This window comes from Marinomonas spartinae, assembly GCF_016461715.1.
GTDB classification, from domain to species: Bacteria; Pseudomonadota; Gammaproteobacteria; order Pseudomonadales; family Marinomonadaceae; genus Marinomonas; species Marinomonas spartinae_A.
Window position 1 is genome coordinate 57,672 of sequence record NZ_JAEMUI010000006.1, and the last position, 57,671, is coordinate 115,342.

Genomic DNA, 57,671 nt, shown 5'->3' on the forward strand with positions numbered 1-57,671 from the left:
GTTAAGGCCAATGACCGCTCTTAGAGGTTCCGAAATTGCGTTTGTTGTTCCCAGCGTCAGTAGTGAAGTGATAGCTAAAACAATGACTTGCTTCTTCATAAGTTCCTTCTTGCTTGCTTCTATTATGGTTCATGGGCTTATTAGAAAAGAGGTCGTGCTCAAATGCGGAGCGTGATAACCTTGCCCTCGTAAATAGTAATGGCTGTGTGGATAAGATAAAGGGTTTGGCGTGGAAAAGCGATTATTGATTGTCGATGGTTTAAACTTGATTCGACGCCTATACGCTGCACTTGAGTCTGAGCAAGATGTGGTTAGGCGTATAGAAAGAACACAAAGTATTAGTATTGATGCTTTAGTGAAGTTAATTCAGCAGTTTTCTCCCTCTCATATGGTGGTTGTGTTTGATTCCAGTGGAAAAACTTGGCGACATACGCTTTATCCAGAGTATAAGTTGGGGCGTGTGCCAATGGATGATGCTTTGTTGGATTCCCTCAATGGGTTTGCTAAGGTGTTTCGTTATAATGGCATCCATTGTCTTCGCTTGGTGGGTTGGGAGGCCGACGATGTCATTGCGACGCTGGCGTTTAAGTCTGCTAAGCAAGGGGTGAAATCTTATATTGTTTCGACGGATAAAGGTTTTACGCAGTTATTGGATAACGAGTCTATTTTGCAATACGATTATTTTGCCAAGCTGGGTTATGACAAAGTTTGGGTGCCTGGAAAATATGGTGTTGAAGCATGTATGTTAACGAATTATTGGGCGTTGGTTGGAGACACGACTAATCGAGTGCCGGGTGTGAAAGGAATTGGCCCGAAAACGGCTCTTTCGGTTATGGAAAAGCATGGGACCATTGAAGAAATATACAACCACTTAGAGGATTATTCAGCGCGTATTCAAAGCCTCTTGTCTGGAGGGTATGAACAATGCCTGTTATCGCGTCAGCTCGTCACCTTAAGAGTGGATGTTAATGTCGGCGTAAGGCTTTCTCAGTTAACCTATTTTCCGTGATGGCACCTCTCTTGCTCTAATCTGGTCGCTCTCCCTTTATATTTGCAGCAGATTATGCAGATAGGAGGGATGTTTTACCGTCATCAAACTTCTGATCATAAAAGATATTAAATCACCCTTACTCCTTAGACTTAAGGGGATTATAATGGTCGCATTTTTCACGAACCGGATAAAAGAGATCATTATGTCTGAGGTAAGAACACGCATTGCCCCCTCACCAACTGGCGACCCCCACGTAGGTACGGCTTATATCGCTTTGTTTAATATGGCCTTTGCCAAAAAAATGGGTGGTAAGTTTATTTTACGTATTGAGGATACAGATCAAGCTCGTAGTACACCGGAATCTGAGAAAATGATCTTAGATGCGTTACGTTGGTTAGGTCTTGATTGGTCGGAAGGACCTGATATCGGTGGCCCATACGGCCCTTATCGTCAGAGTGAACGTGGCGATATTTATGGTCAATATGCCCACGAGTTAGTGAAAAAGGGTCATGCCTTTTATGCGTTTGAAACGGCAGAAGAGCTGGAGCAAATGCGCGCTGAACAAAAAGAACAAGGTTTGATGCAAAAATACGATGGCCGTGCGCTATTGCTGAGTGAAGAAGAGGTTCAAGCAAAATTAGAGGCTGGTGTGCCTTATGTTGTACGCATGAAGATCCCAGAAGAGGGAACCTGTGTTGTGCAAGACATGTTGCGTGGTTCGATTGAAATCGATTGGGCACAAGTCGATATGCAAGTGCTTTTAAAAGCAGATGGTATGCCGACTTACCACTTAGCAAATGTAGTGGATGATCACTTGATGAAGATCACCCATGTTATTCGTGGGGAAGAATGGATTAACTCTGCGCCTAAACACATCCTGTTATATCAATACTTTGGCTGGGAAATGCCGACACTTTGTCACATGCCATTGTTGCGTAATCCTGATAAATCGAAATTATCTAAGCGCAAAAACCCAACCAGCATTTTGTATTATCAACGCATGGGATATATGGCAGAAGCGGTCATTAACTATCTTGGTCGTATGGGGTGGTCTATGCCGGATGAGCGCGAAAAGTTCTCTCTGGATGAGATGATTGAACACTTTGATATTCAGCGCGTTTCTTTGGGTGGCCCCGTTTTTGATGTTGAAAAATTGAGTTGGCTAAATGGCGTATGGATTCGTGAGGATCTTACGCCAGAAGCTTTTGCTCAAAAGTACGTTGAATGGGCATTAAATCCTGAGTATTTAATGAAGATCTTACCTTTGATAATCCCTCGTGTGGAAACCTTTTCTGATGTAGCGGATGTGGCTGGCTTCTTTTTGAAAGGTATGTTGCCCGTTACGAAAGAAGACTTTGCCTCCGTAAAAATGGAAGAAGAGACGCTACGTAAAGCCATGCAGTTTGCCTTGTGGAAGCTAGAAGCGTTAAAGACTTGGAATAAAGATGCCATTTTTAATGAACTGAAAGCACTTGCTCAAGCTATGGATATTAAGCCGAAGGAGTTTTTTGCGCCTATATTTGTGGCTATTTCAGGTACGACGGCTTCAGTTTCTGTGTTTGATTCTATGGATATTCTTGGCTCAGATATTTCTCGTGCTCGTATGCGTACGGCGGTCAATGTACTGGGTGGCCCCTCTAAAAAAGAAGCAAAACGCTGGGAAAAAGAATACGCCGCTTTGTGATTTAATCCTTGATGTTAGAAATATAGAGGTTAGATAGCAAAAAGCCGATCTGATGATCGGCTTTTATGTGTGCACTGTTTTTAGGTATGTACTGTTTTAGGCGTTTGACGGCTCTACAATTGAGGCATATTCAACCGCTTTTCTTCGTCGTGAAAACTCGAGTTTTGGTGTCTAAGTTAGCGACATGACCATGAATTTCCCGTGTGTTGCCTTCAATATTGACTATGTAGCTGTTGTCTCGTTGTAACTGCTGAGCAATACGATCCATTTCCTCACTCATATGCACGGCTGTTTTTGCGACTTCCTGAATGGATTGCGCCATATCAATAGAAGAATGGGAGCTGGTTTGAGCATTTCTTTCAATCTCTTGAATCGCCTCTTCGGCTTTTCCGCTCAATTCTTCAATGGCATGTAGGCTTTCTTGTCCACTTTCCATGGTGGCAATGGCCGATTGTGTGGAGCTTTGGATGGTGTTTACAATATCAGTAATGCTGGACGTTGCTTCAACTGTTTTTTCCGCTAAAGAACGCACTTCATCTGCTACCACCGAGAAGCCTCGACCCGCTTCGCCTGCCCGTGCTGCTTCAATGGCGGCGTTCAGTGCGAGTAGGTTGGTTTGGTTCGCCAGATCATTGATCATGCCAATGACATTGTCGATGTCTTTAGACAATTTTCCTAACGCGTTCAGCTGTGTACTCGTTTCGTTAACAATCGAAATAGTATTGGCCAAATTCGATATAGTTGACTTGATTGTATTGGCCCCTATCTTAGCGGAGTCGTAAGTATTTTTAGATTGGGCGCTGAGTTCCTCAGTCGTATTTGAAATGCTGTGGATTGTGGTGGAGATTTCTTCCGTTGCTGCAGCAAGGGAGTTGGTTTGTTCGCTGACAGAACGGTTACTGTCTGCAATGTTTTTAATGGAGTTATTGAGTTCGGTTACCATGCTGGCTACTTCTGCGGAAGTGTCAACCACCTCTCCAATGACGGAGCCAAGACCCTCTGTCATTTCATTCACTGAGCCACAAAGTGAATCAAACTCGTCATTGCGCTTTGTATTGATGGGTAATTGAGCGGTAAGATCCCCGCTTTTGACCTTGGCTAGATCTCGAATGATTTGCTTCAGGGTTTTATTCACGCTGCGCCCAATGCCAAGTAGCAGTAGCCCTGATGAAACGGCCACCCCAATACTGACAACGATCAACAGGACGACAGCTTGTTGTGAGCTGGCGTCGGCTTTATCACGGGCGTCAGAAACCGCATTTTGAAGGAATTTTGCCGCATTCAGTCTTGAGTCATTAAGCAATGTGCTGTTTTTCTCATAATCAGCTTGGAGTTTGATGAGTTTATTATTGGCTTGATCAAAGGTGTTAACGGAATTGATGTAAGCTTGGATTTGATCATTAAACCGCTCTTTTAGGCCAAAATTATTAACGCGGGTTTCGAATTTAGCAAATTTACTGAGGAAGTCGGCTTTGTTGGCGGCTGTTGGTTCAAAAATAAAGTTTTTCTCCGCTTCTCTCACGGGCAAAAACTCTTGTTTAATGAGGCTAAGAAACGAAACTTCATCCGTTAGTTTCTGACCGTTGTTTGAGATATCACCTTTGAGCCCAGAATTACCATTAAAACCGACCAGCTTCCTCTGTGCAATCAATGCAACTAACGCGGTGTTGTAATCGGTAAAAGTACTTTTTACTTTGCCCAGTAAGGATTTAGCAGTGGGGGAAGAAACGTGGCTTATATCAAATGAGAGTTCAGAGGAGGCCGATTTATATTCTTTTTCTACCCCTTCTAAGAAGCCTTTGTATGACTTATCGTTGAGATTATCTATCTGTTCATATTGCTGTAGTAGCGTAATAACAAGAGAGTCTAAGTTTTTGTCAATACTAGTAAGGACTTCGAAACGTTGAGAGGCATTATTTTGTGTATTAATGCCATACAATGCGACGGTTGTAACAGCAACAAAGCCAATGATTGTGGCGGATAACAAGCAGATGAGTTTGGAGCGGAAGCTGAGGTTTGCCAACATATGAGATACCTGCATACATTTTATTATTTGGAGAAACATTTTTTATGTCTGACATGAGGTGTCAATTTATTTCCATCGTAAGTTATTAATCCTTATCGAGAACAGCTCTGTTCTTCATTCTATGGTTAGTTTGTCTCGAAAAGCAAATTATTCGTAAGCATTTGTTAAAACCATAATAAAATATAGTCTTTATTGGGCAAATTTGTCACGATAAATCTTCTTTATGATGGGAAATTTGAAGGTAAAGAGTCGATTGGCTGGTCTAAATATCGTGGGGACTTAACCAAATGTCAGTTAGTGTGTTTCCTACAAAGGTAATGCTTCCAGGATATCTTGAGCGTCCAGTAGAGCTAAATTCAAATTGATAAGATCGCTGAATATTGGGTTGACCATGCTGCCATGTGACTTTCCAGCGGTTTCTTGAGACACTATCATCCAGTAATTGTAGGTTGTGTTTTGCACAATGCTGCTTGGCGAGGAGGATCGCTTGCTCGCGTACTGCGCCGTTGCGCCACCATCCCCAAACGAGGGTTATCACAAGTAAGAGAAAGGCAATATCGGGCAAGTTGAGATTCATGGGGACTCTATCAATGGTAGAAGGATTCCATCTTATCGAAGTTATCGACAAAAAGAAATTCGTAACCGCCCCCCAAGCAGGAGAGAAACAGAGGGGCGGTCACGGGCTTCACACCGAAGAGCTTGGCGATAAATATCCCACTTGTTATTGGCATCATTTGGTCACTCGGGGCAGCGAATGAGCAGTCGTCCAAATGTTGTTGAGTTGCCGATAACCCGTGGACCAGTCAGTGATATTTATTCCATTAATATCGCTCTTTCGGCGTAAAGTTGGATAACCCACTGTTCAATGCGTTGATCAGTGAGTTCAAATTGTTGGTCTTCATCAATGGCTAAACCGACGAAATGCTTTTTATCTTCTGTGCAGGCTTGAGATGCTTCAAATTCATAACCTTCTGTTGGCCACTGACCAATAAATGTCGCACCAGTGGGTTGTAACTTTTTATATAACCATCCCATTGCATCCAAAAAATAGTCAGCATAGCCAAATTGATCACCTAATCCATATAGGGCGATGGTTGTATTAGTAAGTGATAAGGTGCTCAGTGTGTCGCCTATCTCTTCCCAGTCGGATTGAATGCCTCCGAAGTCCCAAGTAGGGATGCCTAAAATGAGCATTGAATAGCGCTCAAAAGTACTTAAGTCAATGTCCTTAATGTTGTGGATGGCAACGTCTTCGTCTAAGTCTTCCCACTGTTTTGCGATTTTAATACCCACTTCTTCTGTGTTGTTAGTATCAGTGCCATAGATCAATGCAATGGATGCTGTGTTCATTGGTGTTTATTTTCCTATTGCTTAATGGATTTGCCCGTAATGCTGGCTGCTGATGCCAAAGTGTTGAATAAACATTGCTTCGAATTGACTCTCGGAAAAGCCACTACCGGCAACGATACTGGTTTTAGCATTAGGATTTTTGCGTAATTGTTCGGCTGCGTATTGTATGCGACGTTGTTCGCTATAACTTGAGATAGACTGGCCGACAAGGTAGTGAAAACCAAGTGTAAGTGCCTCCTCATTAAGACCGACCTGGTGAGCTAGAAGTTGAGGTTTCAGGCTTAAATTTTTGGGGACTTCCAGCAAATTTTGTGCATGGAAAATTTTGCTTTGGCAGTCATTGCATTGCGCAATGTGTTTAAGCATTTTTAATTGTTCTATAAAGGTAAAAATACAAGCGTAGACATGCCCTGTGAGGCTAAGATTCTGTCCTGTGTGAGCTAAAATAGTTTGCCATAAAGTCTTGATCGTGTCGGTAACTGGTAGGTTTAAGGTGTTTTCTTGCGCTTCTAGGGTATGGAAAAGACAACTAAAGTATAGAAGGGTTTGATCTTCCGTTTCTCCTAAAGCATGGGCTAATTGTTCGGGCAGAATATGTATCTGAATAAGTGATTTCTTATCGCCTTGTGTTAGGTAAAAATCGCCCGACCAGTTTTTAGGTAAATAGCTTACGCTAATAGAATGAATGTCGTTGGTGGTTTTAATCGGATCATCGCTGATAATGGTGAAATAGAGCCCACGTTCTGCTTGTTCGGACAGAATACAATCTTGCTGACAAGTAATGTGCTGTTCAATTAACTCCAGATTAGGCATTAGGGCAATATGGCGTTTGTAGCCTGAGATCACGGAAGCGTAACGTTCTTGTATGTCGCCTTGGTGGTTGTAGGCATGATGAAGATCAATTTGCATTGCTTGCCCTTTTTTCGTTGTTGATAATGATTATCATTAAAGTATTATTTTTCCCTTAATGCAAGTAGTTATCATTAAAAATTATTTTGATTGTTCGTCGGATTGCTTTTTCGACTTGTTGACGATTTAGTGGTGATTTCCTTGTGGTATGATGTTTGTAAGCATGGTGGAAGCCTGGTTGTCGGGTTCTTGTTCTGCCGTCCGGCACTTTGACATTGGTATAAAATAAACTGGCGAGGAAAACATGAGAAAGACTTTAGTTATCGGTACAGTGGCGATGTCTATTGCATTAAGTGGTTGTGCGACAAATCCCAATAATACTCAGAAAGGTGCGGGAATTGGCGCAGCTATAGGGGCGCTCTTGGGGAAAGCGACAGGTGACAATGACAATAGTCGTCTCGTCTGGGGCGCCGCAGTTGGGGCGTTGGCTGGGGGGGCGATTGGTCGCTATATGGATAATCAAGAGCAAGAGTTTAAAAACGAGTTGGCGGGAACGGGTGTCCAAGTGGTTCGTGAGGGAAATAATCTGCGTTTGATTATGCCAGGGGACATTACATTTGCGACGAATAGTGCCGCTGTTAATCCTAGTATTAATCCAGTATTAAACGGTGTTGCGAAAATTCTGAACCATTACCCCAAAACCGTGTTGTTAATAGAAGGTTATACCGATAATACAGGGTCTGAACAGTATAACCTAGAGTTGTCCAAGCGACGGGCGCAGTCAGTGAAAAACTTGCTGATTATGGATGGTGTAAATGCTCAGCGTTTAACCGTCATTGGTATGGGAGAGTATCAACCCAAAGTGCCTAACACTACTGCGGCCAACCGCCAAGAAAATCGTCGAGTGGAGCTAAAAATTCAACCTATTACTCGCTAGTCTATTTGTTGTATTAGTAATATTTAAAAGGGTTTCATTGTGGGTATGAAACCCTTTTTTATGGTGTTTGCGTTGTATCATAACAGCTACATTAAATGCTGACTGCTTAGTATTGCGACACCAATACTCGTACTGAATACTGAGGCAATGGTTGTCAAGACAATCACGTTGGCCGCTAAGGCGGAATTACCACCCATTGCCCTGACCATGATATAGCCAGCCGATGCGGAAGGAGCGGAGGACATTAGAAAAAGAACGCCAAGTTGCATGCCGCGATAGCCAAAAAAATAGCCGCCTAATGTAATTAATAAAGGGACTAGGACCAGTTTTCCTATGGCGGAAAGGAGAGCGGTTGACATGTCTTTTTTTAATGCGCCGAAATTTAATGAGGCTCCCGCACATATTAAGGCCAATGGAAGGGTCATTTGTGCAAAATAGCTGCCGGCTTTATGAAGGGTAGACGGTATATGCACCCCGAAGTAAGACGAGAGTAAGGCGGCTACTATCGCGATGATAAGCGGGTTTTTTGCAATACTTTTTAGGGTATATGTGATGCTCTTTTGAGCGTCCATAGAGCGATTTAAGCAGATAACCGATAGAATATTAAATAAAATCGTTACGCTGCCAAGGTAAATGGAAGCAATTGAAAAAACACTCTCTCCATAAGCATTGACGCAGTAAGCCAAGCCAATGATCCCCATATTAGATCGGAAAGCGCCTTGGATAACCACCCCTCTATCGGCTTTTGTGGCAATGATTCGAGAAGCAAGGATTTCCAGTAAGACATAGACAACAATCACTGAGCCAACCGCATAAATAGCTAAAGAAAAATCGGTGTCTTTATTAATGTTTGTTCTGGATATGCTGATAAACAGGAGGGCAGGGAGGGTAATATTAAAGATGAGTTTTGAGGCGACGCTGATAAAGTTATCATTAATTAAGCGTATCCGATAAAGAGCAACGCCTAATACCAAAATTAAAAAAATGGGTATCGTGATAGATAGGGAAAAGCCTAATATCTCCCAGAAATTATTCAACGTGGTTCCTTAGGTATAGAAGACGAACTTTCTTGTTAGAAAGTTCGTCTTAGTGAGAGCAAATCAGTCGTTGTTTTCGAAACGATAACCAGCGCCATAAACAGAGTGAATGACGTTAAGTTCTGGGGCGACTGCAGAGATTTTTTTACGTAATTTTTTGATGTGACTATCGATTGTACGGTCACTAACAACGCGGCTGTCTGCATAAATGCTTTTCATAATCAAATCACGACCAAATACGCGTCCTGGTTCTTTAATTAAAAGCTGTAGTAATTGGAACTCTACCGTTGTTAGGTCGATCAACTCACCTTTGTAAGTGGCGCGAAGACGATCAACGTCTAAATCAAAGCCATCAGTACGAGGAGATTCGGTTTGATCTAATTCAACGCGTCGTAGATTGGCTTTAACGCGTGCCACAATTTCGCGAGGGCTGAATGGTTTGCAAACATAATCATCCGCACCCATTTCAAGGCCGATCAAGCGGTCAATTTCTTCGGCTTTCGCTGTGACCATAATAATAGGAACGCCGCTAAACTGACGAACTTGCTTGCAGATTTCAATACCGTCTAAGCCAGGTAGCATCAAATCAAGAAGGATCAGATCTACTTGGTTATTTTTTACGTAGTCAACGGCTTGGTCACCACGGTCAATATGGTGATTCTCATAGCCAGCTTGATCTAAGTAGGCCGCAACTAATTCTGCTAATTTTGGTTCGTCTTCAACAATCAGTATTTTGCTCATAGTATTTGTTATTCCATATTATTAATGTAAAGGAAACTCTATTCTTATGCCTAAGCCGCCATCAGGGGAATGATAGGCTTTTATCGTACCCTGATGGGCATTGACAATATTGGTGCAGATGGCCAGACCTAAGCCTCTGCCGCCAGTTGCTCGATTACGTGAATTTTCAACGCGATAAAACTGCTCAAAAATTCGTTGTTTTTCTTCTTCGTTCACACCCGGTGGTGTATCTTCAAATAGAACAATGGCTAAATTTTTCTCTTCTCGCAAGGTGATCTTAAGTCTTCCTGGCGTATTTGTGTATTTTAATGAGTTATTCATCAAATTAGCAAAGAGTTGATGAAGGCGGTTTTCATCACCATTAATTAATATCGGGTGCTTTGTGGTAACTTCAAGCTCTAAGTCTAATCCCGCTTCTTTATAAATCAAAGACATGGATTGAGTGGTTTGCTCAAGCGCGTCTGCCAAATCGACTTCTTCCATTTCATAGTTTAAGTTGCCCATGTCGTGCATGGATAATTGGTTTAAATCATCGATTAGGCGGGCAATATGGACAATTTCTTGTTGCAGCGATTCTAAGCTTTCCGGTGAGACTTTAATGATGCCATCTTGCATGGCTTCAATTTCACCACGCAAAATGGCAACGGGCGTGCGCAGTTCGTGGGCGGTATCCGCAACCCAACGCTTGCGAGACTCCCGAGTGTTCTCCAGTGTCGTTGCTAGATGGTTGAAGTCAGTACCTAAATCCGCTAGTTCATCGGTGCCTTGTATCTTAATTCGAGTGTCAAATTTTCCCGTCGCTAATTTTCTGGTGGCTTCTCTTATGGTGCAGATGGGACGGCTTAACCATTGGGCAAGAGGCCAAGTCAATAAGGCTGCGATGGCAAGAATAAACGCAGAAATCAACAAAAAGGCTTCCCCTTGTTGCTGAACAAAGCGCAGGGTTTGATCCTGCACAACGGCGCGCATGGATCTCAGGCCAACATACCCCACGATTTGTTTATTGACGATGACGGCATGGGTTTCCGCTTTATCAAATGGAACATGACCAATCAGATTTTTTTGGTTCTTATCAAATAGTAAAAAACGTTGGCGATAGTATTGAGATGGATAAATGAGGTCTAGGTTAGGCGTGCTTGGAGGTGGAATCAAATCCCGCAAATTTTCTAATCGAGTTTGATTCCATTTCTTTTCCATTCGGCTTTCTTGGACGAGAAAATACCAATCATTGTAGTAAGCATAGAGGTTGGCTGTGCGGTTGGCCATTTGCTCTAGAAAATCGCGATCACGTGCGGTCGCGTAGGATACAAAGCCCTTGTCAAAGCTCCACTGGAAGACCTGCCACATGGAGACAATGACCAAAATATTACTAAGGACGAAAACGACAAAGAGTTTGTGCCGGATTTTGATTTTTCTGGTGAAGGTCATAATAAAGTACGTTGAATCCTTTGGCTAAGGCAAAAGAACAGCTTTAATCGTCTTCGTATTGAGAACGTCTTTGCATGTCTGCTTTTATAAAAAAGAAAAAGTTATGGTCGATTATAAGGCCCGTATGGAAATTATAGCTACTTTTGAGCCGTGTAATAAATGAGGAATAATAATAAATCTTTGTTCTTAGCTGCGTTAAATCATGAATCTGTATTCCTGATTTAGCTAACATCTGTGTCTTTTTTCCTCTGAAGTTGTGGCGGATTATTTTAGCACTTCTTTTTATTTGCAGGATATTTCGATGACAATCTCCCACTTGCTTACGCCTCATACTCAAAAAATAGAAAAGTCTTTGGTGCGCGAGTTGCTGCACTATAGCCAACAACCAGACATTCTGTCGCTAGCTGGGGGATTGCCTGATGAAAAATACATGCCTGCTTACCCAAGTCTGGATGTGTTAGCGGATAGCCGTCAATATGGGCCGAGTGAAGGTGAGTTAAGCCTTCGTGAGCAAGTCGTCTCCATTGTTGCGGATCGAGGTTTATCGGCTGTGACGAATGATGTGTTGATTACCACAGGATCGCAACAAGGGTTGGATATTATTAGCCGCTTAATATTGGATGGTGATTCGACGATTTTGACTGAGCAGCCGACGTATTTAGCCGCTTGTCAGGTCTTTAGTTTACAGGGGGCGACGATTCAAGATGTTGCTTCCGATGCACAAGGGATGTCATTAGAGGCATTGCGTCAAGCGATTGATGCTTGTCATCCCAAAGCTCTGTATTTAATCCCTAATTTTCAAAACCCCGCTGGTCATTGCTATAGCCTGCAACGTAGACGAGACATAGCAGCCTTGTTGGATGAAAAGGGGATATTGTTAATAGAGGATGATCCTTACCGCGATTTGTGCTACGAACAGGTTGACTTAACACCAATTTGTTCGTTGTTGAAAACGGCGCCTTGGTTGTATTTAGGCAGCTTTTCTAAGGTGTTATGGCCAGGTGTGCGTACTGGGTATTCCGTATCGTGTCCCGCTTTTTCTCCGTATTTGGTTAAGGTAAAACAGGCGATTGATCTTCATACAAACCGCCTAGGGCAAGCGATGGTGTCTTATTTTTTGTCTTCTGGTGGGTTTCCTGCTCATTTGGCGACGTTGAAGGAGGTATATAAGCGTAAGAGAGACGTAATGGCACAGGCGTTGTCATCGGAGTTGGGCGATTTGGTGACATTTACTGTTCCTGCCGGTGGTATGTTTTTTTGGGTGCGTTTACCTGATGGTGTGTCATCGACGCTAGTATTGGCGGAGGCTTTGCGAGAAAACGTGCTGGTGCTGCCAGGCGTACCGTTTTTTCCTACTGAAAGCCCACTAAAGGATTCATTTTTACGATTAAGTTTTGCCCGTGTCTCATTGGATGACATTAATAAGGCGGTGGCGGTGCTTGCTGGTGTGATTAAGCGACTGCTAACAAAATAGAAGGGGACCTACTCTTTGCTGATTGCTATTCCATAACAGGTTAGGCTGACAGGCTTTTTATCGTCTTTATAATGGTGAAAGAGTTCCTTCTTTTTGGGGGACACGTTAGAATCTTACTTTTAAGAACGAATAGAATAGGAATATGTAATGGGCAGAGCCTTCCAGAACCGCAAAGAGTCCATGGCAAAAACGTCTGATCAAAAAGCCAAGGTTTACAGCAAATATGGCCGTGAGATTTATGTCTGTGCAAAATCCGGCGGTATTGATCCAAATGGCAACTTAGCACTGCGTTCTTTGATTGAGCGCGCGAAAAAAGATCAGGTGCCAACGCACGTTATCGATAAAGCAATTGATAAAGCGAAAGGCGGTGGCGGGGAAGATTTTGATACAGCTCGTTACGAAGGTTTTGGTCCTGGTAACACTATGGTGATCGTTGACTGTTTGTCTGATAATCCCAACCGTACTTTTGGGGATGTCCGCACTTGCTTTAACAAAGTGAAGTGTAAAATTGGCAGTCAAGGTAGTGTGAGTCATATGTTTGATCACAGTGCCATTTTTGTTTTTTCTGGTGACGATGAAGAAGCGGTGCTGGAAGCGCTGATGATGGCAGACGTCGATGTTACTGATATTGAGCTAGAAGACGGTAAAGTGACCGTATTTGCTCCTAACACGGACTACAATAAAGCAAAAACAGCACTGACAGAGGCGTTTGGTGATATTGAATTTGATGTGGATGAAATTCAGTTTGTTCCTCAGAACACAACACCGATTGAAGGTGAGGACGTTGAGCAATTTGAACGCTTCCTAGATCTGCTAAACGATTTGGATGATGTTCAGCGCGTTTACCATAACGCGGAATTGTAGTTGATAGAGAAAGGTCGTGAAAGCTCTGGCGAGATGGTCTTTTCGTCAGAGTTTTTCTTTTTTTGATGGTCTGAAAAGCAAGTAGAAGGTTGTTTATGTCTGAGCGTCCAACACCACCGGAAGACTGGGAATGTTGTGAAAGTGAATGTTCCCCTTGTGTCTGGGATACTTACTATGAAGAGCTTAGAGCTTGGAATGCGGAACAGAAAAAATTAAAAGAGAGCCAGAGTGCATCTGAAAATGATGAGGATTAGTCACTATCATGGGTAAGTTAAAGTCCCAGGTTAAATCCCCTTGCGTTAATATTTGCCTGTTAAACGAAGAGGATATTTGTGTTGGCTGTTACCGTAGTGGTCGAGAGATTAGTCTATGGGGTAGCATGAATAAAGCGTCTCAGTTGGCCGTTATGAAAAAAGTGCGAGAACGAGAAGCTAAGAGCAAATTAGTGTCTGGCTAATTTGCTTTTGGCGCTGATGCTTTCTTGCTAGCCCTTGCTTGCATCGCGTTGGTTTTTCAGTTCAATCCATTGAGACATATATTGAGTGCTTTTCATTGAGTGATGTCTGAGCATTTTGCCGAAAAAATGCTTTTTCCTTAAGTCTTCCTTTTGTTGATATTGCTGTTGGAGCTTGGTGATAAGCTTCGGAGTCCATTCCGTTTCCAAATAACGTGCGTTTAAAATCGTCGCGCCGTTTTTTTGCATTAATTCCCAATTGGTTTTGTCTTCGTATAGGAAAACCGCTGCTTCAATAAATTTGTCAATCTCATCAGTGATGACGCCATTCCATGGTAGTGCCCCATGCATGGCTTCTGCACCAATGTGTGTGGTAATGCTTGGCGTGCCCATCTGCATGGCTTCAACCAACTTTCCTTTGATGCCTGCGCCGAAGCGTAATGGCGCTAAACAGAGTCTTGCTTGTTGCATGACGGCCTGAGCATCTTCTGCCCAGCCTTTTACAAGAAAACCTTCTTTTGCATTGTGTAGTTGGGTGGCTTTAGGGGGTGGGTAGGCGCCATAAATATGCAGTTCGGCTTTGGGGAGTCGTTTGCGAAGACTGGGCCAGATTTTCGTTTTCAGCTGTAGTACCGCATCCCAGTTCGGTGCATGGCGGAAGTTGCCGATACTGATAAAGTGTTGGCGTGCTTCAAAACTGGGGAGCGAGGCGGCTTCTTGTGGCGGTGGGAGCATAAAGGGTAGGTGAAAAAGGTGTGTTTCTGGTACCTGGAATTCATCGATTAACAGTTTGGTTTCCATTTCTGAAATCATCAAGGTTAGGTCGCAGCGATGAATGGCGGCGATTTCTCGAACGCCAAGGTCGTTATACATGTCTTCTAACTGGAATGGTCGATTTTGTTTGACTGCCTGGTGTCTGGCATGACGAAGAGAATGGAGATCTTCTGTGTTGAGTATACGCAAGGCATTTGGACAGTATGTTTCAACACGCCAGCCAAATTGTTCTTCCATCATAAAGCGATCATACATCACCATGTCTGGGTTGGCACTGAGGATAAACTGGTTAAAAGACTCGTCGTTAAGAAGGATCTGCGTCGTCTGAATGCCAATAGCCTCTAAATCGGCCATATGCTCAGTTGGTTGCGCGGGACTAGCGAAGGTGACTTGCCAATCTTGTTTGCGAAAGGCGTTGAGGAGCTGCATCATGCGGCTACCCGCTGCAGAGGAGTTGGGTTCAGGCCAAACATAGCCGATGATAAGTAGGTGCACCTTGATCTCTTTGTTTTTTAAAAGGGTTAAGACTGAGTTTGAATCGTTGAATTTTGATTCAAGGTCAGGACATATTCATTGAGCTATTGTATCATGGTGGGCAAATTTGTCTTGTGTGGTTGATTCTTAGGATTGACGGATCACAAGGCGTAAGGAAAACATGTCATTGAGAGATTATATATGATCATCAAACCAAAAATTCGCGGATTTATATGTACGACAACTCACCCTGTGGGCTGTGAGCAAAACGTAAGGGATCAGATCGCCTTCACAAAAAGTAAAGGTCAAATTCAAAATGGGCCAAAAAAAGTACTTGTGATTGGGGCGTCTAGCGGTTACGGCTTGTCTTCTCGTATTGCTGCTGCATTTGGTTCTGGTGCTGCGACGATTGGTGTGTTTTTTGAAAAGCCTGGAACAGAAAAGAAAACAGGTACCGCTGGTTGGTATAATGCTGCCGCCTTTGATAAAGCAGCAAAAGAAGAAGGTTTGTACGCTAAAAGCATTAATGGCGATGCTTTTTCTAATGAAGCGCGTGATAAAGTCATTGAGTTGATCAAGCAAGATCTTGGTGAAGTGGATATGGTGGTGTATTCCTTAGCGTCGCCTGTTCGTAAGTTACCAGACACAGGGGAAGTGGTTCGTTCTGTTCTTAAGCCTATTGGTCAGCCTTACCGTTCTACTGCGATTGATACCAATAAAGATGTGATTATTGAAGCGGAAATTGAGCCGGCAACAGAAGAAGAAGTCGCAGCGACAACAACGGTTATGGGTGGTCAGGATTGGGAACTTTGGATGTCTGCTCTTAAAGAGGCTGGCGTACTAGCGGAAGGCGTTCGTACCGTTGCTTACTCTTATATCGGTTCTGATATCACTTGGCCAATATATTGGCACGGTGCGCTAGGTAAAGCAAAAGAAGACTTGGACCGTGCGGCGCATGCAATCAATGATCAGCTTGCTGAATTTGAAGGCGGTGCAAACGTGGCTGTACTTAAGTCGGTTGTGACTCAGGCCTCTTCTGCGATTCCTGTGATGCCCCTGTATCTTGCCATGGTATTCAAGGTAATGCGCGAAAAAGGGCTTCACGAAGGTTGTATGGATCAAATCTACCGTATGTTTGCTGAACGTTTGTACAACAATCATAATCCAGCAGAGCTTGTGGATGACAGTAACCGCTTGCGTCTGGATGATTGGGAATTGCGTGAAGATGTTCAACAGGCTTGTCGTGATCTTTGGCCGCAAGTCAATGATGGGAACTTGTTCGCAGAAACGGATTACCAGCTTTATAAAGATGAATTTTTGAAATTGTTTGGCTTCGGGGTTGATGGTGTGGATTATGAAGCGGATGCTGACCCTGTTGTCGAATTTGATGTAATTACACTGTAATTTACATATTAGTACCGTCGTGTTACGAAAAGGAGGTTGAGCTTAGCTTGGTCTCCTTTTTTAATAGGAGGATATATTTTATAGTCTACATGACGTTGTCTTTTGAGGTGTCTGGGTGCGTAATTTGGGGTTGTCATGAAAAGCATTGTTTGGGCTGTCTTGTTCTTACCGCTAACGGTTTGTGCGCAAAGGGTAGTCGAGGAGCCTGTTAATATCATTTACGGTGATAAGATTATTCATGCCCAGCACCAAGTTGTGCTCGATTCGCCTAATGAGGTAGATGTTATTCCTGTCGAAAAATCCAAGCCTACCGTCAAGGAACCGACGGTGGTGGTGTCTCCAGATGGCTCTTCTCGTGCTTATATAGAAGAAAATGCCATCGCGGCAAAAGATAATGAGATATATAACGAAATAAATCGTCGCACCGAGGAGGCGCCTTTCACTGTATTGTTTACAGGGCATATCCCTGAGGCGATTCAGGAAAAACGGCTACGAATGATGCCAGAGGTGGGCATTTTTGGTGATCAATTGAATAAATTGAATGCGGATGAAAAGCAGTCTGTAAAGGCCGCTGAAAAGTCTCAAGGTATTAAACCCGATGCGGGAGAGTTTTCGGCCATTTCGCCAGATGATGGTGGTAAGTCAATGGGCGGCAGCGCCTCTGCAGATAAGGCTGAAAAGCAGCCTGCGTCTACAGATGATGGGGCGACAACCCCCTCGAAAAAAACACAAGAAGAGAAATTGAATCAGTTGATTGGTGGTGGCTAGTTGTCATTGTATTGTGTTGAGGGGGGGAGGACTTATTTACTAAAAAAGAGACGGTGGCGGAGGACGCTGACCGTCTCTTTTTTTTGCCTTTTAGGCTTTTTGCGCCTGTGCGTCTAGGGATTGTCCATTGATTTCAAGGCTGTCATTGCCCATCAAATATAAATAAACGGGCATAATCTCTTCTGGGGTGGGTAGTGTTTCAGGGTTTTCGGCAGGGTAAGCGGCTGCACGCATCTGGGTTCTGGTCGCACCAGGGTTAATTGCGTTCGAGCGAATGTTGGAGATGTTGCCTAATTCGTCAGCAAGTAGTTGCATCATGGCTTCCGTGGCAAACTTAGAGATTGCATAAGCGCCCCAGTATGCTCTTGCCTTTCTTCCGACACTTGACGTGGTAAACACAATGGAAGCATTCGGTGCTTTTTCCAGTAGAGGTAAAAGTGCTTGGTTAAGAAGGAGTTGACTATGGACATTGACCTTCATGACTTGTTCAAAAGTATTGGTGTTGTAAGCAGAAAGAGGAGTGCGCTCGCCTAGCAGGCTGGCGTTATGGAGTATACCATCTAAATGTCCAAACTCATTTTTAATGGTGTTGGCAAGTTCTGTGTAGTCATGTTCCCCAGCACCATCTAGATTAAGAGGCACAATGGCGGCTTCCGGGTAGCCTTTTTCTTTGATGATGTCGTAGACCGCATCCAGTTTTTTGGCGGTTCTTCCAAGTAGAATAACGGTGGCACCGTATTGAGCGTAGGTGATTGCTGCTGCCTTGCCAATGCCATCGCCTGCGCCAGTGACCAAAATCACTTTATCTTTTAATAATTGCTCTGGGGCTTTGTAATCGAACATAGCAATTCTCTCTTTCTTAACGTAATGGTTTTATGCGTTCGGCTTTTGAGTATGCATCATATAATTGACGGATACATCTTTTGTGGTCAGCTTATAGTGCTTGGTAATTGGGTTGTAAGTCATGCCTATTATGTGTTGCACCTCTAAACCTGCATGTCGGGCGTAATTGCTAAGTTCAGAGGGTTGGATAAATTTTGCGTAGTCATGTGTCCCCTTAGGGAGCATGTTTAGAATGTATTCGGCACCAATAATGGCAAACAAATAAGCTTTAGGATTACGGTTTATGGTGGAAAAGAATACATCCCCGCCAGGTTTAGCTAGTTTCATGCAGGCTTTTATGACAGAAGAGGGGTCAGGAACATGTTCCAGCATTTCTAAGCAGGTGACAACATCGTATTGGCCTGCTTCGCGCTCCGCTATGTCTTCGGCGGTGATGCGCTCGTAATCAATATGTAGTTTTGACTCTTTCTTGTGCAGTTCTGCTACCGCAAGAGGGGCTTCTCCCATGTCAATGCCTTTCACTTGGGCACCTAGCTTGGACATGGCTTCGGATAAAATGCCACCGCCGCAGCCGACATCAATGACTTTTTTACCCTTAAGTGATTTTGCGTGTTCATTGATATAGTCCACTCGCAGTGGATTGATGTCGTGCAGGGGTTTAAATTCATTCTCGGTATCCCACCATCTGCTGGCAAGTGCTTCGAACTTTGCCACTTCAGTTAGATCGACATTGGTTTTGTGTTCTGTGTTGTCTGTCATGTTGGGTTCCAAAATAGAGTTTTAGTGGGTGTCTTTTCGTCATCTCTACGCGGATGTAAAGCGATAGAGTTTAGTGTGTTCTTAGTATGCGCTAAATGTAAAAGATTTCAGTGTGCTTTCATTATAACGACAACCTGTAGGCTGACCAACATTAAAAAGTGGAACTGTAGATAGGTAAGGGCGATTTGCTGTGGGGTGTGTGCGATATGTGACGGAGATCAATAAAAAAGTAAGGAGCAAAAAGTGGGTTTTTCAGACGATAAATCATGAACAAAACATGACGCCGCAGAGGTCTTATTTAATTCCTTATGGTACAATGCTGCGCTTATAAAAAGATATCAGGGCGTCTATCAGACTCCGAGGCATAAGGATCGGTTGTATCTATGGGTGAATTAGCCAAAGAAATTATTCCCGTCAGTATCGAAAATGAACTAAAGGGTTCCTACCTTGATTATGCGATGAGCGTAATTGTTGGGCGAGCGTTACCAGATGTGCGTGATGGGCTTAAGCCTGTTCACCGTCGTGTTTTGTTTGCCATGAATGAGCTAAAGAACGATTGGAATAAAGCTTACAAAAAATCGGCGCGTATTGTCGGTGATGTCATCGGTAAATACCATCCGCACGGTGATGTGGCGGTATACGACACCATTGTTCGTATGGCGCAGCCTTTCTCAATGCGTTACACCTTGATTGACGGTCAAGGTAACTTCGGCTCGGTGGATGGTGATAGTGCGGCTGCCATGCGTTACACAGAAATCCGCATGGAAAAAATCTCTCATCATTTATTGATGGACTTAGAGAAAGAAACGGTTGATTTTGTGCCTAACTATGATGGCACTGAATTTATGCCATCCGTTTTGCCATCTCGTGTACCTGGCTTGTTAGTCAATGGTTCTGCGGGTATTGCGGTCGGGATGGCGACGAATATTCCTCCGCACAATCTAGGGGAAGTCATTGATGGCTGTTTGGCGTTAATTAATAACGCTGATGTCACCATTGAAGAGTTAATGGAGCATATTCCTGGGCCAGATTTTCCAACGGCGGCCTTTATTAATGGTCGAGCAGGAATTGTTGAAGCTTATAAAACGGGCCGCGGACGCATTTATATGCGTGCTCGTCACCATATCGAAGATATGGAAAAAGGCAATCGCCAGTCGATTGTGTTCACGGAAATTCCTTACCAGCTAAACAAAGCGAAAGTGATTGAAAAAATTGCAGAGCTTGTAAAAGAGAAGAAGCTGGAAGGTATCAGCGAACTGCGTGATGAGTCCGATAAAGAAGGGATGCGCATCGTTGTAGAACTGCGTCGTGGTGAAAACCCCGATGTAGTGGTCAATAACATCTTTACTCAAACCCAGCTTCAGTCGGTGTTTGGTATTAATATGGTGGCCTTGGTTGATGGGCGTCCACAGTTATTGAATTTAAAGCAAATCCTTGAGTGCTTTGTTAAACACCGTCGTGAAGTGGTGACCCGTCGTACAATTTATGAACTTCGCAAAGCCCGTGAGCGTGGCCATATTCTTGAAGGTCTTGCGGTCGCTTTAGCGAACATTGATCGTGTTATTGAGCTGATTCGTACGTCGCCCACTTCTGCCGAAGCGAAAGAAAAACTGGTGACAGAAGCGTGGCAGCCTGGCGATGTAGTGGCGATGTTAGAACGTGCTGGATCGGATGCCTGTCGTCCAGATGATTTGGATGAGTGCTATGGTTTTGTGGACGGTATTTATCACCTTTCCCCTGAACAGGCACAAGCCATTCTGGATCTACGCTTGCATCGTTTGACAGGGCTTGAGCATGAGAAGTTGATGGGAGAGTACCGCTCTTTGATCGACGTAATTGCTGAATTGCTTTATATCCTGTCTAATCCTGAACGTCTGATGGAAGTCATTCGCGAAGAGTTGGAAGAGGTTAGAGACAGTTTTGGTGATGTTCGCCGTACCGAGATTTTGACCTCTCGTCAAGACTTGACGATTGCCGATTTAATTGACGAAGCGCCTATGGTAGTCACCATTTCGGATACGGGTTACGCAAAGTCTCAGCCGTTAGAGGAATATAAAGCTCAGCGTCGTGGTGGTCGAGGTAAGTCCGCATCCGCGATGAAGGACGAAGATCATATTAGCCATCTGTTGGTCACCAGCAGTCATGACACCGTGATGCTCTTTACTAATTTCGGTAAAGTGTATTGGTTGCGAGTATTTGAAATTCCGGTTGCCAGCCGCAACTCGAAGGGGCGTCCTATTGTTAACCTGTTGCCATTGGCAGAAGGTGAGCACATTTCGGCCTTGTTGCCGTTAACAGCGCCGGAGAAAAGCGATTCTGAAGTGGATGATGAGGATGCGAACCAAGAGGCGAGCAGCTACATCTTTATGGCAACAGCAAATGGTACCGTTAAGAAGACCGCGATGGAGCATTTTGCCCGTCCACGTTCAACGGGTCTGATTGCTTTGAGTTTGGATGAAACGGATGCTTTGGTTGGTGTGGCGCAAACCACAGGCAATGATGACATTATGTTGGTGTCCAGCTCTGGTAAGACGATTCGCTTCAATGAAGGGGATGTTCGTGCCATGGGGCGTACTGCAGCAGGTGTCCGTGGTATCCGTTTATCAGAAGAGGCCAAAGTCGTTTCTTTGATTGTTCCGCAGCAGGGTACGGCCGTGTTGATGGCTTGTGAGAACGGTTATGGTAAACGTACTATGATCGATGATTTCCCGGTCTATGGACGTGGTGGTCAAGGGGTTATTGGTATTCAAGTGTCCGAGCGAAATGGTCCGGTTGTTGGGGCCACTCAGGTCGATGAGACAGATGAGATCATTTTGATTACCGATCAAGGAACTTTGGTTCGTACCCGGGTTTCTGAGGTGTCTTGCCAGGGTCGTAATACGCAAGGTGTGACTTTGATCCGTTTAACCAACGATGAGCATCTAGTGGGTGTGGTTCGTGTGGTTGAGGATGATGAGAGTGAACTGCCTAGCGACGATGTTGTTGCAGATGAGCTGCAAAAAGGTGGTGATGCGCCTGAGAGTATTGTGGATGGTGAAGAGCCAAAAGCTGGCTTAGACCCTGACGCTAACGAAGACGCAGAGTAAAAAAACAACGGCGCACCTAGGTGCGTCGTTTTTCTGTTATCAGTCCTGATTTTTTTTAGAGGTAATAGGCGGGATGAGCCGAGTATACAATTTTTGTTCTGGTCCAGCAGCGCTTCCTGAAGCGGTTCTTGAAAAAGCACAGTCTGAGCTATTAGATTGGCATGGTGCTGGTGTGTCGGTGATGGAAATGAGCCATCGTAGCGCCGAGTTTATGTCAATTTTGGCATCGGCCAAAGCGCGTTTAGCGCGCCTGATGAGCATTAGCGATGACTATGAGATTTTGTTTGCACAGGGTGGCGCATCGACGCTATTCGCTCAGATCCCAGCCAACCTTACTCATGGTTATGATTCTGCCTGCTATCTCGACACAGGAACTTGGTCGTCAAAGGCCATCAAGGAAGCAAAGAAATATACCAACGTCATTTTAGCGGGATCTTCTAAAGAGCAGAAATATTGTACCGTGCCGGACTTCTCGACGCTGAATCTGGATGAGAAAGCGGCTTATTTGCACCTTTGCCCTAACGAAACTATCGGTGGTTTAGAATTTGCCGATTTACCGGAAACTTCTCTGCCGATTGTAGCGGATTTATCGTCAACGATTTTGTCACGCCAGATTGATGTGAGCAAATACGGTTTAATTTACGCGGGTGCCCAGAAAAACGTAGGTCCAGCGGGTGTCGTGATTTGTGTCGTTCGTAAAGACTTGCTTGCGCGTAGCTCTGACACGTTACCGACTGTTTGGAATTTTGACACGCTTGCTGCCAATGATTCCATGATTAATACTCCGCCAACGTTTGCTATTTACTTAGCCGATTTAGTGTTTGAGTGGTTAGAGGCTCAAGGTGGTGTGGCGGCGATTGAGCAGAAAAATATTGCCAAAGCCAATGCCTTGTATGCCGCCATTGATAACAGTGATTTCTACTCCAACCCCATTGACCCTCGCTATCGTTCTCGTATGAACGTGACATTCACATTGGCCGATGCTTCTTTGGAGGCGAAATTCCTTGAGGAAGCTGAGGCGGTAGGTTTGCGAACACTAGCAGGTCATCGCTCTGTTGGGGGAATGCGTGCCAGTATCTACAATGCTATGCCAATAGAAGGCGTGCAAGCTCTGATTGGTTTTATGCGCGATTTTGAAGGGCGTTACGGTAAATAATAATGTCTGATTCTATTCAAAACATCCCTGATACCTTGCCTTTGTTGCGAGATCGTATCGACTCGATAGATTCACAAATTCAGGCGCTGATTAATGAGCGCGCACGCTGTGCTCAGAAAGTAGCAGAAGTGAAACTGCTTGAGCAAGGCGAAGAGGGCGTGGTGTTTTATCGCCCAGAGCGCGAGGCGCAAGTGTTGCGTCGAGTAATGGAGCGCAATGAAGGGCCGCTTGGGAACGAAGAAATGGCGAAAATCTTTCGTCAAATCATGTCCTCTTGTTTGGCGCTTGAGAGGCCAATGCGTATTGCGTTTCTCGGACCTGAAGGAACATTTACTCAACAGGCTGCCTTAAAGCATTTTGGGGCGTCCATTATCAGTTCTCCTATGGCGGCCATCGATGAGGTGTTTCGCGAGGTAGAGTCTGGGGCGGCGCATTATGGTGTGGTGCCTGTTGAGAACTCCACAGAAGGTGTCGTGAATCATACATTAGACAGTTTTCGCGATACCCACTTAAAAATTTGTGGGGAAGTTGAGGAACGTATCCATCATCATTTGTTGGTGAGCCCGAATATTGATCCTGCAGATGTGACGCACATTTACTCTCATCAACAATCATTGGCGCAATGTCGTGCTTGGTTGGATCGATACTGGCCACATGCTGAGCGTATTGCGGTCTCGTCTAATGCGGAGGCGGCGCGTCTTGCCTCAGAGGCTGGTATGTCCGGTAAAGCAATTGCGGCCATCGCTGGTGAAATTGCCTGTGAGCTTTATGGGTTGGTAAAAGTCTCTGCCAATATAGAGGATCGACCTGATAACACCACGCGCTTTTTGGTGGTAGGTAAACAGGATGTGGCGCCAAGTGGCTGTGATAAAACATCTTTGCTCATCAGTGCCAAAAATGAACCAGGGGCTTTGTATCATTTGTTAGCCGCTTTTGATCGCAATGGTGTGGACATGACACGGCTGGAGACGAGGCCATCTCTTGTGAGTCGCTGGGATTATGTTTTTTATATCGACTTTGTTGGTCATCATCAAGATAAGGCTTGTCAGTCTGTGATTGAAGAGTTAAAGGCTAGGGCCTCGGAAGTCAGGGTGCTGGGGTCTTATCCAGTCGCCGTGCTGTGAGCTTGATAATGTGGCGAATACCGTTAGGTATAAGGGTCTTATAAGCGTGTTGGATATGGATACAAAAGAAGTGCCCTTGTTTGGGAATGTGTTGGTCGTTGGTCTCGGCATGATTGGCGGTTCTTTCGCTAAAGCACTGAAAGAGCGAGGTTTGGCGACTTTGTATGGGGCCGATAGGCGTGAGTCTGAGCTGGTGCTTGGCGTTTCAGCAGGGGTTATTGATCATCCGGCAAAACTTACTGCCGAGTTCATTGTAAAAATGGATGTTATCATACTGGCTACGCCTGTGAGGGCGATGGAGTCAGTCTTGTCTGAGATAAAGCCTTATTTAAAACCAACCACTTTGTTGACCGATGTTGGGTCGACAAAGGGTAGTGTTGTGGAGGCCGCTAAGCGAGTATTTGGCAATATGCCAGCAAACTTTATTCCTGGACATCCGATTGCTGGTGCGGAAAAAAGTGGTGTGTTGGCGGCCAATTCGCACTTGTTTGAAAAGCATATGGCGATTGTGACCCCGCTGCCAGCCAGTGATCCTGTGTTGGTGGATCGTTTGCATCAGTTGTGGATGGCTGTTGGTGCGGAGGTTGTGAGCATGGATGTGGAGCATCACGACTATGTGCTTGCGTCCTCTAGTCACTTGCCTCACCTTTTGGCTTATACTTTGGTTGATGCATTGGCGAACAGTGATCGTAGCCAAGATGTGTTTAAATTCGCGGCGGGTGGTTTTCGTGACTTTACGCGTATCGCCTCGAGTGATCCTGTCATGTGGCGCGACGTCTTTCTTTCGAATAAAAAAGCGACGTTAGCGACGTTAGATCATTTTACTGAGCGTCTCGCCGTGATGAGAGAAGCCATAGAGCAAGGTGATGGGGCTGGCATGTTTGGCGTATTTACACGGGCTAAGTCTGCCAGGGATCACTTTTTGCGTTTGTTGGAGCACCGAACTTCTGGACGCTCTCAAGAAATAAAGCCTATTTCGCTCAATGTGTCTCCTGTTTCTTCGATAAAGGGAGAAATTTCTTTGCTGGGTGACAAATTTTTGTCACATAAGGCGATTACCCTAGCCTGCCTGTCAGAAGGGATCAGTGTATTACAGAATGTTGATTTGAGCGGTGATGTATTAATTACCTTACAAGCTTTTCGAGACATGGGGGTCGTGATTGAGCAAGTGTCTGCGAGTCAATTGCGGGTTCATGGTGTTGGTCTCAAGGGCTTAAAGGCGCCCATTGCTCCGATTAATGTCCATGAGTCGATCATGAGTTTGCATCTTTTGTTGCCAGTTTTAGCGGCTCAGAGCTTTTCTTCTAAGGTGATTGCTGAAGGTGTATTACTCAATCGACCTATGGGGAACTTGTTTGGTTTAGTGCGTTCTATGGGAAGTCGTCTAACGCCAAGTGCGGCTGATTGTTTGCCTGTCGTGCTTGAGCCTAGTGCATTGGATGGCAGAATCTTGATTACCCCATATGGTGAAGAATTATTGGATACGACGGCATTGCTGGCGTTGCTCTTTTTACCTGAAGAGGCAAGGTTGCAAGGTTGTTCGACATTAGATGTCAATCGAGATGTGTTTGCGAGTTTTTCCATTCAGTTGCAGAGTCAGGAGGGCGGGGTTGCTCGCTCTGGCTTAATGCCAAAGGCCGGTGAGATTGTTTTGCCTGGTGATGCAATGAAAGCCGCTTGGTGGATGTTGTTGGCGAGTTTGTCTCCAGGGTCAAAGCTGACATTAAAAAATGTATTTTGCGAGCGATTGGCAAAGGCTTATTGGCCGATACTGGCGGCAGCAGGGGCAAACTTTTCTGTGCAGAGAAGTAAAGAGGGGGGCTTTGATATTGGAGAATTGATGGTCTCCTTTGCTCAATTGTCTCCTTTGCTGCTTAATGCAGAGCAGGTGTATGAGGTGCGCGATATGTTGCCTTTGTTGTGTGTTGTCGCTGCCTGCTCTAATGGCACTAGTTCTCTAAGTGGTATCAATTTATTGCCTTATTATCATGAGGATAGAGTGCAGTGTTTAGTGGATGCACTTGTACAAGTGGGTATTGAATGTGAATACCATTCAGGACATTTGAAAATTGTTGGTGGTCTTCCTACTGGCGGCGAAATGGATTGTGCCGGTGATTACCATCTTGCGCTAGCGATGTTAGCCATTGCTGTGCGAGGCTCTGGATCAACAAAAGTAGATGATTGCCAAAAAATATTAAACGAGTTTACAGAATTACAAGAGGTAGCAGCGCGAGTAGGTTTTCACTGCGCTGTTGCTCAATAGCATTGAAAGAGGAAGATTTATGATTAACCAAGCCCCAGTCATCGCGATTGATGGTCCAAGTGGTGCTGGCAAGGGAACTGTTAGCCAGTTAGTCGCAGAGAAGCTGGGATGGCATTTGCTTGATAGCGGTGCCTTGTATCGATTGTTGGCGTTGGCTGTTTCCCATCATGGAATGTCTGTAGATGAGGTTGATACGCTAAAAGTGTTGGCCGAACATCTCGATATTCAGTTCCAGCAAGGTGATGATGAGGGAAAGGTTGAGATTGTGTTGGAAGGTGAGGTCGTCACACAAGCAATTCGAACGGAAGATGTGGGAAATGATGCTTCGAAATTGGCTGCTATTCCGGAAGTTAGAGAAGGTTTGCTGTTGCGTCAACGAGCGTTTGCGCAAGCCCCTGGTCTGGTGGCGGATGGGCGTGATATGGGGACGGTTGTTTTCCCCAATGCACCCATTAAGATTTTTTTAACAGCGTCCGCTGAAGAGCGTGCACAAAGACGTTTACAGCAATTGCAGCAAAAAGGCGAAACTGTTAATCTTAGCGAATTAGTTCAATCGATTAAAGAAAGAGATGAGCGCGATGCCAATAGAGCCATTGCGCCTCTGGTGCCAGCTGCTGGCGCTTTAGTGATTGATAGCACAGAATTAACAATAGAACAGGTTGTCGAGATGGTTTTTGCTGAAGCAGTGAAGGCTGGTCTCGCATAACCTGTTCTTTTGTGCGTGTACTGTTTTTTACAAGAATGTGCTAGAATAGATTGGATTTTATACAAGTCGATAGGAGACCAGCATACTTCTGTCGCAACATTCATAAAAATTGACCCGTATTTGCTGGTGGTACGGATAAGGCTAAGATTTTTTGGCCAACTATATAGGAAATACAATGACTCAAAGCTTCGCAGAACTGTTTGAAGAAAGCCTAAAAAGCGTCGAAATGGCGCCTGGCTCAATTGTTACTGGTATTGTTGTTGATATCGACAGCGAATGGGTAACTGTTCATGCAGGTCTTAAATCTGAAGGCGTAATTCCTCGTTCTCAGTTCCTAACGGAAAGTGGTGAGTTCAACCTTAACATCGGTGACGAAGTTAAAGTTGCGCTAGATGCTGTTGAAGATGGTTTCGGTGAGACTAAATTGTCTCGTGAAAAAGCGAAACGTGCTGAAACGTGGGCGGTTCTTGAAAAAGCTTACGAAGAAGGTGCCATCGTCAATGGTGTTATCAATGGTAAAGTTAAAGGTGGCTTCACTGTTGATATCGCTAACATCCGTGCTTTCCTACCAGGTTCATTGGTAGATGTTCGCCCAATCCGCGACACATCTCACTTGGAAGGTGTGGATCTAGAGTTCAAACTTATCAAGCTTGATCAAAAACGTAACAACGTTGTTGTTTCTCGTCGTGCCGTTATGGAAGCGACTAACAGCGCTGAGCGTGAAACACTTCTTGCTTCTCTTGAAGAAGGTCAAGAAGTTAAAGGTATCGTTAAGAACCTTACAGATTACGGTGCGTTCGTTGATCTTGGTGGTGTTGATGGTCTTCTACACATCACTGATATGGCTTGGAAACGCATTAAGCACCCAAGCGAAATCATTGCTGTTGGTGATGAAATCGATGTTAAAGTCCTTAAATTTGACCGCGAGCGTAACCGTGTGTCTTTAGGTCTTAAACAATTGGGTGAAGATCCATGGGTTGCTATCAAAGCACGTTACCCAGAAGGTACTAAAGTTACCGCTAAAGTAACTAACTTGACTGATTACGGCTGCTTCGCTGAGCTTGAAGAAGGTGTAGAAGGTCTTGTTCACGTATCTGAAATGGATTGGACGAACAAAAACATTCACCCATCTAAAGTGGTTCAGATTGGTGATGAAGTAGAAGTAATGATCCTTGATATCGACGAAGAACGCCGTCGTATCTCTTTGGGTATCAAGCAATGCACTATGAACCCATGGGAAGAGTTTGCTACGTCTTTCAACAAAGGCGACAAGATTTCTGGCGCAATCAAGTCTATCACTGACTTTGGTGTGTTCATCGGTCTTGATGGCGGTATCGATGGTCTTGTTCACCTATCTGACCTATCTTGGGATGAAGCCGGTGAAGAAGCGGTTCGTCAATACAAGAAAGGTGATGTGCTTGAAACTGTTGTATTGTCTATCGATGCTGAACGCGAGCGTATTTCTCTTGGCGTTAAACAGCTAGAAGAAGACCCATTTGTTGCTTTCGTTGCTGAAAACGATAAAGGTGCTATCGTCAATGGTACTGTTGCATCTGTTGATGCTAAAGGTGCGGTTGTCACTCTAGCTGAAGGTGTTGAGGCGACGTTGAAAGTATCTGAAATCAGCCGTGAGCGTATTGAAGATGCAACAACAGCATTGAAAGAAGGCGATAAAGTTGAGGCGGCGATCATCAATGTTGATCGTAAGGCTCGTACTATTGCGATTTCTATCAAGCAGAAAGATGCAACTGAAGAAAAAGCAGCACTTAAGTCTCACTCAGAGAAACAACAAGTTGAAGCAAATGGTCCAACCACTATCGGTGATTTGATCAAAGCGCAACTAGAAAACCAAAACTAAGATCTTAAATAAGTAAAATCTTAGTGAATAAAAAACGGGCTTCGGCCCGTTTTTTTTTATCAAAATTTTTGGTCAATTTTGCGTTAACACATTGACAGGAAAACTATACACAAAACATGTGGATAACTATGGGTATAGTCTGTTTCTTGGCTGGCTACCTTAAGCTGGCAAGTAGTTTTTGCATATCTTGTTCGTCCCACTCTTCCTTTTCAACGAGTTTTTTAAACTCTTCGCTGTGTTGGGTTCTGTGTAAGTTTTTCTGAAATTTGGCAAAATGCATTTCTTTGATCAGTTTTTCATCCTGTTCTGAGCGATACAGCTTTGGTTCTTGAGGAGAGGAATCCGATTGAGCATCAGAGAGGTTCATCTTGTTGATGGCTTTGTAAGTCTTTAAGAAATCTTTCTTATTCATAGCGCTCTCCGCTCGTCTTTCAATCAATTGCATGCCCATCGGTTACTTATTGTGAAGTATTCGTGTGGCCATTTTCTCGTATAGGTGTTCTCTCAACTTGTTTCCATATTCTCTAGATAGAGGATTTCCATATGATCATCACGAGCGCACCATTTCACGTTGATATCCCAAACAGTTGTACCGTGTTCTCGATCTACTTGCCCCACCAGATAGGAAGGGCGAGGGTCTTGTTGGACAATTTGTTTAATTAAAGAGGCAATGTCTCGATTATGCAATGCTTTATAGTCTTGGCATTGTTGATTTGCTAATGGTGAAAAGCACACGTCCATCACAGGAGAAGGGGATGGGGCAAACCCGCCTTGCGCATTAGCTAAGCTATCGGCATAGGGAAGGTAGGGTTTTATATCGATAATGGGTGTGCCGTCTAATAGGTCAGCGCCGTGTAAATCGATAAAGACTTTTTTCTCCTCTTGGTAAATTTTGCCCAGCTTAATTACCGATAGACCTATAGGGTTTGGTCTATGGGTTGATCGGGTGGCAAACACTCCCAGCTTTTCTTTGCCCCCAAGTCGAGGAGGGCGAACCTTGGCCTTCCATTTTTCATTTAAGCAGGCATGAAAAATAAATTGAACCCATATATGGGAAAATTGCTCTAACCCATCTAGTGTATCGAGTCGATTATAAGGGGCTATCAGTTCAATGCGGGCAGTGGCTTCGGAGACGAGCCCTGGCTGGCGTGGAATACCAAATTTCTCTTTATAACAAGAATGAGTAATACCAATGGTAGAAAAGGTGAAATTACGAAATGAAGACACTTTGGTTTCCTTTTTCCCTTAATTCTGAGCAAAATCAATAAAAATATTGTGATAGTATACTGTCAAGGTTAAGCCGACGTGATACTTTTGCGATTTTCATTTTATGTTTACTGGATTAGAGTTCAAATAATGTCTTTAGAATCTTATATGAATCAAATTGGTCAGCAAGCGAGAGCCGCCTCTCGTCTACTTGCTAAAGCTTCCACTACGCAAAAAAACGACGCTTTGCGCGCCATGGCAGAAGCACTGGAAGATGCACGACCTCGATTGATAGAAGAAAATGCTAAAGACATGGCTAATGGACAGGAAAAAGGGCTTGATGCCGCATTATTGGATCGTCTGTTACTAAACGATGCTCGTATCGATGGGATGATTGAAGGGCTTAAGCAGGTCGCGGCGTTACCTGATCCCGTTGGTGAAATCACAGACATGGTGTATCGGCCATCTGGCATTCAGGTTGGCAAAATGCGCGTGCCTTTAGGGGTGATTGGTATCATTTATGAGTCTCGACCTAATGTGACGATTGATGCGGCAAGTTTATGTTTGAAGTCTGGTAATGCAACTATTTTACGGGGTGGTTCGGAAGCCTTCCATTCTAATCAAGCGATTGCGCGGGCAGTGAGTATGGGGCTAAAAAAATCGGGTTTACCAGAAGAAGCCGTGCAGGTGTTAAATACGGTAGACCGTGATGCCGTTGGTAAGCTCATTACGATGGCTGAATATGTGGATGTGATTGTACCTCGTGGCGGCAAGAACTTAATCAAGCGCATTAGTCAGGATGCCCGGGTCCCTGTAATCAAACACCTTGATGGTAATTGTCATGTTTATATTGATGATGAAGCGGATCTTGATAAGGCGTTTACTATCTGCATGAATGCTAAAACTCGACGTTACGGTGTCTGTGGTGCGATGGAGTCTTTGCTCATCCATAAGGGTGTGGCGAAAGAAATTTTGCCTCGTCTCGTCGCTGCTTATCAAGAAAAAGGGGTTGAATTAGTCGGGTGTGATGGCTCTCAAGCCATTTCGCCTTCTGTAATACCAGCCACAGAAGAGGACTGGTATACGGAGTATTTAGCGCCTAAGTTATCCGTTAAGTTAGTGGATGACATTGATGAGGCTATTTTGCACATCAATAAATATGGATCCCATCATACGGATGCAATCGTTTCCAACAGTTATACCAAAACTCGCGCTTTCATGGCAGGAGTGGATTCTTCATCAGTGATGGTCAATGCATCAACCCAATTTGCTGATGGGTTTGAATATGGGCTTGGTGCCGAAATTGGTATCTCAACCGATAAAATACACGTACGTGGGCCTGTGGGCTTGATGGGACTAACCAGCCAAAAATACATTGTATTGGGCGATGGTCATACCCGTGATAATTAATTCAGTGACGCGTTCATCCTTAAAAGAAAGAAAGCATCCTTCTGGTACGGCGATTATGGGGGGGACTTTTGATCCCATCCATAATGGTCATTTGCGTGCAGCCGTGGAAATTGTGGACCGCTTTGCTTTTAGAGCCTTACGACTGATTCCTTGCTATCAGCCTGTGCATAAAGGTCAACCCAGTGTAACCGCACAGCAGCGTCTTGATATGGTTGAAAAAGCGATTTCTTGTGATGAGCGGCTATTAGTGGATTCACGCGAGATTTTGCGTAAAGGCCCGAGTTATTCGATTGATACCTTAAAAGAAATTCGTCAAGAGGTTGGGCCGGACGAGCCGCTTATTATGGTATTGGGCATGGACAGTTTTTTGTCATTGCCAACTTGGCATAATTGGCAGGCGCTAATTGAGTATGCGCACCTTCTTGTGGTGTCCCGCCCAGGGTGGGAACCTGATTTTATTTCAGAGTTGCAGACATTCTGCGAAAATTGTCGTGCCACCTCAGCTCATGAGTTACAATGCGCGCCCTCAGGTTTTGTCTGGTTCGAAATGTTGCCGTCTCTAGAGATCTCTTCTAGCATGATAAGGGCGCTTTGCAAAAAGCAAGAGTCCATTGCCTATTTATTACCCGAACCTGTACAGAACTACATTAAGCAAAATAATTTATATCTATAGGAAAATGTAAAAATATGAGTCAACCTAACTTCACAGCGGATCAAATCTTAGCTTTTGCGGTCGAAGCACTAGAGGATGTAAAAGGGGACAAGATTACTGTGTTGAACGTAGCGAATCATACTGACATGATGGATTACATGGTCATTTGTACCGGTACTTCCAAACGTCATGTGAATGCACTTGGACAAAATGTATTTGAGCACCTTAAGGCACAGGGCCTTCAGCCTCTTGGCTCAGAAGGTCGAGGTATGGGAAGTGACTGGGTTTTGGTTGATCTGCATGATGTGGTTGTGCACGTGATGACAGAAGAGGCTCGAGCTTTCTATGATCTTGAAAAACTATGGGATATCAAACCAGAAGTAATGTAAGGCACCTGTAATGCGCGTTCGACTGATTGCTGTAGGTAATAAAATGCCCCAATGGGTGACAACAGGGTACGACGAATATGCTAAACGTCTACCTAAGGATTTTGCTCTAGAGTTATTGGAAATTCCTATGTCGCCTCGCGGCAAAAACACAGATATCTCCAAGGCGATTCGTAAGGAAGGCGACGCGATGCTCGAGGCGATTCCATCAGGTGATAAGGTTATCGCGTTGGAAGTGTTGGGAAAAGAATGGTCTACGGAGCAACTTGCTGAACAAACAGAACAATGGCGCATGGACGGCTATAATGTAAGTTTGCTCGTCGGCGGCCCTGATGGCCTAGATCCAAGGTGTACGGGACGGGCCGATCAGGTATGGTCGCTGTCTCGTTTAACATTGCCTCATCCAATGGTAAGGATTCTTTTAGCCGAGCAGATCTATCGTGCTTGGACTTTGATGAATAATCATCCATACCACCGCTAAAGGGGCGTTAGGTGAGTCATCGACATCAAAACTTTCGTAATTATCGTCAAGAGAGACAGGTCACTCGAAATCGCATCATCGCCTCGGCTGTTTTTGTTCTACTTCTCGTCAGCGTTTTGCTGGGGCGTTTGTTTTATTTACAAATACTGCAACATAAGGTTTATGAGACTAAAGCTGATGATAACCGAGTATTACTGCTTTCTATTCCGCCCACTCGTGGTTTGATTTATGACCGTAATGGTGTTGTCTTAGCCGACAATCGGCCGATACACAGTTTAACGGTTGTCCCCGAACGCATTAAAAGTGTTGCTTGGTTAAAAAAACAGCTTGCAGGCGTTATTGATATCACTCCTGACGAATGGCATGACTTTGAACAAAAACTCAAAGAGTATCGCCGTCCCTACCAACCAATCACTCTAAAGTCGCAGTTAACGGATGCCCAGTGGGCACGTGTTGCTGTGGATTTATATAAATTAGATGGTGTGCAAGTCGAGGCTCAGTTGACGCGATACTATCCCTATGGAAAAGCGTTCGCTCATGCCATTGGTTATGTTGGTCGCATCACTGAAAAAGATCTAGATCGAGTGGATAAACAAGCCTATCAAGGGGCTCTTTTCATCGGTAAAACTGGTGTGGAAGGGTATTATGAGCATGTTCTATTTGGTAAGCCTGGTATTAGTAAGGTCGAAGTCAACGCCCGTGGACGTATTATGGAGGAACTGGGCAGGACACCGCCAGTACCCGGCAAAAGCATCCATTTGTATTTGGATGCTCGGCTACAGCAATACGCTTATGATTTGCTAGGAAATTATAAAGGTTCTGTGGTCGCTATTGATCCTAACACAGGGGGTATTTTAGCCCTCGTCTCTAAGCCTGGATTTAATCCGAATTTATTCGTCCGAGGCATTTCAAGTAAAGACTATGCCGCTTTGCGTAATTCGAAAGAACTACCATTGTTTAATCGAGCATTGCGTGGAGGGTACCCGCCCGCTTCGACGATTAAACCCTATATGGCCCTAGCAGGCCTTCAATACGGCTATTCTTCATGGACTGAACGCTATTTTGCTAAAGGGTATTATCAAATTAACCCTGGTGGGCGTAAGTACCGTGACTGGAAACGTGGTGGACATGGCTGGATTAACCTTCAGCGTGCCATTATCGAGTCGGTGGATACCTATTTCTATCAACTAGCGGATAAAATGGGGATCACACCTATTCATGACTTTTTATCTCGTTTTGGTTTTGGCAAAAGCTATTTGCTGGATCTATATGGTGCAAGCGATGGCATATTGCCTTCTAAGGCGTGGAAAAGAGCCAAATACAATCAGCCTTGGTATACAGGCGATTCGGTGAACGTGGGTATTGGGCAAGGCTATATGGTGGCTACGCCTATGCAAATGGCAACGGCCGTATCCATTATTGCGGCACGTGGACATTATTATTACCCACGTATGGTGAAGGATATTGGAGATAAGCCAGCGACCTTTGACGGTAAAGGTGGAGTGCATAACCTGATTTTGAAGGATCAAAGCAATTGGGACAAAATTATTACCGCTATGCATAAGGTGATTACCGACCCCAAAGGTACAGGGCGTCGTATAGATGGGACTGATTATACCATTGCCGGTAAAACGGGGACTGGGCAGGTATTCAGCTTGCAAGATGGCCAAGAATATGAAGCCAATAAACTGGCTAAGCGATTGCATGACCATGCTTTGTTTATTGCTTTTGCGCCTATTGATAAACCCAAAATTGCGATATTTGCGATTTTTGAAAACGGTGGTAGTGCAGCAAAGCCTGCCGAATTAACCAAAAAATTATTTGATGCTTACATTGATGGAAAATATCCCAAGCGTTATGACTATTTAAAAGGTAATAGCAAGTGAGAGATAGTTTTTTTGAAAGGGTGGTGGCGTTTACTAATGCTCGCCTGTGGAAATTAATCCATCTGGATATCTTGTTACTCGGCGCCTTGCTGTTATTGATGGCGGGTGGCTTGATTGTACTTTATTCAGCATCAGGTGAAAATATCGGCATGGTAGAGCGGCAAGGCGTGCGTTTTATCATTGGTATGGGGGTATGTTTAGGGCTTGCTCAGCTTCCTCCAAAATACATGCGTCGTGCCTCGCCTGCGCTATTTGCTTTTATAGTGGTGTTATTAATTGCGGTATTACTGTTTGGTATTGGTGCTAAGGGGGCTCAGCGTTGGTTAGGCTTACCTGGTGGGCTGCGTTTTCAGCCTTCGGAATTGATGAAAATTGTTATGCCCATGACGATAGCTTGGTACTTCTCTGATCGACAATTACCGCCTAGGTATAATGAAGTCTTAGTGGTGCTTGGTTTGATCATAGTCCCCGTTTTGATGATTGCCAAACAGCCTGATTTAGGGACGGCATTGCTGGTGGCTGTGTCGGGGATTTTTGTTTTGTTTTTAGCCGGACTGGGGTGGCGTTACATTCTGGGAGCGGCTGTTTTAGCTCCTATTGCGGGTTATGTGCTATGGCATTTCATGCATGATTATCAACGACAACGAGTGTTAACGCTGCTGGATCCCGAAAGTGATCCCCTAGGTGCAGGTTGGAATATAATTCAATCCAAAACGGCCATCGGTTCGGGAGGGCTATATGGCAAAGGATGGATGGAAGGCACCCAAGCGCAACTCAATTTTTTACCCGAAAGCCATACGGATTTTATTATCGCGGTATTAGCAGAGGAATTTGGCTTGATTGGTTGTTGTTTGCTGTTATTTGGCTACCTATTAGTTATTTCCCGTGGCTTATATATTGCTGCGAATGCTGAAGATAATTACGCGCGTTTGTTAGCAGGTAGTCTAACTTTGACGTTTTTTGTTTATGTTTTTGTAAATATTGGCATGGTCTCAGGCATTTTGCCTGTGGTTGGGGTACCCTTGCCACTCGTGAGTTACGGAGGGACGTCTATTATTACGATCATGGCAACCTTTGGAATTCTGATGTCAGTGCAAACACATAAAAGAGCGAGATGATGATAAAACTAGCATTAGGGATGTTACTAGTGCTTGGTCTGTCTGGGTGCAGTACCATGAGCCAAAGCAAAGAAACACTGCAGGAAGGTAATCGACTGGGGGTCAGTAACACGCTGTTGAAAGATGCCCCAGACTCATATAAAGACTCCTATGCCGCAGACCCAGAAGTACAGGCATTTATTCAGCAGATGGTGCGGGAAGATCACTATAACAAAGCAACGTTAGAGTTGGCTTTTTCGCGGATTAAGCCTCGTGAAACGGTTATCACTAAATCCAATAATCAGCCTGAAGTGATCACACCTTTTTATGATTATCGGAAAAATTTCCTGACTAAAAAACGCATAGAGGAAGGGCGGGCATTTGCCAAGAAAAATCACTATTGGCTGGAAAAAGCGCAGCAAGAATATGGCGTCGATTGGCATGTAATTGTTGCGTTAATAGGTGTTGAAACCTATTACGGCCGCATTACTGGGGGAAAGGATGTTTTTACTTCCCTCGCGACGTTGGCGTTTAATTATCCCCGTCGCCAAGACTACTTTCAAAAGGAATTACGGGCTTATTTGCTACTTGCTCGCAAGGAAGGTTGGAAAATTGGGGGAACAGACGGTTCTTACTCTGGCGCTATGGGCATGGTGCAGTTTATGCCGACCAATTACCAAAAATTAGCCGTAGACTTTGATGGTGATGGTCATGTGGATCTTTGGAACTCCGATGCGGATGCCATTGGTAGTGTCGCAAATTATATGAAGCATCATGGCTGGGAATACGGTAAGCCTTGTTTGGTTTTAGCACAGGTAAAAGATGCTAAGAAAATCTCTGATTGGGTGAATTTTCAACGTAAGCCAGTGAAGACAGCAGAAGAATGGTCTAAGTTGGGCGTCTTGCCTAGCCAGCCATTTCTACCTGAAAAAATGGGGCTGATCGGATTGCATACAGCAAAAAATGAAACCACCTACTGGTTGGCCTATGAGAACTTCTACACAATAATGGATTACAACCCAAGCAGACGCTACGCGATGGCTGTGCTTGAGCTTGCAAAGAGTATCGATAGTAATGAAGCTCACTAGCCTCTTAGTGCTCTCCATAATGTCCCTGTTGTCTTTGAGTGGCTGCGTGAGTAACGCTTCAAAGCCACTTGATTATGACCGAGCATCTGGAGGAGGGCGCTATAGCCTTTTGCAAGATAAAGCACCCGATCATGATGTAAAAGTGGATCACCTACCTGATTTGGTGCCCAAATGGGAGCCAAGAAGTGTTGGTGGTAATAAAAGCCCTTACGAAGTTTGGGGGAAAAAGTATTGGGTGATGAAGTCGGCAAAAGGTTATGTCGCTGAGGGAATAGCGTCTTGGTATGGTCTGAAGTTTCACGGTCATACCACTTCAAATGGGGAAAAATATGATATGTATGCCTTCTCTGCCGCTCATAAAACCCTACCAATACCAACTTATTTGAAGGTAACAAACTTAGGAAATGGTCGCACTGTGATTGTTCGAGTGAACGACAGAGGACCGTTTCATGGTAATCGATTGATCGATTTATCGTACGCCGCAGCGGTAAGGTTAGGGTTTCAAAAAAAGGGGCTTGCTCATGTGCGTATTCAGGCTATTACGGTCCCTAAAGGCGGCACTTATAACCCAGATTTGGATACAGCGGGGTCTTCTAAAAAAGAAGTAAATCCCCCTATAGTATTGGCTTCAGAGCCCGCTAAAGAGGATCAGAGATCCGCTGAGAAAAGCTTAACTTTCACCCACTTACAAGCCGGTGCTTTCTCAACAAAAGAAGCGGCTGAGCGCTTAAAAAATAGGTTGGTTCAGGTATTTGATACACAGATTAAAGTAGCAATAATCAAACAAAGTGATGGGTTGTATAAGGTGTTTTTAGGACCTTATTCGAACGATGAAGCGTTGGCGTTGTGGCAGAAAAAATTACTGGATGCAGGCTTTACAAAACCCATACGTGTTGCTCTGATTCCGTAAAGACGGTGTTGGCGTACTAGAGATTCCAAATTGCCTCTAGTATCATTTGTAAACTTTTCCAATGAGACGATGTTGTACAGTATGAAGCGATTCCTAATATTCTTATCCGTATTTCTAGGTTTAACGGCCACTGCACTTCGCGCAGAACCTACTTTTATCCCAGCGCCACCTGAAATAGCAGCTAAAAGTTATATATTAATGGATGCTAAAACGGGCGATATCATTGTTCAGCACAATGCTGACGAGAAATTGCCTCCAGCCAGTTTGACAAAGCTAATGACGGCGTATGTCACTGAGTACGAATTGGCCCGAGGTGATATTTCACTTGATGATAAAGTGAGAATCAGTGAGAAAGCTTGGCGTATGGGGGGGTCTCGAACCTTTCTTCGTGAAGGCAGTGTCGTACCACTAAGAACCTTGATTCAAGGAATGATTGTGCAGTCAGGTAACGATGCCACGGTTGCCATCGCAGAACATGTTGCTGGTAGCGAGTCTGCTTTTGTGGATTTGATGAATCAGCATGCTAAATTGCTTGGTATGAAGGACTCGCACTTCTCTGATGCAACAGGCTATCCTATCCCTGATCATTACTCTAGTGCCCATGATATTGCGATTGTGGCCAGAGCAATCATTAATGATTACCCACAGAATTATCATTTCTATAAAGAGAAATATTTCACTTATAATGGCATCCGTCAGCCAAATCGTAACCGCCTATTATGGCGTGATCCTTCAGTAGATGGCTTGAAAACGGGTCATACTGAAGCGGCTGGTTATTGTTTAGCGGCTTCTGCTCTTCGTAATGGTACGCGTTTGATTTCTGTCGTTATGGGCACGAAAACAGATGAGGCACGTGCGACTCAGTCACAAAAACTATTGGATTACGGTTTCCGTTATTATCAAACCCGTAAGCTGTATAGTAAAGGTCAGGTTATTGCTAATGCTACCGTTTGGGGCGGCGCTAAGAATAGCGTGAAAGTTGGTTTTACGGATGATGTGCTTGTGACATTACCACGCCAAGATGCTGAATCAATTCCTGCTAAACTGCAGTTGAAACCTGTGATTGAAGCCCCTATTAAGGTGGGTGATGTCTTGGGTAAAATTATCGTTGGTACTGACGGTAATACGATTCTTGAGCGTAATGTTGTTGCTCTTGAGCCGGTTAAACAAGGTGGTTTCTTCAAACGTATGTTTGATAAAATCAAACTGTTTTTTATGAATTTGTTTTAGGCCCTAACGGCCAAGTGGAATATTAATGGCTTTAATTACGAAAAATGGCGATCAAGCCGCCAACAGGGTGGATGCACCAAAAATTGAATTTCCTTGTGAAAATTATGTAATCAAGGTGGTATCCATTGACGTTGAGGGTGGACACGCTGAAATTGTTGAGCGATTGAAGGTGCATGCACCAGAGTTGGATCCTAAGGCAACTGGGATAAATCGTTCAAGCAAGGGGCGTTTCGTTAGTTATAGCTTTCGTATTCTAGCAACAGGTGAAGAGCAGCTATCTGCTCTTCACGCTGATTTAATGGATATTGAATTTGTTAAGATGGTTATGTAATGGATCAAGACTTAATTGCTCGTGATCTAGGAACCGTCGCTTACGAAGAAACTTGGGAAAAAATGAAACACTTTACCCAAGTCCGTACCAAAGAAGATCAAGATGAGCTCTGGTTGTTAGAGCATCCTTCTCTTTTCACTCAGGGACAAGCCGGTAAACAAGAACATTTGTTGGCACCTGGCGACATTCCAGTCATTCAAGTAGATAGAGGAGGGCAAGTCACTTATCATGGGCCCGGTCAGCTAGTCGTTTATGTTATGATAGATCTCAAACGCCTAGGTATAGGGGTTAGAGATTTGGTGAGTGCGCTTGAAAATGCCATTGTTAATGTATTGAGCTATCATAATATACAGGCTTACCCCAAGCCGGATGCGCCTGGTGTTTATGTTGATGAGAAAAAAATCGCTTCACTCGGCTTACGGATACGGAGAGGTTGTTCTTTTCATGGTTTGGCGCTCAATGTTGATATGGATCTGACACCATTCAACCGTATTAATCCTTGTGGCTATCAAGGACTTCAGATGGTTGATATGGCCCGTCTCACTAATGATATTGATTTTTCACAAGTTAAAACTCAGCTAGCTAATGCGCTGGCTGGGCAGCTCGGATATGCCAATCCGACGATCCAAAAAGGGTGGAAATAGAATGACTGCAGAACGCAAACGCGTCGTCCAGGGCGAGAAACTTCGTGGCGCTGATAAAATGGCGCGTATTCCTGTAAAAGTTATCCCAACTGAAGAGATTCCACGTAAGCCAGACTGGTTGCGTGTACGTATGCCTGCTTCGCCTGAGATCGCTCGCATTAAGTCAACACTGCGTGAACATAAGTTAGCGTCTGTTTGTGAAGAGGCTAATTGCCCTAATTTGGGTGAATGTTTTAGCAATGGTACAGCTACTTTCATGATTATGGGGGAGATTTGTACCCGACGTTGTCCTTTCTGTGATGTGGCACATGGACGTCCTAATCCATTGAGCCCAGATGAGCCGAAAGAACTAGCGATTGCTATTCGTGATATGAAATTGAAGTATGTGGTCATTACATCAGTGGATCGTGATGATCTGCGCGATGGCGGGGCTCAGCACTTCGTTGACTGTATTCGTGAAACCCGCGCGTTAAGCCCTACTATCGAGATCGAAACCCTCGTGCCAGATTTCCGAGGACGTATGGAGGCGGCATTAGATATTCTCGAAGTGGCACCGCCAGATGTGTTTAATCACAATTTGGAATCGATTCCTCGTCTTTACCGTCAAGTTCGTCCAGGTTCAGATTATCAGTGGTCTCTGGATTTATTGAAAAAATTCAAGGAGCGTTGCCCTGATGTACCGACCAAGTCTGGTTTGATGGTGGGAATGGGAGAGACGTTCGAAGAAATTGTTGATGTGCTCAAAGATTTGCGTGCCCATAATGTTGATATGTTGACCATCGGTCAATATCTACAGCCGTCTAAGCATCACTTCCCAATGGCTCGTTTTGTACCTCCTGAAGAGTTTGCACGTTATGAAGAAGTGGCAAAAGAGCTGGGCTTTAAACACGCAGCTTGTGGTCCCCTTGTACGTTCATCTTACCATGCGGATAAGCAAGCCCATGGCGAGCACGTGTCCTAGGTCATTTTAACGGGTCAACGAAGCGGTGTTAGGATTGGGTTCCTAGCCCCGCTTTTTTATTATTTGTACAAACTAGCATGTCTTTGCTTGCTGGTTTTACGAGTTATTAACAATACTGTGCTAAGTTAGATTAAAAACTTGGTACCGTTACACGGTTTATTTAGTAGGAGGCAAAATGACGCCTTGGTCAGTCAAAGATTCGCTTGAGCTTTATAACGTTAATCATTGGAGTGCGGGCTTTTTCTCAATTAATGAAGAGGGTCGTACAATTGCATTACCTGATCGAGAAAAAAGTATAGATCTGACCGAATTGGCGAAACAACTTAAAAGCCAAGGCATTCCTTATCCTTGTTTGGTTCGTTTCCCTAATATTTTGCATTCTCGAATTGAAAAAATTACTGATTCGTTTTGTCAGGCAATTGAGTATTATGACTATCAGGCGAATTACGCCATTGTTTACCCGATTAAAGTTAACCAACAGCGCCGTGTAGTGGAGGAGATTGCGGGGTGTCAGCCTGATAATTCTTCCACGGTGGGGTTAGAAGCGGGAAGTAAGCCGGAATTGATGGCAGTGTTAGCAATGCATCAAAATCCTAATGGCATCATTGTGTGTAATGGTTATAAAGACCGCGAGTTCATTCATCTTGCTCTGATGGCTGAAAAAATGGGCCATCAAGTCTTTATCGTGGTTGAAAAATTACATGAATTGGATTGGATTTTGGAAGAAGCCCATAAAATTGGGGTGAAGCCTCGCATTGGTATTCGTATCCGTTTAGCCTCTACTTGTACTACTCACTGGGGTAACAGTGGAGGGGAAAAATCCAAATTCGGTTTGACCACTTCGCAGTTGCTACGTGCTGTTGATCGTTTACGAGATTTAAGCTTGCTGGATTGCCTGGAGTTAATTCATTTTCATCTAGGCTCTCAAATTACCCGTATTCGTGATATTCAAAACAGTCTAAAAGAGTGTGCTCGCTACTATTCTGAACTTCACCAGATGGGAGTGCCTGTGAAGTGGGTGGATGTTGGCGGTGGTTTGGGTGTGGATTACGAAGGAACTCGTAGCCAGAATGCTTATTCAGCGAACTACAGTATCAGTGAGTATGCTAACAATGTCGTGTTTGCGTTTCACAATGTGTGTGAGCAATATGATTTGCCTCACCCAAATTTGATTTCTGAATCTGGTCGCGCAGTAACCGCTCATCATGCCATGATGATTGCCGATGTGTTTTCTTACGGTGCAGAGCTTTTACCCATTGAAGCACCCAATGAAGATGCTGTATTGGAAATACAACGATTGTGGAGCTGCTATCAGAGTTTAAAGGGGGGAGACGAAGTCGACACCCGTTCTTTAGTGGAAATTTATCATGATTTGTTGGACGACTTTAACGATAGTCTGACGCTCTATAATCATGGCCAGCTAAACCTAGAGCAACGGGCCCAAGCGGAAAATCTGTTTCTTGCAGCCTGTCGGAATTTATTACCGAAGCTAGATAATCGTAATCGCAGTCATCGTCCTGTGATGGACGAACTAAATGAGCGTCTTGCAGAAAAACTGTTTGTTAATTTGTCCGTATTTCAATCCATGCCTGATGCTTGGGGCATCGATCAGTTATTCCCTGTATTGCCGCTACAAGGCTTGGATAAGGCACCGTCTTTCCGAGGGAAAATTCAAGATGTCACCTGTGACTCTGATGGGTGTCTGTATCAGTATGTGGATGGACAAGGCATTGAGTCTTCTTTACCTTTACCGCCGCCGCCAAAAGACGGTGATTACTTAATGGGATTCTTCTTGGTAGGCGCGTACCAAGAAACCTTAGGAGACCTGCATAATTTATTCGGAGATACACCGTCGGTAGATGTATACTTGACCGATAATGGCTTCAGGATTGATCATGTCTTAATGGGTGATAGTGTTCAGGATGTGCTGAAATACGTCAGTTATGATGAAAAAGCATTAACGTCAAGATACGCTGATAAAGTGGCCGCTAGTTCTCTGTCTGATGAGGATCAGCAAAATTTGATTAATATCTATAAAAAGGTATTGCAAGGCTCAACCTATTTAGTCTAACGATCTTTGATCGCTAACGTGCAACGCCAGAAATGCGTACATACTCGTGCTCGCTCCTGTTATCGCCAAATTGGTAAGATGGGGTGAGCATTTTTTATTGGCGCTCTGTTTTTAATACAGGATTCTTATGACTTTTCTACCTTCTTTCAAGCCTCCATATTACGCTGTCGTGTTGACCTCAACCTTACTTTTGGATGATATGTCTTACCATGTCATGATGTCTAAAGTATCCGAACAGGCAAAAGAGGAGTCGGGTTTTTTGGGAGAGGAAAAATATGACGGAGAGAGTTCTATTTTTATCACCTACTGGTCAGAGAGAAAGTATGCTGAGGCGTGGAAAGACAACAAAGTTTTGAATCGCGTGTTATATCTTGGGGAGCAGTTTTGGTTTCAAAGTCATGCATTGCGTTTGATTGAGGTGTTGGATGACCGTTTGTTTATTCAGTCCCAGGCACCTGATTACTCATCACGTTTTCCTTATATTGAAACGGAACGTGGTATTTTGAGAGTGCTTGATCGCTCTCAAGTGTGCTTGTTGCAACACTATGTAAATCAAGAAAAAGATTTTTTTGCGCCTTGGGAGCCGACTAGAAGCGAGTCCTATTATTCTTTAGAGGTATGCCGACTCAGAGTGGAGGAAATGCGTCGTGACTTTTTGGAAGATAAAGCTGTGACCTTGTGCTTTTTGACAAAGGATCAGCAGAGGATGGTGGGATATGTTAATTATTCTAATATTGTTCGTGGTGTCTTTGAGGCCTGTCATTTAGGCTATAGCTTACGAGAAGGCGAACAAGGCAAAGGTTTGATGCACGAGGCACTCACCGCTGGTAATGAGTATATGCGCAATCAATCTGGTATTCATCGAATACAAGCGAATTATATGCCCCGAAATGAAAAAAGCGCGGCAGTTCTTGCTCGTTTAGGATTTGTGAAGGAAGGGATAGCGCGTGATTATTTAAAGATTAATGGACAGTGGGAGGATCATGTTTTGACCTCTTTGGTATTCAATCATTGAGTGGCTTAGCCAATAACATCACTCTTCCTTTTTCTGGGTAGGGAGTGTAGATGCAAAGTACGCTCGTGCTTTTGTCCGTTGTGTTATAGAGTGCTTTGGGCGTTTGTTTTGCTATGAATAATCCATGATCAGAGAGTGGCTCAGCGGTTTTCATATGGGTGCTTACCTTTAATGAATCGTTGTGAAGAGGCAATAAAAACTGCCCAGTGTTTTTGTGATAGTAAGTTGATTCTTTATAGTGTGCTGGATACAAATTAATATTGATAGCCCCATTTTTCCCTTGCCATAGCGGCCAGGATGTCACACCCAAGCGTTCCGCTGACGCTTCAACGGTGCCGGAAGAGACTTTTTTAAAGTCACTCTCGCAGTCGCTATTGGGCTCACGAAAGAAAGTAATAACGCAAATCTCTACCTGAGGGGCCAGTATGGTGGCAATCGTGGTGTGGCGTCTGGGGAGCAAAACACCTTGATGCATTTTCAGGAGCCTGTCTTCTTGTTGGCATTTGAGAAAGACTTCGCCTTTTAAAACGAATAGAAAAGTGTGTTGAAAACCATGGTAGAATCGTATTGGATTGGTTGCTTGGGTGAGTGTCTCTAGGCGAACACGAAGATTATCGCAGTGATGTAACAGTATTGCATGGGCTTCCTTTCCAAGATGGTAGTGTGTTTGCGCTAGCATTGTTTGACTACCTTAATCATCGCCATTCTTTCCTGATTATTATTACGTCCTTATTGAAGCATGAGAAGCTTCGTCTTTCCATTATAATATTGGTGTGAAGGTTGCAGTTGGTAAGGGTGTTTCTTTATAGTACGCACAGTTAATTTATTTATGGGTAGTGTGCTCATAAACCCACACTAAAATCGCGGTAGAAGGAAAACCTCCTTGAGTGAGTTGTCAAATTTTGAGTCCAATGAAACGCTTTCATTGAAAGACTATACAGAAAAGGCGTACTTGAATTATTCGATGTACGTTATTTTAGATCGAGCATTGCCTCATATTGGCGATGGTTTAAAACCGGTTCAGCGCCGTATTATTTATGCGATGAGCGAACTGGGCCTGAAGGCAACGGCTAAGTATAAAAAGTCCGCTCGTACTGTGGGGGATGTGTTAGGTAAGTTTCACCCTCATGGTGACAGTGCTTGTTACGAAGCCATGGTATTGATGGCTCAGCCATTCTCATATCGTTATCCATTAGTTGATGGACAGGGCAACTGGGGAGCACCAGATGACCCTAAATCCTTCGCAGCCATGCGTTATACTGAATCCCGTTTATCTAAATATGCAGATGTGCTGCTCAAAGAGGTGTCTCAAGGCACTGTGGATTGGGTGCCAAATTTTGATGGCACGTTACAGGAGCCTTCTGTGTTGCCTGCACGCCTGCCAAATTTGCTGTTAAATGGCACAACGGGTATTGCCGTAGGCATGGCAACCGATATTCCTCCTCATAATTTACGTGAAATCGGTGAAGCTTGTATTCATCTTCTGAATAACCCAAAAGCAGGTTTAGACGATTTACTGGAATTTGTTCAAGGCCCTGATTTTCCAACAGGTGGTGAGATCGTTACGCCTCGGGCGGATATCCGTAAGCTCTATGAAACGGGTAAAGGGCAGATAAAAGCCCGTGCTCGTTATGAGGTTATCGAAGGGGAAGTGGTAGTCAGTGAGCTGCCGCATCAAGTATCAGGAAGCAAGGTTCTTGAGCAGATAGCGGCCCAAATGCAAGATAAAAATCCTGCTAAAAAACTCTCTATGGTCGTGGATTTACGTGATGAATCGGACCATGAAAATGCGACCCGTTTAGTGATTGTGCCTAAGTCGAATCGAGTCGATATTGAATCGTTGATGACACATTTATTTGCCACGACGGATCTAGAAAAGTCCTATCGTGTGAATATGAATGTAATCGGCTTAGATGGTTTGCCACAGGTAAAGACGTTACCAAGTTTTTTAGCGGAGTGGTTACGTTTCCGTATCGATGTGGTGAGACGTCGTTTGCAATTCCGTTTAGATAAGGTAATCAATCGACTGCATATTTTAGAAGGTTTGCTGGTTGCCTTTTTAAATATTGATGAAGTGATTGAGATCATTCGTAACGAAGAGAAGCCAAAAGTGGAGTTGATGTCTCGCTTTTCGTTAAGTGATATTCAGGCCGAGGCTATTCTTGAGCTGAAATTGCGCCATCTTGCCAAACTGGAAGAGATGCGTATTACCGCAGAACAAAATGAGCTTGAGAAAGAGCGTAAACACCTTGAAGCTTTGTTGGCTTCCGATGCTAAACTTAAAAAACTGATTTCTACAGAGATTCGTGAGGCAATAGACGACTTTGGTGATGAGCGTCGTACTCCCATTGTTGAACGTAAAGAAGCACAAGCATTTAGTGAAGAAGCATTGTTATCAAACGATCCAATTACTGTGGTGATCTCGAAACAGGGTTGGATTCGCGCCGGTAAGGGGCATGATCTCGATGTAGAGGGACTAAGTTATAAATCGGGAGATGGCTTTTTGGTGAGTGCAAAAGGGCGCTCTAATCAAACGCTGGTGTTATTAGCGTCAAATGGTCGAACCTACTCTATTAAGGCACACTCATTGCCTTCTGCCAGAGGACAAGGTGAACCAATTACGGGGCGTATTTCATTAGAAAGTGGTGTTACTATTGTTTCAGCGGTCTTGAATAATGAAGATGCTCACTATTTGATTGCCAGTGATGCAGGTTACGGCTTTGTTGCTCAGTTAAAAGACCTTTACGCTAAAAACAAAGCGGGTAAGGCTACCTTGAGTTTGCCAAAAGGGGCGCAAGTGATGGCCCCCGTATTGGTGGATGATCCTGAGTTTGGCAAGGTTGTGGTGGTGTCTAATGAAGGGCGCATGTTGGTATTTGATGTGGCTTCTTTGCCTAAAATGGCCAAGGGGAAAGGTAATAAAATGCTGAGCATTCCAAGTGCCCGTGCCGCTGAGCGAGAAGAGTTACTGATTGCTATGGCGAGTATATTGCCTGACGATCTTTTAATGGCCTATGCGGGTAAGCGCTTTATGTCATTTGTTGAGAAAGATTTAATGGATTATAGTGGTGAGCGTGGTCGTCGCGGCCTGAAGTTGCCTCGTGGATTCCAGCGCATTGATCGGTTAGAGGTGAAAAAAGGCGAAGGGAAGTCCGCAAAAATAGAGGGAGACCTTTTGGCTGATTAATATTTTTTATTAGGTTTTTCTTTTTCTCTTTGTTTTATTAATAGATAATGAGATGGATAAAGTACTAGTTTTAGTGGATATGAGTATTCTTATGCCTTATCGAGGCGCCTAGGAGGAAAGAGTTATGAAGGGTAGTCAAAAAGTTATTGATAGTTTAAACGCGTTGTTGGCCAATGAATTGGCTGCGATTGACCAGTACTTCATTCATTCTCGTATGTATGATGATTGGGGACTGGCAAAGCTGTATGAACGCTTAAACCATGAAATGGACGAAGAGAAGCAGCACTGTGATTGGCTTATCAAGCGTATTCTCTTTCTTGAAGGCGTTCCTTGCATGACCAAACGTCGTGATTTGCTGGTGGGAACAGATGTTCGCTCGATGATGTCGAATGACTTGGTTCTTGAGTTAGAAGTGGTTCAGGGAGTTCGTAAAACCATTGCGATTTGTGAATCTGAAGGCGATTATCAGACTCGAGAAATCCTAGAGAAGCTTTTGTTTGATACTGAAGAGGACCACGTCTATTGGTTAGAACAGCAGCTTGGCCTAATGGACAAGATTGGTATGCAAAATTACATTCAATCTCAAATGAGCTAATTGAAGGAGCTTTTGATGAAGGGTGATTCGGCTGTTATCGCGGGTTTAAATAAGGTACTAGCGAACGAGTTGGTGGGTATTAACCAATACTTTCTTCATGCTCGTATGTTTAAAGATTTTGGCTTTAGTAAACTGGATAAAGCAGATTATAAGGCGTCGATCCAAAAAATGAAAAATGCAGATCGTTTGATTGAGCGAATCTTATTTTTGGAGGGACTGCCTAACTTACAGGATCTCGGCCGTTTGCGTATTGGTGAAAACAGCGAAGAGATGATTGCGGCGAATCTAGAGTTGGAATTAGACACGTTGACGATATTAAAAGATGTCATAAAGCGGTGTGAAGACAAACTGGATTTTATGAGCCGTGATACGCTAGAGAAAATTCAGGAAGAGCAGGAAGAGCAAATTGACTGGTTGGAAACACAACAGCTTTTGATCAAAACATCTGGCATTGAAAACTATCTTCAGTCTCAAATGTAGTGCTGTGTTGATTGTCTGGAGGCTCTTACTATTGTGTGAGAGCCTTTAGGCAACTTGAATTTGAACCTGTGTTTCTGCAATATTGATCAATTCATCGTTTAGTATCTTTTTAGCGCATTGGCAACATTTGCCACATTGACTTCCCAAGTTAGTCTCTTTATATAGCTCGCGCATCGTGGTCGCACCTTCCTGAATCACTTCCTTCACTTTTTTATCCGTGACACCGTTGCAGAGACATACGTACATAAATGAAAATCACTCTCAATTGTATTCGATAGATTGATTCTAATGCAAATGGTAATGGTTATCAAAAAATAAAAATTTATGTATCAGTGAAATCTAATAGATTTACTCTCTGTACAGAGAGTGTACAGATTAATGACGCTCAATCTGTACACATCTCGTTAGCAGGGCTAGCTTCTTACAGTGTCCTCGGCAATATCACTCAGTACTTTTAAGAAAGATTCAGGTTGATGGGCGCCATGTAACATATATTTGTCATTAATTACGTAGGTCGGAACGGAGGTGACATCGACTTGGGTAAGCTGTTTAATTTTTTTATCAACGAGTTTTCGAGTTTTCTCTTCATAGGCAAGCTGAATGTCCTTGTCTTTCATGCCAATGCTTCGTGCTACGTCTTCTAGAACGTTTTTTTGTCCAATGTCTTTACCTTGTGTGAAATAGGCATCAAATAACGCTAAGCTTAGCGGTGTATCCAGTTTGACTTGGCTTGCCGCCGCAACAAATTGATGAGCAAGTTTAGTATTGGGGACGCGATCCTTGTCCGAAAAATTATAGGTAATACCATTCTCAAGCCCAACTTGTTGAAGGGCGTGGGTTGCTTCATTGAGGCGTTCTTGGCTGCCAAATTTTGCGCCTAGATAGGTTTCTCTGTCTGCGCCTGTTATTGGTAGATCGGGATGTAATTCAAATGGTTGCCAACGCAGATCTATAAGGTAATTATCGCCTAACTGATCTAAGGCTTGTTTTAGGCGGCTGTATCCCAAATAGCACCATGGACAAGATAAATCTGAAATAATGTCGATGCGTAAATCGGCCATGTTTTCTCCTAATGTATGTGTTGTAGCGTGTTTATGCTGACTCTTATGCTGGAGGGTGACTTATTAGCCAGCTCCTTTGTGGGCGGGGAGGGCAATTAATTGACACCCATTGCGATGCATTGGCTAATTTCGCTTAAAGAACGGCCACTTTCGTTGTGCCAGTGGTTAAATGCAGTTTGTGCCGCTAATAGGGCGGACTGAGTGTTTCTTCCTGTTGTTATAATTTTGTGCTGACGTAAATAGCCTTCGACATCTTTGGTCAATAAAAAAGTGTCTTTGCCCATCGTTCGTAATGTATAGGGGCCAGTGTTGCCACCTAACCGTTTCCCATGTTGTTTTAGGTATGTCCATAGGGCAACGATGTTCTCTGTGGGCCAGTTCGCAATAAATGCGGCAAAAGTACCATGCTTTGTTTGACACTCGTGGATCATTAATGCATTTTCACGAATGGTCATCACTTTGCCTAAATTACGAATGATACGCGTGTCTTTGGCTTTTTCTTCCCACATTTCGTCGTGGATCAAAAGCATCTTTTCGATATCAAAACCAAAAAAGACGTCCTCAAAGCCATCCCATTTATTTCGTACGACCTGCCAGTTAATGCCAGATTGAAATATTTTTTGGGAAAAAGCCGCTAACCATCGATCATCCGTTATTTGCTTGAGTGCCTCAGCGGAGAACGGTCTATTTAAGGTTTGTTCTACTGCCAGTGTACCTCCGTGGCGCTGGGCCGCTCGATCATAAATGCTTTGGAAGGCTTCATACTTCATCAGTTATTCCTCTTTTTCAGAGACGGTCCAAAACGAATCTGCTCTAGGGAGAGTTTACCATAATGCTTGGAAAGACGTGTGTCGTGATAACAAAGTGTAAGAGTTTAGTGAAGCGCTCGGCGCCTTTCTCTATAATGGTAGGTATATTCATGCGATTGCTATGGTAGCGGTGCGAAGACAATGATAGCGAGAGAAGTTATATGACACATTTGAGCGTTAACCTGAATAAAATAGGCTTACTGCGGAATTCTCGTGGCAGAAATTATCCGAATATGGTGGATATGGCAAAGCGAACATTAGATTTAGGGGCGTTTGGTATTACTATTCATCCAAGACCCGACCAAAGGCATGCCACCTATCAAGATGCTTATGATCTGAAAGAGTTGCTTAAGCGCTATCCTGATGCAGAACTCAATATTGAAGGCTTTCCAGATGAGCAGTTTCTTAGTGTCGTGCTGGAAGTGGCTCCTCATCAATGTACTTTAGTGCCGGATGACCCGAATCAATTAACCTCCGATCATGGATGGAATGTGGCCCGTGATCAGGATGCATTGCGTCCAGTTATTGCTAAGCTCAAGGAAAAAGGTATTCGTGTGGTGTTATTTATGGACCCAGATGCTGATAATATGATTTTGGCGAAGGAGGTGGGGGCTGATCGTGTGGAATTGTACACAGAAGAGTATGCGAGCCATTACGGTAAAGACGATTTTGATGCCATTGCTGCGCGCTATCAAGAGGCCGCCCAAGCCGCTCTAGACGCAGGTTTAGGTGTAAACGCAGGTCATGACTTGGATTTAACGAACGTTGAAGCTTTGTGCCAATCGGGTCGGATTACCGAAGTATCTATCGGACATGCCTTGACGGTAGAAGCGCTTGATTTAGGTTGGGATCAAGTTGTGAAGGCGTATTTGGCAAAAATAGTCTAGCAAATGTCCCGTTCACATCGTTTGGTTTGTGATGGCTGTTCTTTTCTTGTCACTCAGTGTGTCTGTCAATGGATCCCCTCTATCAACAACCCATTGCCTGTGGTGGTCATTCAAGACCAAAGGGAAGCGAAACATGCTAAGAATACGCTAACTTTATTACGGTTGGTGTTACCCTCACTGCGCTGCATTTCAGCACAGAGCGGTGAGGAGTTGCACGCTGCACTGGATGTATTGCCGCTTGATCGATGGCGGCTAGTCTTTCCCAATGAAGGTTCAAGCCCTTTAGAGCAGGTGACAGAAGAGGAAAAAGCGGAGATTGAAGGTATCATTTTGATTGATGCAACATGGCGAAAAGCAAAGCGTCTTTTTTTGTCAACTCCTAAGTTGCAAGCGATGATATCGTGGCATTTCGTTTCCCCTCCTCACAACGATTATGCCATCCGTAAGTCGCCGAAAGAGGAGGCTTTATCGACGTTAGAGGCGTGTGCTTATGCTATTGAACAGTTGACCGAGAAAAATATGCAACCTTTGCGTGATTTTATGGTCTCAGCTCAAGCCTTTCAATGGCGTCAGCAACCAGAAGGGCATCAGCATCGAAATCGTGACGTTTAGGGTAATAAATACAGCCACTATTAGACCTATTCCCGCTATTATTGCTATTCGGTAAAGAGATTGCGGGTTAAAAAGAGTTTTAGGAGAAGACAATGGATAAGCAAACAGAAATTGAAGCCGCTGTATTGCGTCGCTTTTTAAAGCATTTAGATGACAACAAATCCGTACAAAATATTGATTTGATGAACTTAGCTGGTTTTTGTCGTAATTGTTTAAGTAAATGGTATCTTGCTGAAGCTGAAAAAAGAGGTGTAGACATCGATTATGATGCTGCTCGTGAATATGTTTATGGGGAGCCTTATAATGACTGGAAAGAAAAATACCAGCCAGCGGCAACACCGGAACAGTTAGCTGATTTTAATGCTAAGTTTTCTAAATAAGTTGTCATGGCTGTCATAGGTCAATTGGACTGATGCTCTCTCTTTCGCTTTTCAATGGAAAAAAATGGCGGCTCATTGTTGTGTTGCTGCTTCTTTGCATCTTGCCGCAAATTGATTTGCAAGCGGATATATCAAATAAATATTTGGCTCTGGCAGCAAAAATTGGCAAAGAGTATGGCCCAAGAGCGGAGAAACGTATACTGGCTTGGCGCCATTTAGTCGACAACTCTAAACAACTCCCCATTGTTAGAAAATTAGAAGTGGTGAATAACTTCTTTAATCAGTTACCGTTTGTGAGTGATCTTCAGCATTGGGGAAAAGAGGATTATTGGGCAACACCGATTGAGTTTCTAGCAACCGATGGGGGCGATTGTGAAGACTTTACCATTGCCAAATACTTTACCCTTAGGGAACTTGGTGTCCCCGATGATAAACTGCGTCTTGTGTACGTTAAATCATTGACGTTAGATCAGCACCATATGGTATTGGCTTATTACCATACACCGACTTCTATTCCTGTCATTTTGGATAATTTAGATAAAGAATTAAAGCCAGCGACAAGACGGCCTGATCTAAAGCCAATTTATTCATTTAATGCAAGAAACTTATGGTTATCTAAGGAAAAAGGGCGAGGGATTCTAGTGGGCGGCTCTTCTCGATTGAGTCTTTGGAAAGATCTTAACAACCGTTTTGCTAAGTACAATAACTAGGAGAATCAGATGACATTATTCCGCCAGTTGCTGATGATGATTGTTGTCATCTTGTCGTTGGTCCTGATTGCCGTGATGGGAATTAACTTCAATACGACAAAAGGCTATCTAGTCAATCAGTTAGCATCAACGGCTCAGGACAGTGCGACATCGTTAAGCATGTCACTGTCCGGCTACATGGCCGACAAAGATAAAGCATCCATTGTTAGTACAGTAAATGCGGTGTTTGACAGTGGTTATTTTTCAGAAGTGCGCGTGCATTTTTATGCCGACAACACCGACCTTATCCGTAAAAATGAAACCAAAATTGTGGGTGTCCCGCAGTGGTTTATTAACATGATTGATTTTAATGTCCCCGTTGCAAATGCGGTTGTATCAAATGGTTGGAACGAGTTGGGACAAGTTTATATTACAGGCAGTGCTGGGTATGGCTATTATCAACTTTGGCTAGCCACACGTGACTTGCTGTTATCCTTTATTGCGATTGGTGTTGTGATGGTTGCATTGGGTTGGTTGGGATTGCGTTGGCTCTTTAAACCGCTGTCTGAGGTTGAGAAGCAAGCGGAAGCTATCCAGCAGCGTCGTTTCTTAAAAATGACTAAGATTCCCAAAACGCGCGAACTTAAATCTGTTGTTTTGTCTATGAATAGAATGGCTGAGAAATTAGAAAAGGAATTTGAGGCTGAGGCAAACGCGGTGCAATGGCTGCAATCTAAAGCGTTTCAAGACCCTGTTAGCGGGCTTGGCAATCGACATTTTTTTGATAGGCAAGCGAAAGCGTATTTCGCGAGCAATGATCGAACCATGGATGGGATTGCTTTGATTAGCTTGACGGACCTTGCCAAGCTAAATAACGAGCGAGGGTATGAGGCTGCGGATTTATTTATTCGATCGGCTGCTCAAATATTGACTGGCAAGGTAATGAGTCTGCCATCGGCAGCGACGGTTGCACGTTTATCTGGTGCGGACTTTGTGGTTTTGATTCCTAATGTTGATCAAGATCGGTTGAAATATCTCGTGAATGATATGATGGACAGTTTACTGGAGTTAGTGACTTCGAAGATCAGTTATTCCGATGCGGTTGCGAACATTGGTGCAGTTATTATTACCGGAGACATTGATGTATCTAGCGCCATGGCACAAGCCGATGCGGCGTTGCGGGAGGCTAAGATGGCAGGCATGAATACCAGCCGAGTATTTGATGTCAAAACAGGTCAGGAAATGGCGATTGGTCGTATCGAATGGAGGGAGATGTTGGAGTATGCCATTGAACATCGAGCCTTTACTTTACGTAAACAAAGAGTCGCGTTATTTGAGAGTGAGTTAGGAACCCTGCATGAAGAGGTCTTTTCCAGCCTTGAGTATGAAGGTAAGCAATATCATGCTGGCTACTTTATCGGCTTGGCTGAACAGTTTGATTTAGGTGATCAAGTAGACCAAGTGATTATTGAACGGGTTATCACGTACATAAAAGCGCGTCATGATAGTTTAACATCACCTTTGGCTGTCAATATTTCAGCATCAGCATTCATTAAACCATCGTTTGTTGATTGGTTAGATAGTGTATTGAGAGGTCTGGATGGACAGTTACGCCACTTTTTGACGTTTGAAATATCGGAACAAAGTGTGCTCGCTTCGGAAGATTATGCGTTTGACCTATCTCAAATGTTAAAGCACCATGGGGTGACCTTTGGCATTGATAATGTGGGTAAACAGTTTTCGGCCTTCCACTACTTACAAGTTTTGATGCCAGACTATGTTAAAGTGGATCCCTCTTATACAAAATTGGTAGCGGGTAGAGAGTCAGAGTCCTTTTTTATGCAGACGCTATGTAAAATGTTCAACAGTTTAAATATTCAAGTCATCGCAACAGGGATCGAGAGTGTGAATCAACTGTCTACTTTGCAGCGTTTTGATGTGGCGGGTGGACAAGGGTTCGCAATTGGCCTACCGTCAGATATGTAATATCTATCTGGCGGTATAGTGACATAACGCTGAGGGCCCGCAATAGGCATGAAGATTAAATAAGAGAGTCTTCATGCCCGTTCATTTTGTGGCTGTCTTCTAGAATAAGGTGCTCATCGTAGTTGTTACTGTGCACACCACGGATCCACTTACGACTGAGTAATTTTTTCTGGGCCGCTAAAGGAAGCTCGGTAAATTGGATCAATCGTTTGGCACTTAGTAGGTCGATAAGGTCTTCTAGAATCCTCATCATTTCATTGTCCGAATTTTTTAGTATGTCTTCGGTGCTGGCTTCAGATGACTTAAGCTTTTCTTCAAGAAGCGCGGCAACAACGGGATCATTAGGGGCGACAAGTTGTGTGAACTCATCGGATTGCGACGTCGCAACATCGATGATGTGCCCTTCTTTGTTTAATTTTGCGTAAAGCATCTAAGCTCCTGTAATGTATTAACTTATATGTTTGTCTCTATAAAGAAGCGTTCTTCCCTTCGCTTGTAATAAGCTCTATTCTATAGCCATTATGTATAAGCTTAGCAAAATAAACCTATGTTTTTTACAATATTTTAAAGGGTATGTGCAGTATGTCTGACTCCACCAGTCCAAAACAGAACGATTTTGCTTCACTTGAGACGACGCCCCATTCAGATCAAACGATAAAAAAGAAGGATGAGTCATCTGATGCTGATTTGGAACATGAAGAGGTGGAAGATAATAAGCTGGAAAATGAAGAGCTCTCATCAGAAGGTTCTGAGGAAGAACCTGTCAATCCTAAGCCCCAATGGAGCATTGATGGGGCCTCATTAGAGTACCCCAATCCGCTGTTAGATTGCTTGGTTTTACTAAGTAAATATTTTCACAACCCTTATTCTGCGGATTCTATTGCAGCGGGCTTGCCTATTACAAATAACGAAATGACGCCAGAAATGTTTAAGCGTGCGGCTAAGCGTATCAATATTAGCTCGCGTTTAGTAAAACGTCCGCTTGGTAAAATTCCCGATATGGTATTGCCATCCGTTTTGCTCTTACATGATAAACAAGCGTGTATTCTGCTGCGTGTCGATACGAATGGCCATACGGCAACGGTACTCCGTCCAGAGTCGGGTGAGGGAGAAGTAGAAGTTGATCTAGATAACCTTCATGAAACCTATTCAGGCTATTGTTTCTTCGTGCGTCCCCAATACAAGTTCGATCGTCGCTCTCAGCACGAAGAGGAAAAAGTGTCTCATAAACATTGGTTTTGGGGGACGATTACGCAATCTTGGCGGATTTATCGAGATGTCTTCATTGCTTCACTACTCATCAATATTTTTGCCGTGGCCAGTCCTCTGTTTACGATGAATGTGTACGATCGAGTGGTACCAAATAATTCGTTTGATACATTATGGGTATTGGCCGTTGGTGTGGTAACCATCTATATTTTTGACTTCCTACTTAGAACTTTGCGTGCCTATTTTATAGATATCGCAGGTAAGAAGTCAGACATTCTTATCTCTGCAAAGATTTTCTCTAAGGTCAACAACATTACAATGTCATCTAGACCGAAATCGGTTGGGGCATTTGCAAAGAACCTTCAGGAATTTGAGAGTATTCGAGACTTCATTACCTCAGCTTCTATTACCACACTGGTTGATCTTCCTTTTATGTTCATCATTATCGCGGTGATTTGGTTGATAGGTGGGCCTGTTGGTTATATTCCCATTGTAAGTATTTTTTTGATCCTGGGTTACAGCTTTATTGTTCAGGTTCCTCTACGACGCTCAATAGAAGAAAGTCAAAAGACCTCTTCCCAGAAAAACGCCATACTCATTGAAAGCTTATATAACGCCGAAAGTGTCAAGTTAAATAATGCAGAAGGTGTCTTACAGAAACAATGGGAAAGTGCAGTGGGTAACATTGCCGATTGGGGGGTGAAAACTCGTCAGTTATCGCAGTCTTGTTCGTCCTTTGCGATGGTGGTGCAACAGTTAACCACGGTAGTGATTGTGATTGTGGGGGTGTATCAAATCTCAGAAGGACATATGTCAATGGGGGCACTTGTCGCATCGGTTATGCTGACTGGGCGTGCACTTGGTCCTGTGGGTCAGATTGCAGGGTTGGCCACTCGTTATAACCAAGCCAAATCGGCCTTTACCGCCCTTAATGGGATTATGGGGTCACCTGTTGAAAATCCTGATGATATCAAATTTGTGCATCGACCTCGTTTTGAAGGAAACTTTCAGTTTGATGAAGTGAGCTTTGCTTATCCAGAGCAAGAACAGGCCGCGCTTAGTCATATAAATTTCACCATTAATGCGGGTGAAAAAGTGGCCATTATTGGTCGAATTGGCTCGGGCAAGTCGACCTTAGGTAAATTGATGACAGGGTTGTATACCCCTATTGATGGTGCTGTGCGTGTTGACGGAGTGGATGTTAGACAAATTAATCCTACAGACCTGCGTCGCAACGTGGGGAGCGTTTCCCAGGACGTTACTCTGTTTTATGGCTCTATCAAAGACAATATTCTGATGGGGGTGCCTTATATGGAAGATGAAGCCGTTGTTCGTGCGGCTGAATTGGCAGGCGTCTC

Annotated in this window: 57 protein-coding genes (2 of these 57 cut by a window edge); 39 read left to right on the forward strand and 18 right to left on the reverse strand. The window is 43.9% G+C overall.

The features are described from left to right. On the reverse strand, positions 1-99 hold the 5' portion of the coding sequence (locus JHD45_RS07840; protein WP_199475965.1) for a hypothetical protein. The gene continues 1,155 nt to the left of window position 1, outside the view; only the first 99 of its 1,254 coding nucleotides appear in the window; the start codon lies at positions 97-99; its stop codon lies beyond the left edge, outside the window. Between the two features lie 130 nt (positions 100-229). Between JHD45_RS07840 and JHD45_RS07845 the strand changes: the two genes are divergently transcribed. Further along, a complete protein-coding gene (locus JHD45_RS07845) occupies positions 230-1,009 on the forward strand; it encodes a 5'-3' exonuclease H3TH domain-containing protein (protein ID WP_199475966.1) in 780 nt (259 codons plus the stop codon). 184 nt (positions 1,010-1,193) lie between these two features. After that, positions 1,194-2,675 carry a glutamate--tRNA ligase gene (gene gltX / locus JHD45_RS07850; RefSeq protein ID WP_199475967.1) on the forward strand — a complete coding sequence of 494 codons (1,482 nt, stop codon included), beginning with the start codon at positions 1,194-1,196 and terminating at the stop codon, positions 2,673-2,675. Positions 2,676-2,805: 130 nt separating this feature from the next. On the opposite strand, the gene JHD45_RS07855 is transcribed toward gltX, so the two are convergent. Both JHD45_RS07855 and JHD45_RS07860 read right to left on the reverse strand, forming a co-directional pair. Continuing rightward, the gene (locus tag JHD45_RS07855; protein WP_199475968.1) at positions 2,806-4,701 is read right to left on the reverse strand and encodes a methyl-accepting chemotaxis protein; all 1,896 of its coding nucleotides are present in this window, start codon (positions 4,699-4,701) and stop codon (positions 2,806-2,808) included. Positions 4,702-4,963: 262 nt separating this feature from the next. Beyond that, the gene (locus tag JHD45_RS07860; RefSeq protein WP_199475969.1) at positions 4,964-5,278 is read right to left on the reverse strand and encodes a DUF3301 domain-containing protein; all 315 of its coding nucleotides are present in this window, start codon (positions 5,276-5,278) and stop codon (positions 4,964-4,966) included. A 13-nt stretch (positions 5,279-5,291) separates the two neighbouring features. Between JHD45_RS07860 and JHD45_RS07865 the strand changes: the two genes are divergently transcribed. After that, positions 5,292-5,459: a hypothetical protein gene (locus JHD45_RS07865; RefSeq protein WP_199475970.1), complete on the forward strand. Its 168-nt coding sequence runs from the start codon at positions 5,292-5,294 to the stop codon at positions 5,457-5,459. 55 nt (positions 5,460-5,514) lie between these two features. On the opposite strand, the gene JHD45_RS07870 is transcribed toward JHD45_RS07865, so the two are convergent. Together JHD45_RS07870 and JHD45_RS07875 are read right to left on the reverse strand one after the other, a co-directional pair. Next, positions 5,515-6,051, reverse strand: a complete 537-nt coding sequence (locus JHD45_RS07870; RefSeq protein WP_199475971.1) for a flavodoxin — start codon at positions 6,049-6,051, stop codon at positions 5,515-5,517. 21 nt (positions 6,052-6,072) lie between these two features. Beyond that, complete coding sequence (locus JHD45_RS07875; RefSeq protein WP_199475972.1) at positions 6,073-6,960, reverse strand: AraC family transcriptional regulator; 888 nt, start codon at positions 6,958-6,960, stop codon at positions 6,073-6,075. A gap of 244 nt (positions 6,961-7,204) precedes the next feature. Between JHD45_RS07875 and JHD45_RS07880 the strand changes: the two genes are divergently transcribed. Beyond that, positions 7,205-7,837 carry an OmpA family protein gene (locus JHD45_RS07880; RefSeq protein ID WP_199475973.1) on the forward strand — a complete coding sequence of 211 codons (633 nt, stop codon included), beginning with the start codon at positions 7,205-7,207 and terminating at the stop codon, positions 7,835-7,837. 86 nt (positions 7,838-7,923) lie between these two features. On the opposite strand, the gene JHD45_RS07885 is transcribed toward JHD45_RS07880, so the two are convergent. From JHD45_RS07885 to JHD45_RS07895, 3 genes are all read right to left on the reverse strand, one after another. Further along, on the reverse strand, positions 7,924-8,874 hold the full coding sequence (locus tag JHD45_RS07885; RefSeq protein ID WP_199475974.1) for an AEC family transporter: 951 nt from the start codon (positions 8,872-8,874) through the stop codon (positions 7,924-7,926). A gap of 63 nt (positions 8,875-8,937) precedes the next feature. Then, the gene (locus tag JHD45_RS07890; RefSeq protein ID WP_067016176.1) at positions 8,938-9,615 is read right to left on the reverse strand and encodes a response regulator; all 678 of its coding nucleotides are present in this window, start codon (positions 9,613-9,615) and stop codon (positions 8,938-8,940) included. A gap of 21 nt (positions 9,616-9,636) precedes the next feature. Next, positions 9,637-11,043, reverse strand: a complete 1,407-nt coding sequence (locus tag JHD45_RS07895) for an ATP-binding protein (RefSeq protein ID WP_199475975.1) — start codon at positions 11,041-11,043, stop codon at positions 9,637-9,639. Between the two features lie 301 nt (positions 11,044-11,344). On the opposite strand from JHD45_RS07895, the gene JHD45_RS07900 reads away from it, so the two are divergent. The 4 genes from JHD45_RS07900 to JHD45_RS07915 all read left to right on the forward strand — a co-directional run bounded on the left by JHD45_RS07900 (position 11,345) and on the right by JHD45_RS07915 (position 13,838). Continuing rightward, positions 11,345-12,517, forward strand: coding sequence for a PLP-dependent aminotransferase family protein (locus JHD45_RS07900; RefSeq protein ID WP_199475976.1), 1,173 nt, complete (start codon positions 11,345-11,347; stop codon positions 12,515-12,517). 147 nt (positions 12,518-12,664) lie between these two features. After that, the gene (locus JHD45_RS07905) at positions 12,665-13,381 is read left to right on the forward strand and encodes a YebC/PmpR family DNA-binding transcriptional regulator (protein WP_067016183.1); all 717 of its coding nucleotides are present in this window, start codon (positions 12,665-12,667) and stop codon (positions 13,379-13,381) included. Between the two features lie 95 nt (positions 13,382-13,476). Continuing rightward, entirely contained in the window at positions 13,477-13,635 is a 159-nt protein-coding gene (locus JHD45_RS07910) for an oxidoreductase-like domain-containing protein (protein ID WP_199475977.1), read from the forward strand. Positions 13,636-13,643: 8 nt separating this feature from the next. Continuing rightward, complete coding sequence (locus JHD45_RS07915) at positions 13,644-13,838, forward strand: DUF1289 domain-containing protein (RefSeq protein WP_199475978.1); 195 nt, start codon at positions 13,644-13,646, stop codon at positions 13,836-13,838. A gap of 27 nt (positions 13,839-13,865) precedes the next feature. On the opposite strand, the gene JHD45_RS07920 is transcribed toward JHD45_RS07915, so the two are convergent. Continuing rightward, a complete protein-coding gene (locus JHD45_RS07920; protein WP_199475979.1) occupies positions 13,866-15,104 on the reverse strand; it encodes a glycosyltransferase family 4 protein in 1,239 nt (412 codons plus the stop codon). A 180-nt stretch (positions 15,105-15,284) separates the two neighbouring features. On the opposite strand from JHD45_RS07920, the gene fabV reads away from it, so the two are divergent. Both fabV and JHD45_RS07930 read left to right on the forward strand, forming a co-directional pair. Beyond that, entirely contained in the window at positions 15,285-16,487 is a 1,203-nt protein-coding gene (gene fabV / locus JHD45_RS07925) for an enoyl-ACP reductase FabV (protein WP_199475980.1), read from the forward strand. Between the two features lie 135 nt (positions 16,488-16,622). Then, entirely contained in the window at positions 16,623-17,255 is a 633-nt protein-coding gene (locus JHD45_RS07930) for a hypothetical protein (RefSeq protein WP_199475981.1), read from the forward strand. Between the two features lie 90 nt (positions 17,256-17,345). On the opposite strand, the gene JHD45_RS07935 is transcribed toward JHD45_RS07930, so the two are convergent. Further along, the gene (locus JHD45_RS07935; protein ID WP_199475982.1) at positions 17,346-18,098 is read right to left on the reverse strand and encodes a YciK family oxidoreductase; all 753 of its coding nucleotides are present in this window, start codon (positions 18,096-18,098) and stop codon (positions 17,346-17,348) included. 30 nt (positions 18,099-18,128) lie between these two features. Continuing rightward, a complete protein-coding gene (ubiG, locus tag JHD45_RS07940; RefSeq protein WP_199475983.1) occupies positions 18,129-18,857 on the reverse strand; it encodes a bifunctional 2-polyprenyl-6-hydroxyphenol methylase/3-demethylubiquinol 3-O-methyltransferase UbiG in 729 nt (242 codons plus the stop codon). 383 nt (positions 18,858-19,240) lie between these two features. Between ubiG and gyrA the strand changes: the two genes are divergently transcribed. The 6 genes from gyrA to rpsA all read left to right on the forward strand — a co-directional run bounded on the left by gyrA (position 19,241) and on the right by rpsA (position 29,050). Beyond that, on the forward strand, positions 19,241-21,943 hold the full coding sequence (gyrA, locus tag JHD45_RS07945; RefSeq protein ID WP_199475984.1) for a DNA gyrase subunit A: 2,703 nt from the start codon (positions 19,241-19,243) through the stop codon (positions 21,941-21,943). A 73-nt stretch (positions 21,944-22,016) separates the two neighbouring features. Further along, a complete protein-coding gene (serC, locus tag JHD45_RS07950) occupies positions 22,017-23,099 on the forward strand; it encodes a 3-phosphoserine/phosphohydroxythreonine transaminase (protein WP_199475985.1) in 1,083 nt (360 codons plus the stop codon). A 2-nt stretch (positions 23,100-23,101) separates the two neighbouring features. After that, complete coding sequence (gene pheA, locus JHD45_RS07955) at positions 23,102-24,223, forward strand: prephenate dehydratase (RefSeq protein WP_199475986.1); 1,122 nt, start codon at positions 23,102-23,104, stop codon at positions 24,221-24,223. A gap of 55 nt (positions 24,224-24,278) precedes the next feature. Next, complete coding sequence (locus JHD45_RS07960) at positions 24,279-26,486, forward strand: prephenate dehydrogenase/arogenate dehydrogenase family protein (protein WP_199475987.1); 2,208 nt, start codon at positions 24,279-24,281, stop codon at positions 26,484-26,486. Between the two features lie 19 nt (positions 26,487-26,505). Further along, positions 26,506-27,192, forward strand: coding sequence for a (d)CMP kinase (gene cmk / locus JHD45_RS07965; RefSeq protein WP_199475988.1), 687 nt, complete (start codon positions 26,506-26,508; stop codon positions 27,190-27,192). Positions 27,193-27,367: 175 nt separating this feature from the next. Next, entirely contained in the window at positions 27,368-29,050 is a 1,683-nt protein-coding gene (gene rpsA / locus JHD45_RS07970) for a 30S ribosomal protein S1 (protein ID WP_199475989.1), read from the forward strand. Between the two features lie 154 nt (positions 29,051-29,204). Here the strand turns inward: rpsA and JHD45_RS07975 are convergent, their stop codons facing one another. Continuing rightward, a complete protein-coding gene (locus JHD45_RS07975) occupies positions 29,205-29,462 on the reverse strand; it encodes a hypothetical protein (protein WP_199475990.1) in 258 nt (85 codons plus the stop codon). A 92-nt stretch (positions 29,463-29,554) separates the two neighbouring features. After that, entirely contained in the window at positions 29,555-30,277 is a 723-nt protein-coding gene (gene tsaA / locus JHD45_RS22515) for a tRNA (N6-threonylcarbamoyladenosine(37)-N6)-methyltransferase TrmO (RefSeq protein WP_199475991.1), read from the reverse strand. 129 nt (positions 30,278-30,406) lie between these two features. On the opposite strand from tsaA, the gene JHD45_RS07985 reads away from it, so the two are divergent. The 14 genes from JHD45_RS07985 (at position 30,407) to JHD45_RS08050 (ending at position 44,418) form a co-directional block, all read left to right on the forward strand. Next, positions 30,407-31,666 carry a glutamate-5-semialdehyde dehydrogenase gene (locus tag JHD45_RS07985; protein ID WP_199475992.1) on the forward strand — a complete coding sequence of 420 codons (1,260 nt, stop codon included), beginning with the start codon at positions 30,407-30,409 and terminating at the stop codon, positions 31,664-31,666. Then, on the forward strand, positions 31,656-32,339 hold the full coding sequence (gene nadD, locus JHD45_RS07990; protein ID WP_245659074.1) for a nicotinate-nucleotide adenylyltransferase: 684 nt from the start codon (positions 31,656-31,658) through the stop codon (positions 32,337-32,339). Before JHD45_RS07985 ends, nadD begins: the two co-directional genes overlap by 11 nt. A gap of 14 nt (positions 32,340-32,353) precedes the next feature. Beyond that, positions 32,354-32,707 carry a ribosome silencing factor gene (gene rsfS / locus JHD45_RS07995; RefSeq protein WP_199475993.1) on the forward strand — a complete coding sequence of 118 codons (354 nt, stop codon included), beginning with the start codon at positions 32,354-32,356 and terminating at the stop codon, positions 32,705-32,707. A gap of 10 nt (positions 32,708-32,717) precedes the next feature. Next, positions 32,718-33,185, forward strand: a complete 468-nt coding sequence (gene rlmH / locus JHD45_RS08000) for a 23S rRNA (pseudouridine(1915)-N(3))-methyltransferase RlmH (RefSeq protein WP_199475994.1) — start codon at positions 32,718-32,720, stop codon at positions 33,183-33,185. A gap of 11 nt (positions 33,186-33,196) precedes the next feature. Next, a complete protein-coding gene (gene mrdA / locus JHD45_RS08005; protein WP_199475995.1) occupies positions 33,197-35,071 on the forward strand; it encodes a penicillin-binding protein 2 in 1,875 nt (624 codons plus the stop codon). Next, positions 35,068-36,189 (forward strand): rod shape-determining protein RodA, encoded by a 1,122-nt coding sequence (gene rodA / locus JHD45_RS08010; RefSeq protein WP_199475996.1) that lies wholly within the window; start codon positions 35,068-35,070, stop codon positions 36,187-36,189. Before mrdA ends, rodA begins: the two co-directional genes overlap by 4 nt. Continuing rightward, positions 36,186-37,256, forward strand: a complete 1,071-nt coding sequence (mltB, locus tag JHD45_RS08015; protein ID WP_233407704.1) for a lytic murein transglycosylase B — start codon at positions 36,186-36,188, stop codon at positions 37,254-37,256. Before rodA ends, mltB begins: the two co-directional genes overlap by 4 nt. Positions 37,257-37,302: 46 nt before the next feature. Beyond that, on the forward strand, positions 37,303-38,166 hold the full coding sequence (locus JHD45_RS08020; protein WP_325097270.1) for a septal ring lytic transglycosylase RlpA family protein: 864 nt from the start codon (positions 37,303-37,305) through the stop codon (positions 38,164-38,166). A gap of 81 nt (positions 38,167-38,247) precedes the next feature. Next, positions 38,248-39,396: a D-alanyl-D-alanine carboxypeptidase family protein gene (locus JHD45_RS08025; RefSeq protein WP_199475998.1), complete on the forward strand. Its 1,149-nt coding sequence runs from the start codon at positions 38,248-38,250 to the stop codon at positions 39,394-39,396. 25 nt (positions 39,397-39,421) lie between these two features. After that, positions 39,422-39,727 (forward strand): YbeD family protein, encoded by a 306-nt coding sequence (locus JHD45_RS08030; RefSeq protein WP_199475999.1) that lies wholly within the window; start codon positions 39,422-39,424, stop codon positions 39,725-39,727. After that, on the forward strand, positions 39,727-40,371 hold the full coding sequence (gene lipB, locus JHD45_RS08035; protein WP_199476000.1) for a lipoyl(octanoyl) transferase LipB: 645 nt from the start codon (positions 39,727-39,729) through the stop codon (positions 40,369-40,371). The genes JHD45_RS08030 and lipB overlap by 1 nt, the downstream gene beginning before the upstream one ends. A 1-nt stretch (position 40,372) precedes the next feature. Then, positions 40,373-41,332, forward strand: a complete 960-nt coding sequence (gene lipA / locus JHD45_RS08040) for a lipoyl synthase (RefSeq protein WP_199476001.1) — start codon at positions 40,373-40,375, stop codon at positions 41,330-41,332. A 175-nt stretch (positions 41,333-41,507) separates the two neighbouring features. Next, on the forward strand, positions 41,508-43,403 hold the full coding sequence (gene speA / locus JHD45_RS08045; protein WP_199476002.1) for a biosynthetic arginine decarboxylase: 1,896 nt from the start codon (positions 41,508-41,510) through the stop codon (positions 43,401-43,403). A 127-nt stretch (positions 43,404-43,530) separates the two neighbouring features. After that, positions 43,531-44,418, forward strand: coding sequence for a GNAT family N-acetyltransferase (locus tag JHD45_RS08050; protein ID WP_233407705.1), 888 nt, complete (start codon positions 43,531-43,533; stop codon positions 44,416-44,418). Here the strand turns inward: JHD45_RS08050 and JHD45_RS08055 are convergent. Further along, positions 44,408-45,097 (reverse strand): hypothetical protein, encoded by a 690-nt coding sequence (locus JHD45_RS08055; RefSeq protein ID WP_199476003.1) that lies wholly within the window; start codon positions 45,095-45,097, stop codon positions 44,408-44,410. The genes JHD45_RS08050 and JHD45_RS08055 overlap by 11 nt on opposite strands. Positions 45,098-45,301: 204 nt before the next feature. Between JHD45_RS08055 and parC the strand changes: the two genes are divergently transcribed. The 3 genes from parC to bfr (JHD45_RS08070) all read left to right on the forward strand — a co-directional run bounded on the left by parC (position 45,302) and on the right by bfr (JHD45_RS08070) (position 48,680). After that, complete coding sequence (parC, locus tag JHD45_RS08060) at positions 45,302-47,605, forward strand: DNA topoisomerase IV subunit A (protein WP_199476004.1); 2,304 nt, start codon at positions 45,302-45,304, stop codon at positions 47,603-47,605. A gap of 124 nt (positions 47,606-47,729) precedes the next feature. Next, entirely contained in the window at positions 47,730-48,200 is a 471-nt protein-coding gene (gene bfr, locus JHD45_RS08065; RefSeq protein WP_199476005.1) for a bacterioferritin, read from the forward strand. Between the two features lie 15 nt (positions 48,201-48,215). Then, positions 48,216-48,680: a bacterioferritin gene (gene bfr / locus JHD45_RS08070; protein WP_199476006.1), complete on the forward strand. Its 465-nt coding sequence runs from the start codon at positions 48,216-48,218 to the stop codon at positions 48,678-48,680. A gap of 45 nt (positions 48,681-48,725) precedes the next feature. On the opposite strand, the gene JHD45_RS08075 is transcribed toward bfr (JHD45_RS08070), so the two are convergent. From JHD45_RS08075 to JHD45_RS08085, 3 genes are all read right to left on the reverse strand, one after another. Then, entirely contained in the window at positions 48,726-48,926 is a 201-nt protein-coding gene (locus tag JHD45_RS08075; RefSeq protein WP_199476007.1) for a bacterioferritin-associated ferredoxin, read from the reverse strand. Between the two features lie 167 nt (positions 48,927-49,093). Further along, complete coding sequence (locus JHD45_RS08080; RefSeq protein ID WP_199476008.1) at positions 49,094-49,741, reverse strand: DsbA family oxidoreductase; 648 nt, start codon at positions 49,739-49,741, stop codon at positions 49,094-49,096. A 95-nt stretch (positions 49,742-49,836) separates the two neighbouring features. Continuing rightward, positions 49,837-50,511, reverse strand: a complete 675-nt coding sequence (locus JHD45_RS08085) for a DNA-3-methyladenine glycosylase I (RefSeq protein WP_199476009.1) — start codon at positions 50,509-50,511, stop codon at positions 49,837-49,839. Positions 50,512-50,711: 200 nt separating this feature from the next. Between JHD45_RS08085 and JHD45_RS08090 the strand changes: the two genes are divergently transcribed. From JHD45_RS08090 to JHD45_RS08110, 5 genes are all read left to right on the forward strand, one after another. Next, positions 50,712-51,437, forward strand: a complete 726-nt coding sequence (locus JHD45_RS08090; protein ID WP_199476010.1) for a pyridoxine 5'-phosphate synthase — start codon at positions 50,712-50,714, stop codon at positions 51,435-51,437. A 3-nt stretch (positions 51,438-51,440) separates the two neighbouring features. After that, complete coding sequence (locus JHD45_RS08095) at positions 51,441-52,049, forward strand: tRNA-uridine aminocarboxypropyltransferase (protein ID WP_199476011.1); 609 nt, start codon at positions 51,441-51,443, stop codon at positions 52,047-52,049. A 92-nt stretch (positions 52,050-52,141) separates the two neighbouring features. Then, the gene (locus JHD45_RS08100; protein ID WP_199476012.1) at positions 52,142-52,429 is read left to right on the forward strand and encodes a DUF1244 domain-containing protein; all 288 of its coding nucleotides are present in this window, start codon (positions 52,142-52,144) and stop codon (positions 52,427-52,429) included. Positions 52,430-52,509: 80 nt separating this feature from the next. Beyond that, a complete protein-coding gene (locus tag JHD45_RS08105; protein ID WP_325097271.1) occupies positions 52,510-53,139 on the forward strand; it encodes a transglutaminase-like cysteine peptidase in 630 nt (209 codons plus the stop codon). Positions 53,140-53,148: 9 nt separating this feature from the next. Next, on the forward strand, positions 53,149-55,104 hold the full coding sequence (locus tag JHD45_RS08110) for an EAL domain-containing protein (RefSeq protein WP_199476014.1): 1,956 nt from the start codon (positions 53,149-53,151) through the stop codon (positions 55,102-55,104). Between the two features lie 55 nt (positions 55,105-55,159). Here the strand turns inward: JHD45_RS08110 and JHD45_RS08115 are convergent, their stop codons facing one another. Then, a complete protein-coding gene (locus tag JHD45_RS08115) occupies positions 55,160-55,534 on the reverse strand; it encodes a hypothetical protein (RefSeq protein WP_199476015.1) in 375 nt (124 codons plus the stop codon). A 152-nt stretch (positions 55,535-55,686) separates the two neighbouring features. Between JHD45_RS08115 and JHD45_RS08120 the strand changes: the two genes are divergently transcribed. Continuing rightward, positions 55,687-57,671, forward strand: the 5' portion of a protein-coding gene (locus tag JHD45_RS08120; protein WP_233407706.1) for a type I secretion system permease/ATPase. The gene runs 355 nt beyond the window's last position; the window shows 1,985 of its 2,340 coding nt (coding positions 1-1,985); it begins with the start codon at positions 55,687-55,689; its stop codon lies beyond the right edge, outside the window.

Excerpts from the sequence above, each read along its gene's own strand:
- lipB (WP_199476000.1), top strand. The coding sequence starts at position 39,727 with ATGGATCAAGACTTAATTGCTCGTGATCTAGGAACCGTCGCTTACGAA.
- rsfS (WP_199475993.1), top strand. The coding sequence starts at position 32,354 with ATGAGTCAACCTAACTTCACAGCGGATCAAATCTTAGCTTTTGCGGTC.
- speA (WP_199476002.1), top strand. The coding sequence starts at position 41,508 with ATGACGCCTTGGTCAGTCAAAGATTCGCTTGAGCTTTATAACGTTAAT.
- JHD45_RS07865 (WP_199475970.1), top strand. The coding sequence starts at position 5,292 with ATGGTAGAAGGATTCCATCTTATCGAAGTTATCGACAAAAAGAAATTC.
- JHD45_RS08095 (WP_199476011.1), top strand. The coding sequence starts at position 51,441 with ATGTCCCGTTCACATCGTTTGGTTTGTGATGGCTGTTCTTTTCTTGTC.
- JHD45_RS08030 (WP_199475999.1), top strand. The coding sequence starts at position 39,422 with ATGGCTTTAATTACGAAAAATGGCGATCAAGCCGCCAACAGGGTGGAT.
- JHD45_RS08050 (WP_233407705.1), top strand. The coding sequence starts at position 43,531 with ATGACTTTTCTACCTTCTTTCAAGCCTCCATATTACGCTGTCGTGTTG.
- ubiG (WP_199475983.1), bottom strand. The coding sequence starts at position 18,857 with ATGACAGACAACACAGAACACAAAACCAATGTCGATCTAACTGAAGTG.
- JHD45_RS07930 (WP_199475981.1), top strand. The coding sequence starts at position 16,623 with ATGAAAAGCATTGTTTGGGCTGTCTTGTTCTTACCGCTAACGGTTTGT.
- JHD45_RS08080 (WP_199476008.1), bottom strand. The coding sequence starts at position 49,741 with ATGGCCGATTTACGCATCGACATTATTTCAGATTTATCTTGTCCATGG.
- JHD45_RS07870 (WP_199475971.1), bottom strand. The coding sequence starts at position 6,051 with ATGAACACAGCATCCATTGCATTGATCTATGGCACTGATACTAACAAC.
- cmk (WP_199475988.1), top strand. The coding sequence starts at position 26,506 with ATGATTAACCAAGCCCCAGTCATCGCGATTGATGGTCCAAGTGGTGCT.
- JHD45_RS08085 (WP_199476009.1), bottom strand. The coding sequence starts at position 50,511 with ATGAAGTATGAAGCCTTCCAAAGCATTTATGATCGAGCGGCCCAGCGC.
- gltX (WP_199475967.1), top strand. The coding sequence starts at position 1,194 with ATGTCTGAGGTAAGAACACGCATTGCCCCCTCACCAACTGGCGACCCC.
- JHD45_RS07855 (WP_199475968.1), bottom strand. The coding sequence starts at position 4,701 with ATGTTGGCAAACCTCAGCTTCCGCTCCAAACTCATCTGCTTGTTATCC.
- pheA (WP_199475986.1), top strand. The coding sequence starts at position 23,102 with ATGTCTGATTCTATTCAAAACATCCCTGATACCTTGCCTTTGTTGCGA.
- JHD45_RS07900 (WP_199475976.1), top strand. The coding sequence starts at position 11,345 with ATGACAATCTCCCACTTGCTTACGCCTCATACTCAAAAAATAGAAAAG.
- lipA (WP_199476001.1), top strand. The coding sequence starts at position 40,373 with ATGACTGCAGAACGCAAACGCGTCGTCCAGGGCGAGAAACTTCGTGGC.
- fabV (WP_199475980.1), top strand. The coding sequence starts at position 15,285 with ATGATCATCAAACCAAAAATTCGCGGATTTATATGTACGACAACTCAC.
- JHD45_RS08090 (WP_199476010.1), top strand. The coding sequence starts at position 50,712 with ATGACACATTTGAGCGTTAACCTGAATAAAATAGGCTTACTGCGGAAT.
- JHD45_RS08055 (WP_199476003.1), bottom strand. The coding sequence starts at position 45,097 with ATGCTAGCGCAAACACACTACCATCTTGGAAAGGAAGCCCATGCAATA.
- serC (WP_199475985.1), top strand. The coding sequence starts at position 22,017 with ATGAGCCGAGTATACAATTTTTGTTCTGGTCCAGCAGCGCTTCCTGAA.
- JHD45_RS07860 (WP_199475969.1), bottom strand. The coding sequence starts at position 5,278 with ATGAATCTCAACTTGCCCGATATTGCCTTTCTCTTACTTGTGATAACC.
- JHD45_RS07915 (WP_199475978.1), top strand. The coding sequence starts at position 13,644 with ATGGGTAAGTTAAAGTCCCAGGTTAAATCCCCTTGCGTTAATATTTGC.
- JHD45_RS07905 (WP_067016183.1), top strand. The coding sequence starts at position 12,665 with ATGGGCAGAGCCTTCCAGAACCGCAAAGAGTCCATGGCAAAAACGTCT.
- JHD45_RS08110 (WP_199476014.1), top strand. The coding sequence starts at position 53,149 with ATGACATTATTCCGCCAGTTGCTGATGATGATTGTTGTCATCTTGTCG.
- JHD45_RS07875 (WP_199475972.1), bottom strand. The coding sequence starts at position 6,960 with ATGCAAATTGATCTTCATCATGCCTACAACCACCAAGGCGACATACAA.
- JHD45_RS07910 (WP_199475977.1), top strand. The coding sequence starts at position 13,477 with ATGTCTGAGCGTCCAACACCACCGGAAGACTGGGAATGTTGTGAAAGT.
- gyrA (WP_199475984.1), top strand. The coding sequence starts at position 19,241 with ATGGGTGAATTAGCCAAAGAAATTATTCCCGTCAGTATCGAAAATGAA.
- JHD45_RS07960 (WP_199475987.1), top strand. The coding sequence starts at position 24,279 with ATGGATACAAAAGAAGTGCCCTTGTTTGGGAATGTGTTGGTCGTTGGT.
- mltB (WP_233407704.1), top strand. The coding sequence starts at position 36,186 with ATGATGATAAAACTAGCATTAGGGATGTTACTAGTGCTTGGTCTGTCT.
- JHD45_RS07880 (WP_199475973.1), top strand. The coding sequence starts at position 7,205 with ATGAGAAAGACTTTAGTTATCGGTACAGTGGCGATGTCTATTGCATTA.
- JHD45_RS07935 (WP_199475982.1), bottom strand. The coding sequence starts at position 18,098 with ATGTTCGATTACAAAGCCCCAGAGCAATTATTAAAAGATAAAGTGATT.
- JHD45_RS08100 (WP_199476012.1), top strand. The coding sequence starts at position 52,142 with ATGGATAAGCAAACAGAAATTGAAGCCGCTGTATTGCGTCGCTTTTTA.
- JHD45_RS07890 (WP_067016176.1), bottom strand. The coding sequence starts at position 9,615 with ATGAGCAAAATACTGATTGTTGAAGACGAACCAAAATTAGCAGAATTA.
- JHD45_RS08115 (WP_199476015.1), bottom strand. The coding sequence starts at position 55,534 with ATGCTTTACGCAAAATTAAACAAAGAAGGGCACATCATCGATGTTGCG.
- bfr (WP_199476006.1), top strand. The coding sequence starts at position 48,216 with ATGAAGGGTGATTCGGCTGTTATCGCGGGTTTAAATAAGGTACTAGCG.
- JHD45_RS08075 (WP_199476007.1), bottom strand. The coding sequence starts at position 48,926 with ATGTACGTATGTCTCTGCAACGGTGTCACGGATAAAAAAGTGAAGGAA.
- JHD45_RS07895 (WP_199475975.1), bottom strand. The coding sequence starts at position 11,043 with ATGACCTTCACCAGAAAAATCAAAATCCGGCACAAACTCTTTGTCGTT.
- rpsA (WP_199475989.1), top strand. The coding sequence starts at position 27,368 with ATGACTCAAAGCTTCGCAGAACTGTTTGAAGAAAGCCTAAAAAGCGTC.
- JHD45_RS08025 (WP_199475998.1), top strand. The coding sequence starts at position 38,248 with ATGAAGCGATTCCTAATATTCTTATCCGTATTTCTAGGTTTAACGGCC.
- rlmH (WP_199475994.1), top strand. The coding sequence starts at position 32,718 with ATGCGCGTTCGACTGATTGCTGTAGGTAATAAAATGCCCCAATGGGTG.
- JHD45_RS07985 (WP_199475992.1), top strand. The coding sequence starts at position 30,407 with ATGTCTTTAGAATCTTATATGAATCAAATTGGTCAGCAAGCGAGAGCC.
- bfr (WP_199476005.1), top strand. The coding sequence starts at position 47,730 with ATGAAGGGTAGTCAAAAAGTTATTGATAGTTTAAACGCGTTGTTGGCC.
- JHD45_RS07975 (WP_199475990.1), bottom strand. The coding sequence starts at position 29,462 with ATGAATAAGAAAGATTTCTTAAAGACTTACAAAGCCATCAACAAGATG.